The 52,142-nt window shown below is 43.3% G+C and carries 42 protein-coding genes and 2 pseudogenes; 20 read left to right on the forward strand and 24 right to left on the reverse strand.

Annotated elements, in window-relative coordinates:
- Positions 1-325: 325 nt before the first annotated feature.
- The 3 genes from AM228_RS17475 to AM228_RS17485 are packed head-to-tail and all read left to right on the forward strand — an operon-like array spanning position 326 to position 2,571.
- Positions 326-1,075, forward strand: a complete 750-nt coding sequence (locus AM228_RS17475; protein WP_054467575.1) for an FHA domain-containing protein — start codon at positions 326-328, stop codon at positions 1,073-1,075.
- Positions 1,076-1,124: 49 nt separating this feature from the next.
- Entirely contained in the window at positions 1,125-1,481 is a 357-nt protein-coding gene (gene avd, locus AM228_RS17480; protein WP_054467577.1) for a diversity-generating retroelement protein Avd, read from the forward strand.
- A gap of 34 nt (positions 1,482-1,515) precedes the next feature.
- The gene (locus AM228_RS17485) at positions 1,516-2,571 is read left to right on the forward strand and encodes a reverse transcriptase domain-containing protein (protein ID WP_054467579.1); all 1,056 of its coding nucleotides are present in this window, start codon (positions 1,516-1,518) and stop codon (positions 2,569-2,571) included.
- A gap of 60 nt (positions 2,572-2,631) precedes the next feature.
- On the opposite strand, the gene AM228_RS17490 is transcribed toward AM228_RS17485, so the two are convergent.
- From AM228_RS17490 to AM228_RS17510, 5 genes are all read right to left on the reverse strand, one after another.
- Positions 2,632-2,841: a hypothetical protein gene (locus AM228_RS17490; RefSeq protein ID WP_054467580.1), complete on the reverse strand. Its 210-nt coding sequence runs from the start codon at positions 2,839-2,841 to the stop codon at positions 2,632-2,634.
- A gap of 371 nt (positions 2,842-3,212) precedes the next feature.
- Positions 3,213-5,327, reverse strand: coding sequence for an SUMF1/EgtB/PvdO family nonheme iron enzyme (locus tag AM228_RS35370; RefSeq protein ID WP_072160818.1), 2,115 nt, complete (start codon positions 5,325-5,327; stop codon positions 3,213-3,215).
- Between the two features lie 4 nt (positions 5,328-5,331).
- Positions 5,332-5,976 (reverse strand): 4Fe-4S single cluster domain-containing protein, encoded by a 645-nt coding sequence (locus tag AM228_RS17500; protein WP_054467582.1) that lies wholly within the window; start codon positions 5,974-5,976, stop codon positions 5,332-5,334.
- 632 nt (positions 5,977-6,608) lie between these two features.
- Positions 6,609-6,938, reverse strand: coding sequence for a type II toxin-antitoxin system VapC family toxin (locus tag AM228_RS17505; RefSeq protein ID WP_231636840.1), 330 nt, complete (start codon positions 6,936-6,938; stop codon positions 6,609-6,611).
- Positions 6,939-7,138: 200 nt separating this feature from the next.
- Positions 7,139-7,363 carry a DUF2281 domain-containing protein gene (locus tag AM228_RS17510; RefSeq protein ID WP_054467586.1) on the reverse strand — a complete coding sequence of 75 codons (225 nt, stop codon included), beginning with the start codon at positions 7,361-7,363 and terminating at the stop codon, positions 7,139-7,141.
- A gap of 93 nt (positions 7,364-7,456) precedes the next feature.
- Here AM228_RS17510 and AM228_RS32915 point away from each other — a divergent pair, with 93 nt between their 5' ends.
- From AM228_RS32915 to AM228_RS17520, 3 genes are all read left to right on the forward strand, one after another.
- Positions 7,457-7,606: a hypothetical protein gene (locus AM228_RS32915; RefSeq protein ID WP_156331865.1), complete on the forward strand. Its 150-nt coding sequence runs from the start codon at positions 7,457-7,459 to the stop codon at positions 7,604-7,606.
- A gap of 115 nt (positions 7,607-7,721) precedes the next feature.
- Positions 7,722-8,999 carry a hypothetical protein gene (locus tag AM228_RS17515; RefSeq protein WP_054467588.1) on the forward strand — a complete coding sequence of 426 codons (1,278 nt, stop codon included), beginning with the start codon at positions 7,722-7,724 and terminating at the stop codon, positions 8,997-8,999.
- 64 nt (positions 9,000-9,063) lie between these two features.
- Positions 9,064-11,073 carry an AAA family ATPase gene (locus AM228_RS17520; RefSeq protein WP_054467590.1) on the forward strand — a complete coding sequence of 670 codons (2,010 nt, stop codon included), beginning with the start codon at positions 9,064-9,066 and terminating at the stop codon, positions 11,071-11,073.
- Positions 11,074-11,360: 287 nt separating this feature from the next.
- Here the strand turns inward: AM228_RS17520 and AM228_RS35375 are convergent, their stop codons facing one another.
- Complete coding sequence (locus tag AM228_RS35375) at positions 11,361-11,636, reverse strand: hypothetical protein (protein ID WP_054467591.1); 276 nt, start codon at positions 11,634-11,636, stop codon at positions 11,361-11,363.
- A gap of 253 nt (positions 11,637-11,889) precedes the next feature.
- Between AM228_RS35375 and AM228_RS17530 the strand changes: the two genes are divergently transcribed.
- Positions 11,890-13,044 carry a tocopherol cyclase family protein gene (locus AM228_RS17530; protein WP_231636844.1) on the forward strand — a complete coding sequence of 385 codons (1,155 nt, stop codon included), beginning with the start codon at positions 11,890-11,892 and terminating at the stop codon, positions 13,042-13,044.
- Positions 13,045-13,339: 295 nt separating this feature from the next.
- Here AM228_RS17530 and AM228_RS17535 read toward each other — a convergent pair whose 3' ends face one another.
- A complete protein-coding gene (locus AM228_RS17535; RefSeq protein WP_054467595.1) occupies positions 13,340-13,723 on the reverse strand; it encodes a DNA-binding protein in 384 nt (127 codons plus the stop codon).
- Between the two features lie 276 nt (positions 13,724-13,999).
- Positions 14,000-14,128 (reverse strand): hypothetical protein, encoded by a 129-nt coding sequence (locus tag AM228_RS36265; RefSeq protein WP_255353219.1) that lies wholly within the window; start codon positions 14,126-14,128, stop codon positions 14,000-14,002.
- Positions 14,129-14,341: 213 nt separating this feature from the next.
- On the opposite strand from AM228_RS36265, the gene typA reads away from it, so the two are divergent.
- The 3 genes from typA (at position 14,342) to AM228_RS17550 (ending at position 18,708) form a co-directional block, all read left to right on the forward strand.
- The gene (gene typA / locus AM228_RS17540; RefSeq protein ID WP_054467597.1) at positions 14,342-16,135 is read left to right on the forward strand and encodes a translational GTPase TypA; all 1,794 of its coding nucleotides are present in this window, start codon (positions 14,342-14,344) and stop codon (positions 16,133-16,135) included.
- A 123-nt stretch (positions 16,136-16,258) separates the two neighbouring features.
- On the forward strand, positions 16,259-17,695 hold the full coding sequence (locus AM228_RS17545; RefSeq protein ID WP_054467599.1) for a site-specific DNA-methyltransferase: 1,437 nt from the start codon (positions 16,259-16,261) through the stop codon (positions 17,693-17,695).
- A 44-nt stretch (positions 17,696-17,739) separates the two neighbouring features.
- Complete coding sequence (locus tag AM228_RS17550; RefSeq protein WP_054467601.1) at positions 17,740-18,708, forward strand: AvaI/BsoBI family type II restriction endonuclease; 969 nt, start codon at positions 17,740-17,742, stop codon at positions 18,706-18,708.
- 79 nt (positions 18,709-18,787) lie between these two features.
- Here AM228_RS17550 and AM228_RS35380 read toward each other — a convergent pair whose 3' ends face one another.
- The 5 genes and pseudogenes from AM228_RS35380 to AM228_RS17565 form a co-directional block, all read right to left on the reverse strand.
- On the reverse strand, positions 18,788-19,060 hold the full coding sequence (locus tag AM228_RS35380; RefSeq protein WP_231636841.1) for a hypothetical protein: 273 nt from the start codon (positions 19,058-19,060) through the stop codon (positions 18,788-18,790).
- Between the two features lie 436 nt (positions 19,061-19,496).
- Positions 19,497-19,652 carry a hypothetical protein gene (locus AM228_RS35385; protein ID WP_231636842.1) on the reverse strand — a complete coding sequence of 52 codons (156 nt, stop codon included), beginning with the start codon at positions 19,650-19,652 and terminating at the stop codon, positions 19,497-19,499.
- Positions 19,653-19,733: 81 nt separating this feature from the next.
- Positions 19,734-20,018: a hypothetical protein gene (locus tag AM228_RS35390; RefSeq protein ID WP_231636843.1), complete on the reverse strand. Its 285-nt coding sequence runs from the start codon at positions 20,016-20,018 to the stop codon at positions 19,734-19,736.
- Positions 20,019-20,175: 157 nt separating this feature from the next.
- Positions 20,176-20,526, reverse strand: a complete 351-nt coding sequence (locus AM228_RS17560) for a hypothetical protein (protein ID WP_054467603.1) — start codon at positions 20,524-20,526, stop codon at positions 20,176-20,178.
- A gap of 19 nt (positions 20,527-20,545) precedes the next feature.
- A pseudogene (locus AM228_RS17565) lies at positions 20,546-21,715 on the reverse strand (ISAzo13 family transposase).
- 150 nt (positions 21,716-21,865) lie between these two features.
- On the opposite strand from AM228_RS17565, the pseudogene AM228_RS32930 reads away from it, so the two are divergent.
- Together AM228_RS32930 and AM228_RS17570 are read left to right on the forward strand one after the other, a co-directional pair.
- Positions 21,866-22,240 (forward strand): annotated as a pseudogene (locus tag AM228_RS32930) (HNH endonuclease); the annotation flags it as partial.
- Between the two features lie 130 nt (positions 22,241-22,370).
- Entirely contained in the window at positions 22,371-22,709 is a 339-nt protein-coding gene (locus AM228_RS17570) for a XisI protein (protein WP_054467605.1), read from the forward strand.
- A gap of 160 nt (positions 22,710-22,869) precedes the next feature.
- Here the strand turns inward: AM228_RS17570 and htpG are convergent, their stop codons facing one another.
- Positions 22,870-24,855, reverse strand: a complete 1,986-nt coding sequence (gene htpG / locus AM228_RS17575) for a molecular chaperone HtpG (RefSeq protein WP_054467607.1) — start codon at positions 24,853-24,855, stop codon at positions 22,870-22,872.
- A gap of 73 nt (positions 24,856-24,928) precedes the next feature.
- Here htpG and AM228_RS36270 point away from each other — a divergent pair, with 73 nt between their 5' ends.
- The 5 genes from AM228_RS36270 (at position 24,929) to AM228_RS17595 (ending at position 30,806) form a co-directional block, all read left to right on the forward strand.
- The gene (locus AM228_RS36270) at positions 24,929-25,051 is read left to right on the forward strand and encodes a hypothetical protein (RefSeq protein WP_255353220.1); all 123 of its coding nucleotides are present in this window, start codon (positions 24,929-24,931) and stop codon (positions 25,049-25,051) included.
- Between the two features lie 179 nt (positions 25,052-25,230).
- Positions 25,231-26,709 (forward strand): MBOAT family protein, encoded by a 1,479-nt coding sequence (locus tag AM228_RS17580; RefSeq protein ID WP_054467609.1) that lies wholly within the window; start codon positions 25,231-25,233, stop codon positions 26,707-26,709.
- Between the two features lie 5 nt (positions 26,710-26,714).
- Positions 26,715-27,902, forward strand: coding sequence for a hypothetical protein (locus tag AM228_RS17585; RefSeq protein ID WP_054467611.1), 1,188 nt, complete (start codon positions 26,715-26,717; stop codon positions 27,900-27,902).
- A gap of 36 nt (positions 27,903-27,938) precedes the next feature.
- Complete coding sequence (locus AM228_RS17590) at positions 27,939-29,213, forward strand: oligogalacturonate lyase family protein (protein ID WP_054467613.1); 1,275 nt, start codon at positions 27,939-27,941, stop codon at positions 29,211-29,213.
- A 48-nt stretch (positions 29,214-29,261) separates the two neighbouring features.
- Positions 29,262-30,806, forward strand: coding sequence for a sialate O-acetylesterase (locus tag AM228_RS17595; RefSeq protein ID WP_054467616.1), 1,545 nt, complete (start codon positions 29,262-29,264; stop codon positions 30,804-30,806).
- Positions 30,807-30,864: 58 nt separating this feature from the next.
- On the opposite strand, the gene AM228_RS17600 is transcribed toward AM228_RS17595, so the two are convergent.
- From AM228_RS17600 to AM228_RS17625, 6 genes are all read right to left on the reverse strand, one after another.
- On the reverse strand, positions 30,865-32,115 hold the full coding sequence (locus AM228_RS17600) for a glycosyltransferase family 4 protein (protein ID WP_054467642.1): 1,251 nt from the start codon (positions 32,113-32,115) through the stop codon (positions 30,865-30,867).
- Positions 32,116-32,283: 168 nt separating this feature from the next.
- Positions 32,284-33,234, reverse strand: a complete 951-nt coding sequence (locus tag AM228_RS17605) for a glycosyltransferase (protein ID WP_054467617.1) — start codon at positions 33,232-33,234, stop codon at positions 32,284-32,286.
- Between the two features lie 61 nt (positions 33,235-33,295).
- On the reverse strand, positions 33,296-34,249 hold the full coding sequence (gene hpsE, locus AM228_RS17610) for a hormogonium polysaccharide biosynthesis glycosyltransferase HpsE (RefSeq protein WP_054467619.1): 954 nt from the start codon (positions 34,247-34,249) through the stop codon (positions 33,296-33,298).
- 99 nt (positions 34,250-34,348) lie between these two features.
- Positions 34,349-35,311 carry a hormogonium polysaccharide biosynthesis glycosyltransferase HpsE gene (hpsE, locus tag AM228_RS17615; RefSeq protein ID WP_054467621.1) on the reverse strand — a complete coding sequence of 321 codons (963 nt, stop codon included), beginning with the start codon at positions 35,309-35,311 and terminating at the stop codon, positions 34,349-34,351.
- A gap of 98 nt (positions 35,312-35,409) precedes the next feature.
- Complete coding sequence (gene clpB, locus AM228_RS17620; RefSeq protein WP_082348929.1) at positions 35,410-38,277, reverse strand: ATP-dependent chaperone ClpB; 2,868 nt, start codon at positions 38,275-38,277, stop codon at positions 35,410-35,412.
- 440 nt (positions 38,278-38,717) lie between these two features.
- On the reverse strand, positions 38,718-39,731 hold the full coding sequence (locus tag AM228_RS17625; RefSeq protein ID WP_054467623.1) for a DUF1611 domain-containing protein: 1,014 nt from the start codon (positions 39,729-39,731) through the stop codon (positions 38,718-38,720).
- 496 nt (positions 39,732-40,227) lie between these two features.
- On the opposite strand from AM228_RS17625, the gene AM228_RS17630 reads away from it, so the two are divergent.
- Both AM228_RS17630 and AM228_RS17635 read left to right on the forward strand, forming a co-directional pair.
- Positions 40,228-40,830 (forward strand): flavin reductase, encoded by a 603-nt coding sequence (locus AM228_RS17630; protein ID WP_054467624.1) that lies wholly within the window; start codon positions 40,228-40,230, stop codon positions 40,828-40,830.
- On the forward strand, positions 40,830-42,014 hold the full coding sequence (locus tag AM228_RS17635; RefSeq protein ID WP_054467626.1) for a M20 family metallopeptidase: 1,185 nt from the start codon (positions 40,830-40,832) through the stop codon (positions 42,012-42,014). The genes AM228_RS17630 and AM228_RS17635 overlap by 1 nt, the downstream gene beginning before the upstream one ends.
- 7 nt (positions 42,015-42,021) lie before the next feature.
- On the opposite strand, the gene drmB is transcribed toward AM228_RS17635, so the two are convergent.
- The 4 genes from drmB to drmA form a co-directional block, all read right to left on the reverse strand.
- On the reverse strand, positions 42,022-43,932 hold the full coding sequence (gene drmB, locus AM228_RS17640; protein ID WP_054467628.1) for a DUF1998 domain-containing protein: 1,911 nt from the start codon (positions 43,930-43,932) through the stop codon (positions 42,022-42,024).
- Positions 43,933-44,192: 260 nt separating this feature from the next.
- Positions 44,193-45,104, reverse strand: coding sequence for a Bpu10I family restriction endonuclease (locus AM228_RS17645; protein WP_054467631.1), 912 nt, complete (start codon positions 45,102-45,104; stop codon positions 44,193-44,195).
- Positions 45,105-45,144: 40 nt separating this feature from the next.
- Positions 45,145-46,347 carry a DNA methyltransferase gene (locus AM228_RS17650; protein WP_072160820.1) on the reverse strand — a complete coding sequence of 401 codons (1,203 nt, stop codon included), beginning with the start codon at positions 46,345-46,347 and terminating at the stop codon, positions 45,145-45,147.
- A 75-nt stretch (positions 46,348-46,422) separates the two neighbouring features.
- Positions 46,423-50,277 carry a DISARM system helicase DrmA gene (gene drmA, locus AM228_RS17655; RefSeq protein WP_054467633.1) on the reverse strand — a complete coding sequence of 1,285 codons (3,855 nt, stop codon included), beginning with the start codon at positions 50,275-50,277 and terminating at the stop codon, positions 46,423-46,425.
- 970 nt (positions 50,278-51,247) lie between these two features.
- Here drmA and AM228_RS17665 point away from each other — a divergent pair.
- Positions 51,248-52,078 carry a DUF3037 domain-containing protein gene (locus AM228_RS17665; protein WP_054467636.1) on the forward strand — a complete coding sequence of 277 codons (831 nt, stop codon included), beginning with the start codon at positions 51,248-51,250 and terminating at the stop codon, positions 52,076-52,078.
- The last annotated feature ends 64 nt before the right edge of the window (positions 52,079-52,142 follow it).

Here is a 52,142-nt window from a genome sequence, read left to right on the forward strand (position 1 = left end):
TGTAGGGGCAAAGCATTTGCGCTATTAGCACTGCCCTGTCCTCCTGCCATATCCTTGTTCCCTTCTTAAAACATTCTCGATCGACAAAATCTCTCCAAAATCTCCCCAAAATCTCTCTTTGTGTCCTCTGTGTCTCTGTGGTTTCGATCCAGCCGTGTCCTTCGTTATCTCTCGTTCCCAGGCTCTGACTGGGAATGCTTCTCTGGAGGCTCTGCCTCGTGTCAGAAAAACCCGAAAAAACCCCCCCAACCCCCCCTTACTAAGGGGGGGCTTACTGATAAAATAGGAAAAAAAATCCTAGCCCCGACGTGCCCGTCCAACCACAATGGCAGACTTAATTCCCTACCTCATCATTCAATCCCCCAGTGGCGAAGAAAAAAAACTCGAACTCCGTGACACCCACTACACCATTGGCCGACTTTCTGATAATGACATATCTTTATCCGAAGATCCAAATAGTCTCATTACCCGCATCAAGCACTGTATTTTATATCGAGAAGCGGGACAATGGTTATTAACTGATAATAGCACCAATGGCACCATCGTGGAATGGGGCGAAAACCGAGAAGACATTCACCAAAAAACCATCGCCCTGAAACCGGAATCAGCGATTTTAATTCACCACTGGAAAATCACGTTTTTCGACCCCAATGCCACCAACAAATATAAAACTAAGATCGTAAAACCATCGGCAGAATTAGCGGAATTACCGAAAAAGCCATTAGAAACCAGCAGATTTATTTACAAAATCTCTCAAGCTACCTTGTATCATCAAATTGGCACAGAACGCACCGCAATTCCCTGCCGTCCCCAAGTAAATGCCATGCTGCGATATATGGCACAAAAAAATTTAGATAATCAAGGAGAACCCATTGTTTGTGAATATCAAGAACTGATTTCTGCGGTGTGGGGCAACGGGCTAGACGCGGAAGGACGCACTGCTTTAGAAGTCAATGGATTAGCCCGCGATATTCGTAAATTATTAGAAGAATATAGTAATATAAATGATGCAGAAGCAGCATTAGTCACTATCCGACGTATGGGTTATTTATTAAAAATTCAATCTGAATGGTAGTGAGGTAATTCGTGAAAACACTAAAAGGCAACAACTAAATTATCAGCTTATGGAAGAATTACCCATTATCCAAAAAACCTACGATCTAATTCAATGGTATATTCCCCTGCTCAACAAATTGCCTCGCGACCATAAAATGGCATTAGGAAGTCGAATCGTTGATGGACTTTACGACTTGCTTGAATCTCTGATTATTGCTCGATATTCATCCAATAAACTAGAATTGTTGCGGAGTTTAAATCCCAAAATCTCGGTTTTACGCTATCAAACTCGTCTGCTACTAGATTTCAAGCTATTTTCTAGCCAACGGTATGAATATGCGGTAAAACTAATTGATATTATTGGCAGCGATCTTGGTGGTTGGATTGCTCAACAAAAAGATTCATTTCCAAAAAAAATTCATTAACCATTTTTACCCAGGTAAAAATTCTATCAAACCCATGAAATCTTTCAACAATCTCTGGCCAAATGTCACTAATTTTGATAATTTACTTCAAGCAGCCCGTCAAGCCCAAAAAAATAAACGATTTCGCGAAAATGTTCTTAAGTTTAATGATAACTTAGAAACAAACCTCATTCAACTGCAACAGGAATTACAAACCAAAACTTATCAACCGAGCAAGTACAAGGCTTTTCATATTTTTGAGCCAAAAAAACGGCTGATTTCTGCTGCTCCCTATCGCGATCGCGTTATTCATCATGCTCTTTGTAATATTATTGTGCCGATATTTGAACCCACTTTTATCCCTGACTCCTACTCCAACCGAGTCGGTTTTGGCACCCATCGCGCTGTCAAACGATTTACTCAGTTCTTCCGCTCCAGTCGTTATATTCTCCAATGCGATATTCGGAAATATTTTCCCACTATCGATCGCGAAATATTAAAGTCCTTAATTCGCCGAAAAATTAAATGTCACGATACCCTATGGCTGATTGATTTAATCATTGACAACGGCAATGACCAAGAACCCATCGTGCATTATTTTCCCGGAGACGATCTTCTCACTCCCTTAATGCGACCTTGTGGTTTACCCATCGGCAATTTAACCAGTCAATTTTTTGCCAATATTTATCTTAATGGTTTCGATCGCTATCTCAAAGAGCAGTTGAAAGTTCGCAAATATTTACGCTATGTTGACGATTTTGCCTTGTTTTCTGATGACCGGCATTTTTTAATGGATGCGCGAGTTGCGATCGAGGAATACTTAGCCACTTTGCGTCTAAAAATTCATCCGATTAAAAGTCAGCTATTTGAAACCCGTCATGGAGCAAATTTTCTGGGTTTTAGAATTATGCCCGATCGCATTCGTATTTGCTCTAAAAGTCTAAAACGGGGTCGCCGTAAACTAAAATATCGCCTAGAACAATATCGCCAAGGTGAAATCGATCGCCCTACTTTAAAAAGTTCCGTAGCTAGTTGGCAAGCGCACTTAAACCACGGCGATACTTGGCGATTACAACAAAAGCTATTTGCTCCTCTCGATGACTTGCCTTAACTAAGTTATCTGGTTTGGTGGGCAAATTTTTTAGACTTAGCAATAATTTAAGGATTTGATTCATTTGCCCACCCTACAACAGGCTTGTTTTAACTGGCGAATTAGCTTATAATACAAACACGGGATGGACGATTTTAGCTGTTGCGTGGCGGAAACTGGTACAACAATCCCAGGAATTGCCGTTCGGCGCATCGTAACTACCACGATCCGGGCAATCGGAATCACAATATTGGCTTCCGTATTGGGATCTCCCTGCCGAGCACTTTTCAACTGCCAGAGTTGTTGAATGGGAATTCAACAAGCGTGCGATCGAAAAGTTCAGTTCCATCCCAGAGATATCGGTGACGGTGAGCCACTGCGGTCTTGGGGTCTCCCCAAGTAGAGCAAGTGGCGTGTCTCCCCAAGTAGAGCAACTGACGAACCCGTAGGGCGAACCCGAAGGGTATCCAAACATCAACCGGAGTCGGATATTTTAGTAGTACATCGAAAGATTATCCGACTCTATCTTATTGATTTAAAGTCAAAACTTCTCATACTTAATTACATATACTTAATTACCAACTAGCAATAAACTGAAAAAAGCTCAAAAAAAAAAGGCGCGAAGCGCCAAGAGGGAAAGAGGGAAAAAGAGTAGAGGGAAATTAAGTTCTCGGCAGGGAGATCCCAATACGGAAGCCAATATTGTGATTCCGAACGCCCGGATCGCGGGAGAAACGATGCGCCGAACGGCAATACCCGGGATCGTAGAACCAGTATCCGCCACGCAACAGCTTATTTTTTTTATGTTCCAGAAATTTTTTCAGTAAATTTTGCCAATTCCCAAAATGATAATCATTATCATTCTTATTTTTAGGTAAAACACTAGAAATAATTCGACCAAAAATAGTTTGATAATCATTATCATTATTATCTAGCCACGGACGACCATCAGTGGGGGCGCCAGTATAGCTGTCATGCCAATCATCTAAACACCATTCCCACACATTCCCATGCATATCGTGCAAACCCCAAGCATTCGCCGCATTCAGGCTACCCACCGGAATAGTCTCTCCCCGAAGAACCCCTTGCTGACCCCTGCCGTAAGTATGGTCGCCGTCGTAGTTAGCCACTTCTGTGGAAATAGTTTCCCCAAAATGAAAGGGCGTAGTAGTCCCAGCACGACAGGCATATTCCCATTCTGCCTCGCTGGGCAGACGGTAGTTTTTCCCTGTTTTCTGACTCAACCGCGCACAGAATTCGATACAGTCGTACCAACTGACCTGTTCTACGGGGCAGTTGTCCCCTTTGAAGAATGACGGGTCGGGGTCGAGGTCGCGGTGAATTTTCGGCAAATTAGCCACCACCCGCCATTGAGCCTGGGTAACTTGAGTTTGCCCCAGGCAAAATTCCGCGATCCTGACTTGATGTTGCGGACATTGACTGTTGTGATATTCCAATTCTTTATCCGGGGAACCCATCAAGAAGCTGCCAGAGGGAATTCTCAGCAGGGGAAACTCCACGCCGTTGATGCGTTCGATATAGCCTTGGTTGCTGCCCTGGTTGCGGCTGCTGATATTGCCTTGGGGGTCGAGTTTTACTACAGCGTAGGAGAATGTTTTCCAGTGGATTCCCGCCTGCGCGGGAATGACAGGAGAGTGGATTCCCGCCTGCGCGGGAATGACAGGAGAGTGGATTCCCGCCTGCGCGGGAATGACAGGAGAGTGGATTCCCGCCTGCGCGGGAATGACAGGAGGATGGATTCCCGCCTGCGCGGGAATGACAGGAGAGTGGATTCCCGCCTGCGCGGGAATGACAGGAGGATCGATTCTCTGCGCGGGAATGACAGGAGAGTGGATTCCCGCCTGCGCGGGAATGACAGGTGGTTTCAGCGCCTCTAGTACCCGTTCAGCCGTCCACCGTTGCCGTCTGTCCTCTTGCAAACAGCCCCGGACAATTGGCTCTAACTCTGAGGGAATATTATTTGGCAAAACTAAATTACCAGTCATCACCTGCTTGAGCAACTGAGTTTGTCCCTCAAAACTATAAGGAACTTGTCCGCTAACCGCATTCACCACCATAATTCCCAGAGACCAAACATCCCAAGCCGTAGAAATCTTACCTCGATCGCCGAATGCTTCCGGGGGCGTATAGGCAAGAGTGCCAATAGGGTTGGCAGTTTGGGCATAACTCTGAGTGCCCAAACTCCGCACTAAACCAAAATCAGACAATTTCCAGGTATTGTTCAGCCAGAGAACATTTCCCGGCTTCAAATCCCGATGCACTTTATTTTGACCGTGCAGGTAAACCAACCCCGCCGCCACATCCCCAGCCAATTTTTTCGTATCGGCCACGGACAGCTTGCCCTGTTCTAGGCGCTTCTCTAGGGAATATTCGGCTTTTTCCATCACTAAATAAAGAAAGTCAATCCCATTTAACTGGCAATCTCCTGCTGCATAAGAGCGGATTAAATTAGGATGGTCTAAACTAACCGCTTCAATCAGTTCCTCAAGTTGCTCGTTCAACCCCCCCTTGCCCCCCCTTACTAAGGGGGGGTTGGGGGGGTTGGGGGGGTTGGGGGGGTTGGGGGGGTTCTGCCCAGCCTCGCTGTCGTCGGCAATCAACTTAATCGCCAATTCTCGCAGCAGCCGGTCTCGGACTACTTCATCGGCCAGAAAAACGCCCCCAAAGCTCCCGGCGCCGAGCACTTTTCTTAAATGGTACAGGTCTTTGATTACCTCTCCTACGAACACTTTGTATAGCAGTTCAGCTTGATTCATTTTTCTAAACCCGAATGATAATTCCGCGTTTTTGCATTTGTGCCTCGAACTGTTGGCGAAATTGAGGCATCCCCGGCACGCCAGTAAAATAAACCTCCCCATTGCTTCCAGACACAAAGGTGAGTCCCGCTGAGTTGTCCCCAGCCGCCAAACGTTCTGCCACCGTGACTCGATACCGTGGGGTCAAGCAGAGCAAACGCTGATTCCGAGAACCCCGCCACAATAGGTCATCGTGTTGGGACTGAATATATGTCCCATCTACCAGTAAATCAATTTTTTGCAACAATTGTCTTTGGGAGTTGATTCCCTGTTGTTGAAGTGCTTCCAGTCGATATCCCGTATAGCACATTACTCCTAAATCCCGTTCTTGGCGAATCAGATCGATTAACTGAGTTAAAGCCCCTGCTTGGATCATCGGTTCGCCCCCAGATAAGGTAATGCCTTCGATGTGCGGTTGCCCCAATACCCAGTCAGCCAGTTCCCCCAGGGTAATTTCTTCGCCACCGTTATGATCCCAAGATTCGGGAACGATACAACCGGGACAAGCGAAAGCACAGCCTTGAACCCAGATAACCGCTCGTTGTCCGGGTCCCAATACTCCCACGGGGGCTTCTCGACGAAAAATGCGTAAGGTGGTTTGCGGTGTCATAAGCCTGAAAGATGTTTTAAATGTTGCTATTCGTAGTCTGGCATTTTGTCAGCAGTGGCGGAATGACAGGAAGATGCCAGTCTTATGGTAACTGCATGGAAATTAAGATCGTAGGGTGGGCAAATGAATCAAAGCCTTACAGCGGTTTTCTTTCTTACTGAACCACGATCTGACCCGCGCCCAAGCGTAGGGGCGAATGCGAGAACGCCCCTACATTTAATATTTTTCCTCGTTTTCCTCGTTCGTTTTCCTCGTTCCCAGGCTCCAGCCTGGGAATGCCAGTCGAGAGGCTCTGCCTCGCGAGGGCTGGTTATAAGTAGGTGGGCAGAAATAAATGCACCACAGACCAGATCGGGAGAAAAACTGTCATTCCCGCGCAGGCGGGAATCCACAGCCTATCGGCGGGGAACGAAAAGTGCAATTAATTATGTTCACCTACTTACCAAGTTATACCAAGCATCAAAAATTATTGCTACGATTTCGAGGTTAATTTGGGCGCAAGCATTGCGCCCCTACAGATGCCAAATCACCAGATATTGTAGGGGCGAATGCGAGAACGCCCCTACATTTAATATTTTTCCTCGTTCCCAGGCTCCAGCCTGGGAACGAGAATGGAATCTTGCCCATCCTACTTACCAAATTGTCTGAATATTAGTTAAGGATTGAATTTGCGCGTCGCGAGTGACTAAGGGAAGATTCAAAGATAACGCAGTGGCGGCAATAATCCTATCAGGCATATCTGGCACTAGATGGCGGGGAATCTGACGCAAAGTTTGTGCTGTTATTAAATTTAAAGGGGCTATTTCTAATTCAGTCTCCGCATCGGATAAAGCCTGAATTAGTTGCCCAAATGCCTCTTCTGGCAATCGATATCTTTCCACTAGATAGCCTACTTCTACCACAGAAATCGCTGATACATAAATCAGATATCCTCCTGTAGATGCAGTATCTAAAGCATTCATAGCGGCTGGCGATAATCGAGTATGATCGCGCAAATAAGTAGGTGGGCAGAAATAAATGCACCACAGACCCAATGAGAAAAAAACTGTCATTCCCGCGAAGGCGGGAATCCACAGCCTATCGGCGGGGAACGAAAAGTGCAATTAATTATGTTCACCTACTTACCAGATAATTGTATGAGTGTCAGCGACAACGGCTGTCATTAAAAATCCTCTCTGGGAAAATTTCCCCACATTTCCTTTCTAGCTTGGGCGATATCTGCTTCCGTAATATTGATATCTAAATTATTCCACATTCCTTTAACACTTTTCCGAGGTTTTTTAGAAATGATTTTTTGTTGAAGAAACTCAGCAAAATCTAAAACTTCTTGTTGCTTATCTGGGGGCAATGTCTGCAACTTATCTAAAACGGCTTGCTCTAAATTCATTGTTAATTTTCTCCGTAATTATAAGTAGGTGAACATAATTAATTGCTCTTTTCGTTCCCCGCCGATAGGCTGTGGATTCCCGCCTGCGCGGGAATGACAGTTTTTCTTCTAATGGGGTCTGTGGTGCATTTATTTCTGCCAGTCTACTTACCTGATTTTTTTCATGTTTTAGCCAATATGCTCCGGCGATCGCATTTTTGCCATGACTTTGAGCTAATTACTATCCTATCAAATTCCATGTAAATTCCATATTCCTGACATTCTTCTCCTATGGAGTTTTTCCCCAACCAACCTTAGTCTGGAGATAACCCTAGAAACCGGGTTTCTGCATCAACACTATATATAAGGAGAAACTCCCATGAGTGGTAGCCCTAAATATTCCAGTGCGGAACTAGACCGCCAACGCCAAGAAAAACTGGAACGCGATCGCCGAGAACGGGCAGCAGAAGAAGAACGGCGCCGCCAAGAAGCGGCAGCCCGGGAAAAGCAACGTCGCCTAGAAAATCGTCGGACTAAAGTGCGGGAACAGGCGCAAAAGTTTCAGGCTGAATTGTCCCAACAACAAGCTAACCTGTATCCCAAGGCAGCCCAAACTCTGCAACAACAACTGCAACAGCATCAGCAAAAGATCCAGACAGCCCAGTCCGAACCGACTTTACAAGAAATTTCTCAGCATCTGGAACAATTGCAACAGGAAATGCAGGTTCATATTGCCCAAAAACGGCGCGATGATGAGGAGAAAAAGCGCCAAGCGGAACTGGACCGGCAACAGTTTGCCCTGGAAGAGTTGCAACGGCAACTGGGGCAAATTCCCGATGGGGCTAAGTTTGCCCCCCAGTCTGAAGCTGATATAGCACAAAAGCTGCAAAATGTCAAGCAATTCATCCAAACTGGCAACCCGATCGCAGTCCGACAACCCCTGCAAGCGGCAGAACAAGCCCTGGCACAACATCGCCAACGAGTGACCGAGCGCCGCGCTGAGTGGCAACGACGCCAAGCCCAAGCAGAACAACAGTTAGGAGACTTGCAAGCCCTGATTGCCGGACTGCAAGCAGACCCGGTAGTGATGCGGTGGCAGCCCCAAGAAGTCGCGCAACTGGAAAGTCAAATCGCGGCGGCAACACAAGGGATTACCTCGGAACAGTTCGAGGTAGTGGGTGAAATTCTGGCCACTTGCCAACAGCAAAGCCAAAATACGATTAAAACTGCCAACGCCGCCCAACTTAAAGCAGACCAACGGGACTACATTGCCGATAGTATCGCCCAAAGCTTAGAGTCTCTGGGTTTTAGCATTCTCGCCCGCCAAGCGGAACATCCCGATAACCCTGCCAGTGCGGTAATTTTGGGCGCGGCCACCTATGCGGGGAAAGGTATTAGCGTTAGCATTCCCGTGGAAGGGGAAGTTTTCTACGATGTGGAGGGCTATAGCAAGAGTACGGAAGCGGCTGTGGGTGGGGGTTCGGCGGCAACCTGCGATGAAGCCGAAGCGGTGCTGAATGAAATGGGCAAAATTCTGGAAACGGAGTTTGGGGTACAAATGGGCGAGTTGCAATGGGAGGGAAAGGACCCTAACCGGAATATTCACCAAGCGGATAGCCTCCCCCGTAGTCAGGGTTCGCGATCGCGGACTGCGTGAATCTGAATACACCAAGCGGGCGCAAGCATTGCGCCCCTACACCCCTAGTTTCGAGGACACCACTATGAATCTTCCGCTAATTTCCGCTCGTTGGATTTCTGACTTTGACAAACAACTACACCGCCGCAGTCATATTCTCCTTTACGGTGATATTCACGACCCCTTAGTATGGCGGGGAAACTATCTGTCTATTCAGGACTTTCTGAGCAGCTATTTCCAAGAACTCGACTTTAACCTGATCCTCCGCTATGACAGTATTGATGGGTTCACCTTTGCCGAACCGCAGATGCAGCAAGAGTTCCAGCGGATTTCTCAGGAACAACTCCGCCATCGTCATGGGGCAGCCCCAGACCTGCAACCTCCTAATCCTAATCCTGCTCCTAATGGTAATCCTGCGATCGCACCACCTCGCGGCAACCCAGGGGCTGTTCTGCAACAACGTGGCAATGCTCAACTAAATCGCCGCATTCCCCCAGAAGAAGCGTTCGGACAATTGCGTTCTGTCCTCTGCCAAACCGAAACCGCGATCGCCGCAGTGATCGATTTGGGAGATATGCTCACTGCTGACCCCGATCGCTATGCTACGGAAGAACGCAACGCGCTGATTTTGCTGCAACGCTGCACTTTAGAAGCGGCGACGATCCAAGCAGGAACACTTCGAGGCTACCGCAATACGGTGATAATTTTGGCCAGCGACTTGAAACGAGTTCCCGTCTGGTTCTACAACAACAATCCTTATGTAAATTTAGTCCAAGCCACCTATCCCAACAAAGCCGAACGAAAATATTTTGCTTTGCGCTTTGGGGCAAATTTCTATGAGGGCGATCGGCTAAATGCGCGATCGGCTAACCCAAACCAAGCCTCGGAACTCGAACAAGTGGCCGAAGAATTCGCCGACCTCACCGACGGGTTTAAAACGATGGACTTAGAAGCCCTGCGTCTGACGTCAATTCAAAACCGTCTGCCTTTGAATCAACGAGACGCTATGCGCTTAGTGGACTTCTATAAATTCGGACAGCGAGACGAACCCTTTGAACAACTCAGCCGGGAAAAAGTGTCTCGGGCTGCGGAAACTTTGTCCCAAGAAGTCATCGGACAACCTCGGGCAATTCAAGCGGTGACGGATATGCTGACCACAGCGAAGGTGGGCATCAGCCTCAGCCAAGTTCGCGGACGCAACAGTAAACCAAAAGGCGTCTTTTTCTTTGTCGGTCCGACCGGGGTGGGCAAAACGGAGTTAGCCAAATCTCTCAGTCGTTTGATTTTTGGAGACGAGGAAGCTTTCGCCCGGTTTGATATGAGTGAATATAAAGAGGAACACGCTGCGGAAAAGTTGGCCGGTTCTCCTCCGGGTTTTGTGGGCTATGAAGAAGGGGGACAATTGACCAACCGCGTTTTAGCCAATCCCTATAGCATTTTGTTATTTGATGAGATTGAAAAAGCACATCCAAAGGTATTGGACAAGTTTCTGCAAGTTCTCGAAGATGGTCGCTTAACTGATGGTAAAGGGCAGACGGCTTATTTCAATCAAACGGTAATTATTTTTACTAGCAATATCGGGGCTTCTGATTTAACCGACCCGCAAACCGGGGCGCTAATTCGTCCCGGAATTATGAATCAAGTACAGCATGGGGGGACGAGTCAGTACACTTATGACCAAGTTAACCAGCATTTTCGTGAGGAAGTAAGCTGGTATTTTTCCAGCCGCATTGGTCGAGCCGAATTACTGAACCGCTTAGGAGATAATATTGTCGTGTTCGACTTGTTGCGATCGCAATTTGTCACGCAAATTGGTCAGAAGTTTTTGGGACAATTGCAAGCATCATCCCAAGAAAAATATCGGTTATTCCTGAAATTTGATGCATCGATTTTAACCGGGTTAACTGATGCCATGCAAGCCGGAGATAATTTGCTGTTTGGCGGTCGGCGGATTAAAACTTTACTAGAGACTTTGGTAGAACGACCTTTAAATCGGTGGATTTTTGATAATTATGTCAATCTATCAGAGATGGCTGGACAAACTTTAGAATTAAGTTTAGAGGTTGATAATAAATTGCGGGTTCAGCGTTCATAAAATCAATAAATCCGCATTGGGGGCTTTATGTCAAAAAGAGTTTTTGGCACCAATGGTGTATGAAGGATATTCTACATCTCAGGTAATTGAGACAAAGGCTAGAACAAGTGTTATTACTCAATCTCAAAAAAGGTCAAGTCATAATTAGGCATAATGCCCGGTTCCATCAAGGAAAAAAGTCAGATAATTAATTGAGAATGCGGGTTGTGAATTATTATTTTTACCAAAGGGAACAGGCAACAGGCAACTACTGCTACAGACAACAGGATGCTAATGAAAGAGGTGAATTATGAAAGAGGAAAACTCTCTCTTCTCTCTTCTCTCTTCTCTCTTCTCTCTTCTCTCTTCTCTCTTCTCTCTTCTCTCTTCTCTCTTCTCTCTTCTCTCTCCTCCGAACCGCGTTCCCCAATATTCTCCTGACTTAAATCCAATTGAGCATTGGTGGCAAAAAAATCAAGAACGCTATCAAAAAAGAACTCCACCAGTATGATTTTAATCTCGATAAGGCGGTAGATGCAGTATTTGCGTATTTGTAGCAACGCCAGCGCGAAGCCTGCCCCCATGCAGCCTGCCCCCGTGCAGACGGGGGACGGGGGACGGGGGGAATCAAAACCTCATAATGTACCTCATAATATAGAAAAGTGCTGTATCTTTTGTGTAAATACTACTGTGCAAATACTATTGTGCAAATCATAGCAAATAATACAGAGACTATTGTGATTTAAAACGTAAAATATGATAAATTAAAATATCAAACAGTTTGCATATTATTAATTTACTCAAATCAAGAACTTAGGGAGGATGTCTTTGTCTCCAATTACTTCAACTTTTCAACGGAAAAATTTCCTACAAACTCCCCATAGTGGCTATCACTGGGATGGCAGCGATCGCCGTTTTTTTGAAGGCTGGTATTTTCGCGTGACTTTGCCAGAACATCGCCAAAGTTTTGCCTTCATGTATTCCATTGATGACCCCGCTGGGGGAACCGCAAATGCTGGTGGTTGCGCCCAAATTTTGGGGGCTAATGAACAATATTTTTGCCGAACTTTTCCCAATGTAAAAACTTTTTGGTCTGACTCCCAATCTTTGGCTTTAGGTCATTGGGGAAAAGTTAATGCATCGGCGAATAACTCTAATAACTATATTAAACCCAGATATTTAAACCCGGAGGAATTTAATGCCACCCTTGCCGAAGGGTATCAAGTTACTGCTACTTGGCATCAGGGCAAATTACAAGACCCCAGAACTAAACAATGGTGTTGCTGGGAATATCAAATTCAGCCGGTTTATGGCTGGGGCGATGATACCAGAGGGCAGCTATCAACCGGGGGAATTTTATCGTTTTTGCCGATTTTTGAACCGGGATGGCAAGTTTTAATGGCGCATGGTTTGGCTACAGGTTGGATTTCCTGGAATAACCAGCGTTATGAGTTTAATCATGTCCCCGCTTATAGTGAGAAAAATTGGGGCGGTTCTTTCCCCTCTAAATGGTTTTGGATTCATTGCAATTCCTTTAATAAATACCCGGATTTAGCTTTAACTGCTGCCGGGGGAAAACGTCAAGCATTATGGTGGCTGGAGTCCGTAGCAGCCATTGGCATTCACTATCAAAATAAATTCTATGAATTTGCCCCGTGGAATGCAGAAGTAAGCTGGGAAGTTGCCCCTTGGGGTTATTGGTGGATGACCGCAACTAATGATTACTATTCAGTGGAATTAGAGGGGATGACGAATCAGTCAGGAACCCTGGTCAGAGTCCCCACAGTTGATGGTTTACAGTTCCGTTGTCGCGATACGACCCAAGGTGATTTAAGATTGCGATTATGGGAAAAAAATTCCCCCAATTCTCCGCCTATTTTACAGGCAAATAGTAGTTTGGCAGGGCTAGAAACTGGGGGCGAACCTTGGCAAGAAACTTGGCGATCGCCTGTATCCGCAGTTAGTCGTCAGCAAGAGGCGATCGGCTATTAGACAATTCTGGCAAAATATCTGGCAAAATAAGCGATCGATCCTCCCAACCCCCCCTTAAAAAGTAAACCACACCCGTCGGGGATTAAAATCCCCGCCTCATAGCGCAAGTCGGTTTTAACCGACTAATCATGCTTGGTAGGGGTCAACGACCGTTGGCCCCTATAACAGCCCTTGACCCGTAAAGAATTTTAGTCAGTTTTAACCGACTGTAGGGGTCAACGGCCGTTGACCCCTACAGTCGGGATTTAATTCCCTGGCGGTTAATGTGGTTTATCTATCTGAAAAGCCCTGTAAGCTAAGTTTTGACCAATTCTTCTGCGACATTTTCAGTAACTACATTGTCAGTAACCGGGTAATCTATTTTTTCCGGTTCATTATCAACTTTAACGGTTAATTTTAATCCCACAACTTGCAGCCATTCAGCTAAATTATAAATCACCTCACTGCCACCATTAGATAGCAATCGTTCCAGCTTTTCTAGGTGAATTTTAACTTCTTCTGGGGTGAGGCGATCGCCTGCCAATGCTTGAGCAACATCTTTGAGGGCCAAAGCCAATATTGCCTGGTCGGGTGCTTCGTCTTTTTCTAATTCTAAATGAGTTTCCACATAGCCAACGGCATAGTTGCGATCTTTTAACTTGGCCATCAAAAAATCATCATAAGATACAGATTTATTCATAGTTTTAACTCCGATATTCTAAATAGCCCCCTTTTTACAGCGGTTTTTAGATTAAAAAACCACATTAACCACATTAACCACATTAACCACATTAACCGCCAGGGAATGAATTCCCTGGCTAATAGCTAAAGTCGGTTAAAACCGACTGAAATTCTGATAAATACAAGCATAATTAGTCGGTTTTAACCGACTTGCGCTATGAGGCGGGGATTTTAATCCCCGACGGGTGTGGTTTACTCAGTCTGGTGTAAAAGCTTTCTTGTCTAGCTTTCTTGTCTAGCTTTCTTGTCTATCGATCGTAGTTTTGGCTTTTTCGTCTTGGAGAGAATCAAACCACTTGGAAAAAGGAATCTTTCCCGCAGGGGTGATGTAAAGTTGAATATCTCTTGGTTGTGCTTCTGCCATATCATTCTAGCTAAGGTATCTTTGAGAAACAGGGTTTCTTGGTCAACCGTCTCACTTGAGTACCAAGTCAGCCCCGAGACAGAAAACTGAAATTTAACCAAAAAATCTGATTTCTCAGGATTGATCTGGTTAAATTACCAACTTGATCTGTTACAATTATTCATAAATTCTGCTGAATACAAACTAATATCACGTTTATCCTAGACGCAAGTTATGAGTCTTCCCATTCGCAACGTCGCTATCATTGCCCACGTCGATCACGGCAAAACCACTCTGGTGGATGCCCTCCTGAAACAATCTGGTATTTTTCGTGAAGGGGAAGACGTCCCTGATTGCGTCATGGACTCCAACCCCCTGGAACGGGAACGGGGGATTACGATTCTCTCCAAAAATACCGCCGTTCGCTACAAAGACACCTTAATTAATATTGTGGATACCCCCGGTCACGCTGACTTTGGCGGTGAAGTGGAACGGGTGCTCGGCATGGTCGATGGTTGTTTGCTAATTGTTGATGCTAACGAAGGGCCGATGCCACAAACTCGGTTTGTGCTGAAAAAAGCCTTAGAAAAAGGACTTCGCCCTATTGTGGTGGTGAACAAAATTGACCGCCCTCGCGCTGAACCTCATGGGGCAGTGGATAAGGTTTTAGACCTGTTTTTGGAACTCGGCGCCGACGACGATCAGTGCGAATTCCCCTATTTATTTGCTTCCGGTCTAGATGGATATGCCAAGAAAAACCTGGAAGAAGAAGGGGTGGATATGCAGCCACTATTTGAGGAAATCCTCGCCCATGTCCCAGCCCCGGTCGGCGATCCTACGAAACCCCTGCAATTACAAGTGACCACTTTGGATTATTCCGAATATATCGGTCGGATCGTGATTGGTCGGATTCACAATGGCACCATCAAAGCTGGGCAGCAAGCGGCTTTGGTGAAAGAAGATGGGTCAATTGTTAAGGCCAAAATTACTAAATTGATGGGCTTTGAAGGGTTAAGCCGCGTGGAAATTGCGGAATCCTCAGCGGGTAATTTGGTGGCAGTGGCGGGTTTTGCCGATGCGAATATTGGCGAAACTATTACTTGCCCCAATGAACCCCAAGCCCTGCCACTGATTAAGGTGGATGAACCTACTTTACAGATGACTTTCTGGGTGAATGATTCCCCGTTTGCCGGACAGGAAGGCACTTTTGTTACTTCCCGTCAGTTGCGCGATCGCCTAATGCGGGAACTGGAAACCAACGTTGCCCTACGGGTGGAAGAAGCGGACACCCCAGATAAATTATTAGTGTCCGGTCGTGGGGAACTGCACCTGGGTATTTTGATTGAAACCATGCGCCGGGAAGGTTATGAATTCCAAGTTTCCCAGCCCCAGGTGATTTACCGGGAAATTGGCGGTCAGCCTTGCGAACCGTTTGAATGTTTAGTCCTGGATGTCCCCGAAGAGGCGGTGGGTGCTTGCATCGAACGCTTGGGACAGCGCAAAGGGGAAATGCAAGATATGCGGGTGATTACTGGGGGTCGGACTCAGCTAGAATTTGCTATTCCCGCACGGGGATTAATCGGTTTCCGGGGTGAATTCCTGCGGATCACCCGTGGGGAAGGGATTATGAACCATAGCTTCTTGGATTATCGTCCTTTATCTGGGGATGTGGAAACCCGCCGCAATGGGGTGATTGTGGCTTTTGAAGAAGGAACCGCTACTTTCTATGCCCTGAAAAACGCTGAAGATCGCGGAGTTTTCTTTATTACTCCCGGTACTAAGGTGTATAAAGGCATGATTGTGGGCGAACATAATCGTGCTCAAGATTTGGATTTGAATGTCTGCAAAACCAAGCAGTTGACGAATATGCGATCGGCTAGTGGCGATGAATTAGTTCAGCTACAAACGCCGATTGATATGAGTTTAGAACGGGCGTTAGAATATATCAGTTCTGATGAACTGTTGGAAGTGACCCCGGAATCGATTCGTCTGCGGAAGATGAACGCGAAGAAGTTAGCGAAACGCTAAAGAAAACCCTGGAAAAAATATGGGGGCAACCGCAGAAGAAACCGGGTTTCTGTGCAGAAACCCGGTTTCTGGCTTAATTTTTAACTTAATCATATAGACAAAATTTTATAGGCAGGATTTTTAATGGCGATCGGTCTGTCAAGCATCTCTAATATCATCCCTCAAGCAGAAACAGAAAATCTCAGGGAAATTGATATCCTTGACAAGCAATTATATGACCACTTTAAAACTAAATTTTTAGTCCAATCCTCCCTGACTAGACTTTTAGTCAGCTTTCAGGCAAATAAAACCAAACCAATGTATCGGTGGTACAAGTATAAAGAGGCGTTTTCCGCTTCTTTGGTGGAGTTTTTATTCCAGAAATATGAGATTTTCCAAGGGAAGATTTTAGATCCTTTTGCAGGGAGCGGGACGGCTTTATTTGCTGCCGGGGATCTGGGTCTTGATGGTGATGGCATTGAATTATTGCCCATTGGTCAAACCATAATTGAGACGAGAAAAATTTTTAATTCTGAATTTACCTCCGATGATATTGCCCGTTTAAAAGACTGGGTTAAATTGCCGTTATGGAAAAATTTTGAACATGAAACAAGTCTGCCAGAATTTAGAATTACTCAGGGGGCTTATTCCCTAGAAACTAAAACAGCCATTGAGGAATATATAGCCCGGTGCGATCGCGAAAATCCCAGAGTAAAAGCAGTTTTAATGTTTGCTTTACTTTGTATCTTGGAATCCGTAAGTTATACCCGAAAAGATGGGCAATATCTGCGGTGGGATTATCGTTCTGGTCGGGGTTCGGGGAAAAAACCTTTTAACAAAGGTGAAATTTTAACCTTCGAGATTGCCATCAGTCAGAAAATCAATGAAATCATCAATGATTTAGAACCAAACATAGAGCAAATCGAGCTTTTTCCCACCCAAAAGCCGCAAGGTCTGATTAATTTGTACAAAGGATCTTGTTTGGAATTAATGCCCAGTTTACCTGATGCCAGCTATGATGCTATTATGACCTCTCCCCCCTATTGTAATCGATATGATTACACTCGTACTTATGCCTTAGAACTGGCTTTATTGGGGGTTTCAGAACAGGGATTAATTGAGTTTCGTCAGCAAATGTTAAGTTGTACGGTTGAAAATCGTCCTAAAAATTTGTTAGCTATTAATTCAAACTGGGAATTGGCTGTAAATCTGGCAGATAGTCAATCTCTATTGCAAGCTATTTTAAAATATTTAGATAACCAAAAAATAGAAGGTTTATTAAATAACAAAAATATCCCCAGAATGGTCAAAGGATATTTCTATGAAATGGCTTGTGTCATCCAAGAATGCTCTCGTGTCCTTAAACCAGGAGCGCTTTTATTTATGGTTAATGACAATGTGCGTTATGCTGGGGCAAGCATTTCCGTGGACATGATTCTTTCTGCCTTGGCTGAAAAAGTAGGCTTTATTGTAGAGAATATTCTGGTTTTACCCAGTGATAAAGGCAACAGTAGTCAACAGATGGGAAATCATGGCCGCGACCCTTTAAGAAAGTGTGTTTATGTATGGAAAAAGCAATAAATGAGATGAATTTAAATCAGATTAATTTAAATTAATTTAAATCTATGAGCGCTTATCTTAACCATCTGAAATCTAGTGACGATCTGGTGACAACTTATGAAGCCACCCGTGCCGGATTTGTAGCCCTTGCCCTGGAGAGAAATCGACAGGCTGCACCTTATATTGCCGAAGCAAAAGCACTTCAAGCAGCGGCAAGTCAAGCTGTCAGTGCGGCTGATTTGCTCAAGATTAAGGATATTGAGGTGGGATTGTTAACAGCGGCAGGACTATCTCAAAAATCTCTTAATTATTTGACTCCAGAAGATAAAATTGATGCAATCAATGGGCTGATTCAGAATTTTCTTGAGCCAGCAGCGGCAAATTTTGTGGAGGAATTGGTGTTTAGATTTCTCCTGACTCGTGGTGACACCCTTGGTGGTTCAATGCGTAATATCGGTGGAGCATTAGCACAAAGAAAGTTAACCCGTGCTATCCTTTCGACTCTGAAAATTGCAGGTCGTCAATATTCTTGGCAAGATTCCAGGACTAAACAATGGATAGCCATGACCAATGATGATATAGAAATTGAGTTATCTTTACGCGGGATAAACTGGCAGAGTGAAGGAGAGAATCGCACCCTAATTTATAATCTGAAGGTGCCATTAGTCAGGAGCAATGTGGATCTATGTTTATTTAATCTTCCCCCGACCGAACTGGTAGTGAATAAATCCAGTAAAATTCAGCCATCTGAAACTGCACCATCTATCATCGCTTTGGGTGAACTAAAAGGAGGCATAGATCCAGCCGGAGCAGATGAGCATTGGAAAACAGCACAAGCCGCACTAAATCGGATTCGGGAAGCATTTTCTAAAGTTGGCTATTTTCCTAATACTTTCTTTGTCGGATCGGCAGTAGCAAAAAGGATGGCCGATGAAATTTGGCATCAACTGGAGGAGGGGACGCTCACTAATGCGGCTAACCTGAATCAAGAGAATCAAGTTGCATCGATCGCTCGTTGGCTATGCAATTTATAACTGGGGGCAACCCCAGGAGAAACCGGGTTTCTGTGCAGAAACCCGGTTTCTGGCTTGATTATGATGCGGCTAATTCTCATCAATTTTGGCAAAAATTTCTGACATATTCTTGCATCACGGGAGATAGTTGAAATAAAAGCCGTTCGCGGTTAATTTTCCTGACTAAATAACGCTGTTGTAAAGATTGCAACCCATTCATTAAGTCCATTGAAGATAAGTCTAAACGTTGCCTAAGTTCTTCTCTGGATAAAGCTTGGTCTTGACTCAAGGCTAAAATAAGTTGCTGTTCGCTGGGGGAAAGTCGGTTAAATAGCTGCTGCAAAGCAACCTGCATTTCTTTGGTGATGACCAAAGTATTCTCGTCTAAAAACTCAGCTACATGACCGGCAAAAATATTTTTAATTAAAATCGCAATACTTTTTAAATCAGCGGGATTTCCTTGATATAAATTAAGCAGCGAAGTCCAGCTATCTTCATCTTGTAATCCTGTATGGTTGAGGATTTATACCCCATCTAATCTTGATAACTCTAGGCATTTAATGGGATATAACTCTTCGTCTAAGCATTCCATTTCCGCAGATTTTTCTTGACTGATTAAAATTAAATGACTTTGATGGTCACGTCCGGCGATCGCTTTAAAAAAGTTTTGATAATCTTGATATTCTGGTTGATATTGTCCGGCAAATTAACCAGGGATAAATAGATTTTGCACATCATTCATCCAGGATGATTAAACACCGTTTTTCCGCGAACAGGGCAAATAATTGTTTGAGGCGATCGCTCATAGTTTATTTTTGTTCTTGATGACAAACTTGCAATAAATCATTGACCAAGACATCCAAAGATTCGGGAAATTTTAAGTTTCGCCAAATGATGATTTCAAATCGATCTAAGGTGCGATTCCGCGAAGCGGATCCGGAAAGGGAATCGACCAATCTTTTCACCAGAGTAGTTTTGCCAATTCCCGATAATCCTAATACGGCGATTAAACGAGTATTTTGATTAATTAACCAGTCGGATAGGGTTTAGAGTTCCGTATCTCTGCGATAAAAATGAATAATTTTCGGGGCTAAGGTTAAATCGATTTTTTGGGATTTATCTTCATTTTTTGGTTCTTGTTCTTGAGATGGATAAGGATATGAACAAAATTTAAAATTATGGCTGCTTTGTATATTAATAAATTGTGATGATTTTAATTCTAACCTTTCAAAAGTTGATCGAAAATTATTTTTTTTAACATCCTCACCCAATGCTTCTGATAAGATTTGCCATAGTTTATAACCCACATCTCTAACATAGCGCTCACTCAAGTGAGATATACGGGCAATTTCCTCATAAGTTGTACTTTCCTAAACTCCCTTAATCACTGTTTATCCACGGTTGCTAAATCTCCTAAAAAAAGTGGAGAGCAGCACCTCCGACTCCAATCGGTAGCGGTTGCCTTCAACTTTCCACGGTGATTATACTTTATTTCTTAGGATAGATTTCATCCATCAATGATTGCCAGATAAGTTCTGTCATCCGCGCCGCTGTCCGCTGAATCGCTAGTTTCTTCCATTTTTTCTGAGTGTCTTCTTCTTCTTTTGGTAAGTAACTTTCTACAGAAATAGACCGCTCGATCGCTGCTTTCATGTCAGCCAATATTTGATAATCTATTATCTCCTTGAATTGCTTGTCTAAGGCTGCTTTGGCTTTTTTGATTGCTTGTTTTCGTTCGCGTTCGGCGATCGCACGTGGATCGGTATTCCACCGATCTACCAGGCTTTTGTAGTAGGAAAGCACCAAGTCTTGCTGCTTTGTCGTGCAGTAAGGAGTCATGTAAAAATAAGTTGGTCAATTATGCCTCGACTCGGGGCTTAATGATATAGTTCCATTCACCCCGAAAAGAGTGGAGCGAAATCACAATAGAATTAAACTCTTGGTCGGTCACTTTGATTCCTGTTTCGTAGCGACTTTCATCTAAGTTGGCTTGCACTTCTAATCCTTCCAAGGTCGTTGTATTTTTAATTAAATTAATCAGGACTTGCAAGCTTGTTATTGGTCTGCCCCGCCAATTTTGAGTCAGATGACAGAATCAGCGATGCTCAATTTTATTCCATTTACTGGTTCCCGGAGGAAAATTACAGACTTGAATCGGTTTCTGAATTTCGTCGGCCAACTCTTGGAGTTTTAACTTCCAGAGTCTCGACCGATAGCTATTACTTCCTCCACAATCTGCTGTAATCATTATCTTTTGACTATGGGGATAACAATCTTTTCCCATTGACTGCCACCAATGACGAATTGATTCCACCGCAAATTCCGCTGTATCATGGTCAATTCCCACATTGACCCATCCTTTATTCTGGGTTAAATCATAAATCCCATAAGGAATAGCTTTACCCAAATTTGGGTCTACAAAGTCATGCCTTCGGACTTCAATAGGCGGCGCCTTAAGCGTCCACTCTTTTCCTTCGTTTTTAAAGTCTCCAATTAATTCTTTTTTCTTGGTATCAACAGAGATTACGGGTTCGTTGGCGGCTTGAAAACTTTTGACTTCTGAATAAATATGTAAAAATTGCTCATCTCTATCTTGACAAGATGAGCCCTCCCGAGTTTTCCGATTTGATTGTAAGCTATAGCCTAGATGTTCTAGTAAATTATAAACGCTTTTTGGACTGATTCTATGTCCCCCACCATTTAGCTCTTTGGCCAGTTTGGCTACACTGTTACAAGTCCATTTTAGCGGAGACTCCGGGTCTCCCAATGTCATAGGTTCTATCAAGGATTCCAAATCTGATAGCAGCATTCCATCTTTTTCTTCTAGTAATTTACGTCCACCCCCCTGACGACGGATCCGAGGAAGCTCTTTTTCTGATGGAGTGCCCGAAGATTCAGACAGTTCGCGGATTCCGGAATTTATTGTCGTCCGGGATAGTCCAGTTGCCTTGGCAGTAAGTGTTACACCTCCCCATCCCAAAGACAAGGCTTCACAAGCTGCCCAAATCCTTCGTGTTTTTTCATTCAAATAAGGTGATAATGACTAATATTTATCTTTAATGCTTTAATGCTTTTGAGGGTTTCGTTATCCACAATCATCAGGCTCGCGGTAGCGCTACTTCTTGATTATCCCACTTCCGGTCTAATTGGTCAACTTATTTTTACACGACTCCTAACGCTATGGAAACACGCGGATGTCGAAATTAAATGACACACCTTAGTCAACCCTGACAAATCCCCTTATGACGGAGATTGGGTTTATTGGAGTACCAGGCGAGGACAAGACATTGAACCCCCTACAAGAGTGGCAAAACTGTTGAAAAAACAGAAGGGCAAATGCCCATATTGCGGGCAATACTTCACAAGCAGCGACCCGTGAGAAGTAGACCACATCATACCTAGAAGCTTAGGTGGAAAGGATGAATACAAAAACCTGCAATTGCTTCACGCTCATTGTCACGACTTAAAGTCAAGATATGACGGAAGCGCCCAAGGGCGGAGGAAGAACTACCACTCTGGTAGACGTACCTGTGTAAAAGGTCAATTTAGGTAGGAGCCTAGTGCCGTGAAAGTGGCACGCTGGGTTCTGAATGGGAGGTGGGGAGAACGATTTCCCCATCGACCCCTAATAAATATGAAGTTATCCTGTTAATTGTTGATATTGAAAAATAAGAAGTCAGAAAATGGACAAATTAACCGATTATCAAAATTTTATTAAAAAAATCTTAAATGAGTATGAAATAATCTCAGCACAAGTCCCCGATCCTGATATAGATGAGGTCTTAATGTTTGACGATCAAATGAGTGAATATTTTTGGTTTAATATTGGCTGGAAAAATAAGCGACGAGTTAAGGCAATTTTTGTTTATGTTCGCCTTAAAAATGAGAAAATTTACATTGAGGAAGATTGGACAGAGGAGGGAATTAGTGAGTTGTTAAGGGAGGGAGTGCCGTCCAAGGATATTGTGTTAGCGTTCCATGATCCTGAGAGTCGGAAGTTTACGGATTTTGCGATTGCTTGAGTCAGGTTGGTAAGGTGATCGCTATAGTTGTTTTATCTGGATCGATCGCCAATAAACCGGGTTTCTCTGGTGGGCCGATCGCATGACTTTGGCCTGCCAAAAAGAAACCCGGTTTCTAGGAAGTTTTGGGAAATAACTTATTTAGAGTTATTTATTAGACTTATTTAGTGGCGCGATCGGTTAAAGTGGTGAGCACTTGGTTAGAACGCTGGACAAAGGCTTTCATCCCATCAGCATCAAAGCCTTTTTGGGCCATTAAAGCCAGGTCATAAACGTGCTGACAAATCATATTTGCCAGTTCCCCAGAGGGAGAAGTGCCATCAGGCCCAATAATGGTGCCACTGCTGAGTTGAGCCAGATTTTTGATTAAGGGGTGGGCAGTATTTACTAATAAAATATGTTCTTCGGGGAATTTGGCGACTTCTTGGGACATGAGGGCACTCATATCTTGAATTCGGCGCATGAATTCCGGTAAGAGTACCATTGCCGGAGGACTGCCTTGGGGGTCGGAGGATTTGAGGGCTTCGGTACGAATATTTACCTTGGGTTTGTTCAGCGCTTTTTCAAAGATTTCTTTGATTTGTTCGCTGCGGGTTTTGTTGGTGGTGGGGTCAACAATTTCTTTTTCTTGGTCTTTGTCCAAGAGTTTGTCGTCAATTTCCGAGTCTACCCGTGAGAATTTAACATCGGTGTGTTCCCGTTCTAGGAAGGAAATAAAGTGGGTGTCGATGAAGGAGTCCATAATTAGGACTTCTAAGCCTTGACTCTTATGGAGTTGAATGTAGGTGGCTTGTTGGGCTTCATCGGTGGCATAGAACACCCGGTTTTCATGGCGTTCTTTGTTGCGGTCTAGGTAGTCTTGGAGAGTGGTGTAAGAGCCCCATTGAGTCCCCCCTTTGCTATTTTTTGGGGTGACATCTTGCCAAACGTCTCCCGCTTCGGACTGGACTTCCACTGCTGGGGTTTCCGGTTCGGCTTTACTCAGGTCAGCGGTGGTGCGGAAGATGACGATATCGTTGACTTGTTTTTTGAATTTGTCGTCGTTGAGGCAGCCAAATTTGACGAAGGTGCCAATGTCTTGCCAGCAACGAACATATTCGTTCCAGTCTTGTTTGTAGAATTCGTTGAGGCGATCGCCTACTTTTTTGGCGACAAAATCGGCAATCTTGCGGACGGTGCGATCAACTTGTAAGGCGCTACGGGAAACGTTCAGAGGAATATCCGGGCTGTCAATCACCCCGCGCATAGGCAGCAAGAATTTGGGAATAATTTCCTCAACGTGCTCGCTGACAAAGACGTGATTGCAGTAGAGTTTAATTTCCCCTTTGGTGACATCCACATCAGGGCGCAGTTTGGGGAAATAGAGAATGCCGTTAATGTCAAACGGATAGTCAGTTTTGAGATGTACCCACAGCAGAGGTTCATCTTGGAACGGATAAAGATAACGATAGAATTCCAGATAGTCTTCTTTGGTCAGGTTGTTGGGAGACTCTCGCCAAGGGGACTTTTGTTTGTTGATCGCTTCCCCGTCGAGTTTGATGGGTACGGGCATAAAGTCACAGTAGGTTTTCACCAACTGTTTGATTCGAGAAGCTTCAGTGTATTCTTTTTCTTCGTCGAGCAGGTGTAGGGTGATGGTGGTGCCGCGAGTGGTGCGGGTGGAATCTTCCAAGGTGAAGGAGGGAGAACCGTCACAAGACCAGTGAACCGCTTGGGCGCCTTCTTGATAAGACAGGGTATCGATTTCTACTTTGCTAGAAACCATGAAGGATGAGTAAAAACCCAGCCCGAAGTGACCGATGATTTGTTCTCCGGCAGATTTGTATTTTTCTAGAAATTCCTCGGCGCTGGAGAAGGCGACTTGGTTAATGTATTTTTTCACCTCGTCAGCGGTCATGCCAATGCCGTTGTCGGAAATGGAGAGGGTGTTTTTGCTGCTGTCGAGTTCGATGGTGATTTCCGGTTCGCCTACGTCCCCCTTGAATTCGTCGCTGAAGGACACCATTTTCATTTTGGTGATGGCGTCTACGGCGTTGGACATCAGTTCCCGAAAGAAGACTTCGTGACCAGAGTAGAGGGACTTCTTGATGATCGGGAAGATGTTCTCGGTATGGATCGTAATGTTGCCCTGTTCGAGTACGGCCATAGTTATCTCTCGCTGATTGATCTGTTATGTTATTGTAGGGTGCGTTAGCAAAGCGTAACGCACCGTTAATTGATTGTGGGCGATCTCTACCCTAGGATGGATCGCGGATAGCCCCCCGCTAGGGATGCGGATTTCCCTACACGCGACGATTAGATTTCGGGGCGATCGGGCCAATTACTATGGCGATCGCGCTTAAGTCCCTTCTCCAGAACTGCGAGAATCTCGGAAAACTTACTGCCCGCCGCCCGCCATTTACGCCTTGCATCCCATGACTCTTACACCCCATGACTAGAGAAACCGATCAAAAAAATCGTGAAATCGTTAATCGGACTCGGCAAGTGATGTCATTGCCCAATATTCAGCTATGAGGTCATCGTGTTATTTAACTCTTATGTTTTTATTTTAGGTTTTTTACCGATTACCCTGATGATTTTTTTCGGCTTGCTGCGGTTTGGTCATCGTCAATTTGCTCTCCTCTGGATGACTCTAGCTTCTTTATTTTTTTATGGCTATTGGAATCCTGCCTATTTACCTTTATTACTGATTTCAATTGGGGGAAATTATTGGTTTGGCTGGGAAATTAATCGCGGTGAACCGAAAAGTACCAAGTCCCGAAATTTGTTAATTTTAGGGATAGCTTTTAACTTGGTAATTTTGGGTTATTATAAATATGCCAACTTTTTTGTCAATTCTTTGAATCAAATTTGGTCAACCGATTGGCAATTGCCCACAATTATTCTGCCCCTGGCGATTTCTTTTTATAGTTTTACCCAAATTGCTTACCTAGTGGATGCATATCGTGGGGAAACCCAGGATTCTGATTATGATTTAATCACCTATACCTTATTTGTGACGTTTTACCCCCAACTGATTGCCGGGCCAATTTTGCGCCATGATGAGCTGATTCCCCAATTGCGCGATCGCCAGAAAGTTTTCTTCTCTGAGGCGAAGTTTGCCCAAGGTTTAACCTTATTTATTTTAGGACTTGCCAAAAAGGTTTTAATTGCGGATAATTTATCTCCTTGGGTTTCCTTAGTTTTTGACAATGCCAATGATGTCGGTTTCCTAGAAGCTTGGGTCGGGGCGTTAGCTTATACCTTTCAGCTTTACTTTGATTTTTCTGGTTACTCTGATATGGCGATCGGGTTAGCATGGATGGTGAATATCGATCTGCCATTAAATTTTAACTCTCCCTATAAATCTACCTCAATTATTGAATTTTGGCGGCGTTGGCATATTACCTTATCAAATTTTCTCAGAGATTATCTTTATATTTTCCTCGGTGGCAATCGCAAAGGGGAAATTCGGCGGTATATTAATCTCATTATTACCATGTTACTGGGAGGACTATGGCATGGGGCAGGCTGGACTTTTGTCTTGTGGGGTGGAATGCATGGGTTTTATTTGGCGATTAACCAAGCATGGCGCAAATTGGGAATATTTTTGCCCAAAATAGTGGCATGGATGATTACTTTTTTGGCTGTGGTCTTTAGTTGGGTATTATTTAGGGCTAGTAGTATTAGTGATGCAGTAGAAATGTTTAAGGCAATGACGGGAATTAAACCAATTGAAATGCCCCTTGCCTATCAAGGTTTTTTGGGGTGGTTATCGTTATTGGGCGGAAAATTTGAGCCGTGGAATAACTTTACTTACTTACCCGAAAATTTAGGAAATAATTATATCTTATTGATTCTGTTAGGATTAATGTTAGCAGTTATTTGGTTGCCGAACAACCAGGCAATTATGGATTGGTTTAAACCTCGGTTGTGGGTTGCTTGCTTAACAAGTTTGTTGGCGCTTTTTTGTTTGCTTTCTCTGAATCGTGTTTCGGAATTTCTTTACTTTCAGTTTTGATCAGAATGAAGCTTTATCAAACCTATCAAAAATATAATTTAATTTTATTTGTTTGTCTATTATCTCAGATATTAGCGATTGTGTCTTTTAATGTGATCGTAGATCCTTATGTAGTTTTTAATAGTCCAAAAATTGTCGGTTTCAATAAAGTCAAAAAGGAAACCCATAGTCATGCTAGACTTTTTAAAGCAATGGAAGCAATTCGTGTCCGTCCGCAAACCGTGTTTCTGGGGTTTTCGAGAACTGAGTTTGGGTTAGATCCAGCCCATCCGGCTTTTCGCGATCGCCAGCCCGCGTATAATTTGGCGCTTCCCGGCGCCAATATGTATGAAGCAAGACGTTATTTTGACCATGCAATTTACCTGAACCCCGACCTAAATTTAGTGGTCATTGGGGTTGATTTTATGATGTTTACGACTTTCGATGAGATTAAACCCGATTTTAAAGAAGAGCGATTAGAAACAAAAAATATTGTCGCGACAGATTTACTGGATGTCTTATTTTCCCTTGATGCGGTTTTTGGCAGTTTAAAAACAATTAAAGCCAATATCCTCTCTCCCAATGATGTAGGTTTTTATTATCCAAACGGTCTGAGGGAGCCAGAATTTTTTAAAAAACATATTTTCGGGGGAATTTCTAATCAAGGCAGATTTAAAAAATTTTTGCAAGAAGACTTGGCATCCTTAAGGAAAAGTATGAATAATTACCAACCTATCATCTCAACAGCATATTTAAATGACCTAAAGAAAGTTGTGGAGATTTGTCGCGAAAAAAATATCAAAATAAAACTTTTTATCTCTCCAGTTCATGTCAGTCTTTGGGAATCTCGGCGTTTGCTCAATGTTTGGCCTAGCTTTGAAGAATGGAAACGAGAATTAGTCAAAATTGCTCCGGTTTGGGATTTTTCGGGATATAACAGTATCACCACTGAACCAATTGGTCAAGAAGACATGAAAAATTACATCGATCCTTCTCATTATACCAAGGAAGTAGGAGATTTAATATTGAATAGAATGTTTGACGTGAATCAGGAGACTGTCCCGCAAGATTTTGGGGTGTTGGTGACTGATAAAAATATTGAAGAACACTTAAAACAGATCGAACGGCAAAGAGCAAAATGGATCCAAGAAGATCCAGAAATGTTAAAATATGTGGAAACATTTGTACCACCGGAAGATTGGAGCCAAAAATGATAGTAATTCTAATTTTCACTAGAGGAGTTGGCAGTGATGAAACCGAGTTATCCTCCCGAATTTAAAAAGTTCGTCGATCCAAACACAAATCACACGGTGATTCAATGGACAAATTCAACGGCTAAAGACCAGCATTTCTATTTCACCACTTATAGTATTACCCAAGACGATCGCTGGTTAGTATTTATTTCAGAACGAGATGGACATCCGAATTTATATGCGATCGCCCGTTCTTCTGGGGAAATTTATCAACTGACTCATAACCAAAATGGGTTAATCAGAAGTTATGTCTATCCTCAAGGAGGACTTAAGGGATTAAGTAAAACATCTCCTTGTCTAGATCCGATTAATAACCGAGTCTATTGGACTCAGGATGATATCTTATTTTCTATTGAATTAGATACCGGAAATAAACGGGTTATTTGTCATTTACCCGAATATTGGTGGACGGCTTATAATCATATTTATCCTGATGGAAAATTACTCTGCGTTCCAGTCACCCAACCCGAAGCATTTCCTGATGGAATTGTTGACCAATGGGAACAACTGCAAACCATACCAAAACGGATGGTTGAACAAGGATTTGTAACTCGATTATATCGCATTGATGCGAATACTGGAACAGCAGAAATTTGGGCAAAAGTTCCATTTTGGGTGACTCATGTTCAGTTCGATCCCCTTGGCAGTGGTCGGTTAATTTTTAACCGAGAAGGACATGGAGAATACACCACACCTAGAATCTGGTGTTTAGAACCCAATGGCAATTATCGCCCGTTATTTGACCAACCGAAAAATACTCTCTGCACTCACGAAAACTGGTCGCCTACAGGAGAATTTATTGTTTACCACGGTTGGAATTCTCAAGGCCCTTTTTTGGCTGCCAGAACTTGGGAGGGAGACTTAGTTCATCAAATCCCTATGCCGAATTTTTCTCTCGGTCATGTCACCAGTACCCTCGATAGTCGTCACTTTATTATTGATGGGATGGATGGGTTTGTCACCCTGGCTGAACCCATAATCGGCCAAGAAAAAAATCCGCTGAACCAGTGGTTAAATAAAATATCTTGGCTGTTACGTCGGCAAAAGGTTCAAGCATTATGGCCAGGAATGATTTCTCGTCTGGAAAAACAAGTCACGGATATGTATGTTCGGCGACTGTTAAAGATAACTCACTTGTGCAAGCATGATACCGATCCGTCGTTAAAAGACCAAGATGCTCATGTCCATGCGGCGATCGCCCCTCACGGACGCAGTATTGTCTTTACCTCAGACCGCGAGGGAACTTGTAATGTTTATGAGGTAATTTTATAAGCAATTTTTGGCGAAATCTTGTCAATCAATCAATCAGGAGTGTCAACCTTGAAAAACATTCGCCGCTATTGGCAGAATTTAATCATTCTGATTGTGTGCCTAATGGTTCCAGGAAATGCCCAGGCAAAACCAATTCATGTTTTTATTTTGGCTGGTCAATCTAATGCCGTAGGCAGTGGCACCATTGGATCTTATTTATCTCAACCGGATGCGATTAATCGGTATAGTCGGGATCTTAGCAGCCAACCTGACATCGAATTTTTCTATGAAATATCCTTAAATGAAGAATGTTTTTTCCTTGACACCCCAGTTGTCTATAATTCTGCTGGCAATTGGGTGCCATTAGGTCTTCAGCAAGCCGCTCCCTATACCAGTGGCCCATTTTGTAATCCTTTCTATAATGCACCGACTCTGGCCAATGGTTTTGGCCCTGAAATTACCTTGGGTCGGTGGTTGGCTGACAATGAATCCATACCAGTGGCGATCGTTAAATTTGCCGTCGGTGCCACTTTATTAGGCGATCCCGTGAGGGGATGGATGCCCGGAGGTAAACTGCATCAGCATTTATTAGCAGTTCTGGACAATGCTACGGCGGCTTTAACTGCCCGTGGAGATAGCTTTGAAATTCGGGGAGTTTTTTGGATGCAGGGAGAATCCGATGCCACCGATAAATATCATAAGCAAGTTTATTTGACCTACGAAGAAAACCTCACGAACCTAAAGAAATCCCTGCGAGACTATGCTAAAAATTCATTTTTACCATTTGTGATTGGGGAAATTTCTCCCCATGTGGGTTCCCAGGCAAAATATGAGTATTTTGTGCGAAATTCTCAGTTTAATGTGGCCTTAAATGACCCATTTACTATCGTAGTAAATACCAGCGATCTAGAAAAAACCCCCAAAGACGAAATTCATTATAGTTCCCAAGGACAATTAGACCTGGGTCAACGGTTTGCCCAGGCTTATTTTTATTTAACCCAAGATTTCCCCAAGACCCCAGAAAAAGTTGCGATCGCCTTTGATTGGTCTACGGAGTCTGCTGGATTCGATCTAGCGAATTTCTTTGGGGTTGAGGTGGGAAAACCTTTGGCCGGAACCGGAATATTATCCTACTATCCTAAAACCCCTTACTATAGCTGGATTGGAGATTATCCAGGAGCCATAGAATTCAGCTTAAGCAATGATCAAAAAACCCTGGAATTTAAATCACAAATCGATCAGACTCGTGAACCTAGCGATCGCGGTTTAGACTTGCGGTTAGCGGAACAGAAAGAAGATGGTAGTTTATTGTATAAAGCCTTTGGTAGATTTTTATGGCCTGAATTAAATAGGGCTGAAATTCAAACGGAAGTAGAACTCACTTTTGAGCAGTTTAATCCTGAATTTGCCTGTAGCCAAAATCGGGGAAATTCTGGGCTTTTGCTCCTGCCCCCTGCGGAATGTTTTCTCAGTCCAGGAGGCACAAATTCTCAGGCAAATCTTCAAGTTTTCGTTAGCATTCTCACCTATCCCAAAGTCCCTACTGACTGCCCAAATTGTCAGCCAAATTCTCAGCAAACTTTGTTAAAGCTGGCTAATTTAAAGCTAATTTAAAACAGAGATATTTACCACAAAGACACAGAGAACACAAAGATCAGATATATCTATTATTCTAACCTAGAATATCTTGATATAAATTGATATAAGCCCGAGCTAAAATTTCCATCGTAAATTTCTGCTCAACGGTTTTTATAGCGCATTGGGAAAGCGATCGCCTGCGGTTTTCATCCTGCAAAACCCAAGTAATTCCTGCGGCTAAATCATCCTCACTAAAACATTTCGCCCGATAGCCATTTTGTTGATGATCGACAATTTCTTTTAAGCCGCTGCTATCAAAACAAACCACTGGAGTGCCACAAGCTAAAGACTCAATCGGCGTTTTCGGACAAGCATCGAGATAGGAAGGAACAATCATCACATCTGCTGCGGCATAAACTAAGGCTAAAGTTAAATCATCATTTAACCGTCCTAGATAAGTCGTTTTCATGCCCAAATTCGGGCGATCGCGAGGTTCTGAAGCTCCAAATATCACTAATTCTGTATCAGCGGCTAAATCACTTTCGGCAAATTTTTTAATCGCAGAACTCAAATATTCAAAACCTTTGCGGCGATCGCTCGTTGCTCTGATTGCCCCAAATAAAATCAACTTACGATTCTCTGGTAAATTCAGCAATTGTCTCGCTAACTTTTTATCTCTGGGCTGAAAAGTTAACGTATTAATCGCATTATAAATAACTTCTATTCGGGAATCTTTAAACAAACTACTTTGTCTCGTACAGTCTGCCAACCACTGACTAACCGCTACAATCGTCATATTTAAATCATTAAACGATTTTTGTTTTCGGTGCCAAAGCTTTCGAGATAAATCGTGTTCTTTTCCCGACCCTAAATGAGGACATAACCCACAATTCACTTGATAGCGAGTGCAGTCCTCCGTATAATGGCAGCCTCCCGTGAACCCCCACATATCCCGAAATGTCCAGACAATTGGTTTTTCAATTTTAGCAATAGTTTCGGGATTCAAGAAAGATTTACCAATCCAATGGATATTCACAATATCTGGGTTAATCGATTTAACTTTAGACAAGATATTTTGGGAATACCAAGCGGGAGAAAACAATTCTTTTTTTTGATTTTTATATTGTTTCAGCGGCCATTCATCAATATATTCACCAATATCTCTGCGGAGTTTCTCCGATATCGTCCTATACTGACTGCCCATCACCGTATAATCGTCACTCAACTTATGACCCACCAGCATCATAGAATTCACACCTGCTTTTAAGAGAGACTGGTGCATCCAATAAGCCCCACGAGAAGCCCCTCCTTCAATATCCCAAGTATTCAAATGTAATATTTTCATTATCATTATGAACTATAGACAAAAAACCTGTACCAAGCTGCCCTCGTTCGGGAATCCATCTTTTTAAGCATCTCAGCAGACAAATCGATCTTGGCATCGCATCAGGCGTGAGTTTTAGATCAATTTTATATCATAGACATTCGGCAATCTATGATTACTCGGTAAAAATTATGCAGATAGCTTTTTCAAAGTCTCGATCAAGATTCTGGATTGCTTAGGCAGAAAAATCGTGATTAATATTTTTATTAGCAGCACCGACACAAATCGTGATTTCGTCAGGATCGATGGATTGTGAAGAATCGCTTTCACAAAACATTTAAATGCAATCAATCCTTCTTGTGTAGTGGGATAATTTTCTAAAGCCTTGGCCATCAAATATTTGTATCGATTTGCTAAACAAATCTTCTTTAAATGTTGGAGAGATTCAGGCGCATTAGCAAATGCTCTTTCCAGGGTTTTTAGGCTAACTTGCTCCATTTTCAAAACATTTTGAGTCACAGAACCAGCACTTTGTTGTCTATACAAAATTTGCACATGTGGCACTACGACTAAATTATATTTAGCCAATAACCTAAGCCATAAATCCCAATCAGCCGCTGGAGCAAGTGATACTTCAAAATTTCCTACTTCATCTAATGCTTGCTTACGAATCAAGGGATTAGAACCCGAACCTACATAATCTTCCAACAAGAGTTTGGTATAAGCATCGCCATTAAAAGTAGGGTGAGGTCCTTGACGTAAAAACTGACCGGATTTATCGATGTGATCTGTCCAGCTTATTGCCACGGCAGCTTCAGGATTATTTTGCAGTGATTTCAATTGATCTTTTAATTTATCCGTTGTCCATAGATCATCTGCATCTATAAATGAAATATATTCACCCTTAGCTAGAGATAATCCTCTATTGTTACTAAAAGCTTGACCTGAATTTGCATGAGAAAATACCTGTATTCTTGAATCATAAATGCTGTTAATGACATCTAAAGTTGCATCCTGAGATCCGTCATTAATAATAATTAGTTCCCAATCTGTAAAACTTTGATTTATGACCGATTTAATTGTTTCGGCTATGGTTTCCGATCCGTTATAAACCGACAAAATTACTGAAATTAATGGCATATATTTCCTGTTTTTTAAAAAACTAAAATTTGCTCCAGTAAAACCATTAATATTTGATCAATTATTGATCGATTTTCATTAACTCAACAAAAGGACTCATCAAACTTCCCCAAGAAAATTCCATTTCAAAGGCTGGAATTAACTGATTTTTCACGTCACTTCTATATTTTAACCGATATTCTAGTAAACGACGCAAATTACCCAGTATTGTCCTAATAAAAATTACTGGTCTTTCACCAGGTTTAGCATTAATCATCCTCAGTTGATAGGTGGCTAAACCGCAACCTCTAGCAATAGAAAGCAGATAATCTCTTTCCAATCGCCAGTGGGGAATCTGATGATGAGTGTGCATCGCTGGATTATACCAAATTTTCCAACCTGTTTTATATATATAAAGCAAGGGCTCGTAATCATCGCCCTGGATTAACAACCCTGGTAATTTTCCCGTTAACCGGGGGCGATCGGGCACACTTTCCAGCCAAGCTTGCTTGCGAACCACCAAAGCTGCCGCAGGGGGTAATCTAATATTTGCCGCATCAAAAGTAAAAGGTTCTGAACCATGTTCTCTAATGGCTAGAAATTGTTGAATTTTCTCAAAACCTTCTGGGGGTTGGACTTCAAAATCACCGTGGATCTGTCCGCCAATTGCACCAGCATCAGGATGTGCTTGGGCAAAGGAATAAGCCGCCGCGATCCAGTCTGGTTCAGGTAAATTATCATCATCCAGAAATCCAATCCATTCTCCTTGGGCTTCTCGAACTGCTTTCAGTCTAGCAAATGCCGCCCCCTGTTCGGGTTCAAAAAAGTATTTTAAAGCTACCCCAGGCATAGATTTTGACCAAGTTGCTTGATATTCTTGCACAACTTTGGCTGTGTCATCTTTGCTGTTATTATCAACAATAATAATTTCCCTGGAAAGATTTTCAATACCTGTTTGTTTTTCCAGCTTTGCCAATACTTTAGTCAAACGGCTGGCTCCATTATAAGTAGGAATTGCTACGGTGAAGTAAACCACTTTTTCCCCCGATTAACTGAATGAATATCACCCTTGGTTTTAACTGTAGTGAAATGATTCAAGCATGAGCGATCGCCTCCCATGATTTTTTTATTTTTTTCAGTTTTTTTCAGCTTTTTTCAAATAACCATGCCTCCATAAATAAAAGGGACTTTGCAAACTACTGACTAAAAGTTGCATTTCACAAGCGGCCACCAAGTCGGTTTTAATTTTAGTGCCATATTTTAGCAAATGTAGCAATATTTTGCGAATATCGTTGACGCTATAAGCTAAGAAAACCAAAGGTTTAAGCCAAGATTTAACTCCTACCATTCGAGTGACATAGCGACTTAAACCAATGCCACGAAAAAAAGGAATTAAATAATCTTTTTCAAAGCGCCACTTAGGAATTTTATGTCTAACTTCCATTGCTGGATTATACCAAATTTCCCAGCCAGACTGTTGAATATAGGCTAAAACCTCCAAATCTTCACTGGTGAGCATACTGCCAGGAACTCTGCCACTTAATATACAGTGTTTTGGCACATTTGCCAGCCAGATTTCTTTTCTCACGACCAGTCCCGCAGAAGGGGGTAAAACTTTTTTTTTGGAATTGTATAAAAGCGGTTTATATCCCCGTTCATTGATGGCTAAAAATGGGACTATCCGCTCAAAATTTTCTGGTGTTTCTACTTCAAATTGGCCATGAATTTGACTGGCATAAGCCCCGGCTTTGGGGTATTTTTGCCCAAATAAAAATGCTTCATTTACCCAATTATTTGCAGGTAAATTATCGTCATCGATAAAACCAATTAAGTCTGATTTCGCTTCTTTAATCGCTCGGTTCCTGGCAAAACCCGCACCTTGTTGGGATTCAAAAACATATTTTAAGGGATAAGTTTCTGGCCAATTATTTTGATATTCGCGCACGATTTTGGCGGTGCCATCTTTGCTGTTATTGTCAATCACCATAATTTCCCAGGAAATATTTTCCGGGTTGATTTGCGATCGCAGACAATCTAAAACTTCGGGCAACCGCTTTTCTCCATTATAAGTGCATATCGCTACGGTAAAATTGACCATAAGTGCCAATGTTGAGTGATGCTAGATTGTTGATTGTTGGGTAGGGATTCTTTCACGGTTGACTGTTAACAAAAGAATCCCTACCCTGCTGCCTTCGGTTAAGATTTCATCGGCTGACTATTAATTTCTATCGTCTGTCCGGTAATGGGGAATGATTTACCCCGCTGAACCGCTACGGGTTCCGGTTCTTCTGACCAGGGGTCAGTTTCCGAGGTTGTCGTGACTTCAGTGGCTTCTAAAACGTCTACTTCCAAAGTTTCGGCAGCATTCACCGCTGAAGTTTCGGACAGTTCATCAGAGCTTTCTGACAATGTTTCCGAACTATCAGAAATATCGGAGCTAAATCTTAGCTGCCCGTCTCCGAGACTAATATATATCGTGTCACCGGCGACAAACTTTTGCTCTAGGAGCAAGTTCGCAATGGGATTTTCTAATTCCCGCTGAATGGCTCGTTTGAGGGGTCTAGCCCCATACACCGGATCGTACCCTACATCGGCAATATATTTCTGCGCTGCGGGCATTAAATTGAAAGTAATTTTTTGTTCGGCGAGGAGTTTTTCCAGTCGTTTGACCTGAATGGCGACAATTTGCGCTAGTTCTGAACGGCTGAGGGGGTGGAAAATAATCGTGTCATCTACCCGGTTGAGAAATTCCGGGCGGAAATGTTTGCGTAAAGAATGCATGACTCGTTTCCGCATTTCCTCATATTTAGAGTCATCCCCGGAAACATCGAGAATATGGTCGCTGCCAATATTGCTGGTCATTACGATGACGGTGTTGCGGAAATCTACCACCCGCCCTTGGGAGTCAGTAATGCGGCCATCGTCCAGGACTTGTAGGAGGATATTAAATACGTCCGGGTGGGCTTTTTCTACTTCATCAAATAAGACTACGGAGTAAGCATGACGCCGCACCGCTTCCGTGAGTTGACCCCCTTCATCGTATCCCACATAACCGGGAGGGGCGCCGACTAACCGGGCGACGGAATGTTTTTCCATGTATTCGGACATATCGATGCGAACGATCGCCTCTTCGCTGTCAAACATAGCCTCTGCCAGGGTTCGGGCTAACTCGGTTTTGCCCACTCCCGTCGGCCCCATAAATAGGAAAGAACCAATGGGACGGCTGGGGTCTTTCATGCCAGCGCGAGCTCGCCGAATAGCCGCCGATACAGCGGTGACGGCTTCTTGCTGGCCGATGACCCGTTGATGTAGATAGGATTCCAGGTGTAGGAGTTTTTGTCGTTCCGATTCTAATAACCGATTTACGGGAATGCCGGTCCATTTGGCGACAATTTCCGCAATATCCGATTCGGTGACTTGTTCCCGCAATAGGGTAGCGCCGCTAGATTGTAATTTCAGCAGTTCCGCTTCTTTGGCTTCGCGATCGCGCTGCAAAACTGCCAACTGTCCGTATTTCAACCGTGAAGCCCGTTCCAGTTCATATTTCCGTTCTGCTTGTTCGATTTGCACCCGGATTTGGTCTTCTTCTTCTTTTAAAGTATTGATGTCATCCAAAAGATGCTTTTCCGTTTGCCACTGAGAACTGAGGGATTCTTGTTTGGTTTTCAGAGAGGTAATTTCTGAGTTAATTCGGGCTAACCGTTCTTTGGAGGAACGATAAGCACTCGACCCAACGACTCCTTCCCCTTCTCCTTCCAGAGACAGTTTTTCCATTTCTAACTGCATTAACCGCCGGTCTACCCCTTCCAGTTCCGCCGGTTTAGAGGTAATTTCCATTTTTAGTTTTGCTGCCGCTTCGTCTACCAGGTCGATCGCTTTATCGGGCAAAAACCGCTCGGAAATATAGCGATCGCTCAACGTAGCTGCTGCCACCAAAGCGGAATCCAGGATTTTCACCCCGTGGTGGACTTCATAGCGTTCTTTCAGACCCCGCAAAATGGAGATGGTATTTTCCACCGTAGGCTGACCCACAAACACTTGTTGAAAACGCCGTTCCAGGGCGGCATCTTTTTCAATATGTTTGCGATATTCATCCAAGGTGGTAGCGCCAATACAGCGGATTTCTCCCCTAGCTAACATGGGTTTGAGCAGGTTACTGGCATCCATTGTCCCCTGTCCGGCCCCTGCCCCTACGACCGTATGGAGTTCGTCAATAAATAGGACAATTTGCCCGTCGGATTGAATTACTTCCCGCAAAACCGCCCGGAGTCGTTGCTCAAATTCCCCGCGAAATTTCGCCCCAGCAATCAAGCTGCCCATGTCCAGGGAAATCAACTGACGATTTTTCAGGGATTCCGGCACATCCCCATTCAGGATCCGTTGGGCTAAGGCTTCGGCGATCGCGGTTTTGCCCACCCCTGGCTCCCCAATGAGTACGGGATTATTTTTCGTCCGCCGCGAAAGTACCTGAATCACTCGGCGAATTTCCTCATCTCGACCAATTACCGGATCTAATTTACCTTTGCGGGCTTCTTCGGTTAAATCGCGGCCATACTTTTCCAGGGCTTCATATTGACTTTCTGGGTTTTGATCGGTGACTTTGGTATTGCCGCGAATGGTTTTAATCGCTGCTGCCAGTTGTTGTTGCTCAAAGGGAGTCCGGGGGTCTTGGGTGGAGGCTTTCATTACCCGTCGTCCGACTCGTTCTTCTTCTGCCAAAGCCAGCAGAATATGTTCCACAGAGATAAAATTATCGTTCCAATTTACCCGCGCTTCTTCCGCTTTGTCCAACATCACATCTAAACTACGGCCTAAGTACAACTCCGTGGTGTTGGGGACTTTCGGCTGTCGGACGGCAAAGGCGTTGAGTTGTTGTAGAAGCTTTTCCGGGAGAATTCCCGCACGAGTCAGAACTCGGTTGGCTAATGATTTTTGTTCCAGGAGGGCGATCGCCACGTGCTCCACTTCTAAATATTGATGCTGATAGCGACGCGCAACATCTTGGGATTTGACAATTGCTTCCCAAGCGGTATCGGTGAATTTACTAGGGTCGGTGGGCTGCATACGTGGAAATCTTCTCTTAGATGACAGCTATATTTTAGTAGAGTGACAGATATTTTTTGCAGACAACAGCAATGAAATCCGTCTAGATTCAGGCAAATCATACCAAATGACTATCCCAGAAACCAGGTTTCTTTTTGGGATATCACAGTTATCTATTTTTCGCCACCAAGAAACCCGGTTTCTCTTTTCTCAACAATACCGCTGTCAACACCCATCCGGTGCCAATCACTATCCGAAAATAAAATAGTCAACAATACTGCTGTCCACTGTCTCAGAAACCGGGTTTAAGAAGGTGAATATCAAAAAAAGGACTTTATTCTTGTTTCAAGGGATTTCCAGCCCTCGCCAATAAAAACGGTTGATCAAGGCATGATCGCACCTCTGGAAAGAAACCAAAACCCTCTGTGTATCTCTGTGTCTCTGGGGTAAAAATTCGCCCTTTAAAATCCTAACTTTTCTTGCAAAAGTTCTTGCAAATGCGGCAAAGATTTCCGTTGAGGCAAACTTAAAGCTTTCACTCCCGTGAGTTTTTCTACTAATTCCACTCCGGCACTATCGCTGGTGGCAATCCCACTCACTAAATCGGGGTGCAAGCCAAAACTGTTAATTAACGCCAATACAGAATAAGGATCGGACGAACAAATCACCGTACAACGAATCTGATCTTGAATTTCATCTAAAACTATCGATCCATTGTAGGGTTCTAATGGGGAAGCCCCCGCTTCTGCCACCACTACATCGGGCTTTTCGGCGGCAATTTTGGCTAATAATTTATGGACAGCAACCCGAAACTCATCTTCAGGACAAACCGTAGAGGGTAAACCGACATCGACAAAATCAAATATCGCATCAGCCCCCGCATCTTCCATTGATAAAATATCATGGTATTGTCCGGCCCCGGCAAATTTAGCTCCCACTACTTTTAAACCCGATCGCTTCAATTGAGAAATAATCGATCGAATAGATGTAGTCTTGCCACAAGACATAGAAGTACCCACCACCATTACCGTGGGACATTGGTAATTTGTCTCTGAAATATCTGGGGCAAAATCCTGCATACAAACTTTCTTTCCTTCCCGGACAACATGACCTTGATAAGTCATCGATGCCATCGGGTCTGCCAAAAATGACTCAGATGTCACCCGACCAAACAGACCCCCTTCGGTCATAGCTTGCATCACCCCATCATCGCCGATACTTTGCCAATCTCCCACCGCTTCCAAAGTAGCGCGACGCACCCCAAAAGCACCGACCACTAAATCTCCTTCCATTACCTCCGTCATTCTTCCTGTAGGCAGTTCCACTACTAAGTGATTTCCAGAAGGAGAAATCACTTCCCCGACCACATAATCCCCGGTTTCCCATTGCTCTTGTGGTAAAACACGCACCTCAAATGGGCGAGATTCTAAATCAGAAATCCGGGTCATTGATGTGAAGAAATACTTTTGAAACATAATTCTTAGCGCCTTGTCAAATCTTCATAGCTATTTTCATGCTGATGATGATGAATCAAGCTATTGTGTTTCGCTATTGTATAGCGGTTTGTCCCTGATGAACGATCACTTTTTCGTCAGTTTATGTCGCTCCCCCTCAAAGCACAATGAAAAATTAGATTAAATTTGATGTGAAATGGCGGAAATTCTGGGGAACTTCAATGATTTATGAATTTTTTTATATTTTTGTGAAAAAAAAATACATTTTGACAAAAATTGTTAAGATAAATTTTACAAGGCCACTAACGATCATATTTAGTAGAATTAAACTGCCTGGAGCGATCGCGGATTCAGCCCGGTGACAGTCTCGATCGGTTTAACAATTCTGATCGATATGCTGTAATAGAAGAGTCTAAGTGATTGGCCTGTGCTAACCGTCAGGGAACTATCACAGTCGCGGGCAGCTACCCAGGGGAAGGACCCCGACAGGTCATCGGAATACGCGGAGCAAAATTTTATGTCTGTCCCAAATAAGCTGGTCAGTCTTGATGTAAACAAAGCCTTATGGGAGCGTTTTTTCTATGTCTCACCACTCGTTATTGTGGGCAGTCGAGAAGAAGACGGCAGCTACGATCTAGCGCCAAAGAGTATGACTATGCCGTTAGGTTGGGATAATTACTTCGGATTTATTTGCACCCCAAAACATCGCACTTACGCCAATATTAAACAATCCCAAAGTTTTACTGTCACCTTTCCCCGACCGGAACAAGTGGTTCTGACTAGCCTGAGTGCGGCGCCCCGTTGTGAGGATGATTCTAAACCAACTTTAGCGACTTTACCCACATTTCCAGCCAGCAAGGTGGATGGAATATTTCTCAAAGATGGCTATTTATTTATTGAATGCGAACTCGATCGCATTGTGGATGGGTTCGGGGAAAATAGTTTAATTGCCGGAAAAATTGTCGCGGTTCAGGTTCAAGAAGCGGCGCTAAGAATGAGCGATCGCGACGATCAAGATTTACTGCTAAATTCACCGTTACTGGCTTATCTCTCACCCGGACGGTACGCCACTATTAATCATAGTTGCTCATTTCCCTTTTACAACGGGTATAAAAGATAATGAAGATCGATCCTCTCCAGGCGAAAATTGCACAACGGTTGCGAGATTATCTCCACAATCGCCAAACCGAGATGACTAATTTATTGGCACAATTAGTGCTGGCTGAGTCTCCGTCGGTGGTAGCAGAATCACAACACCAAGTCTTAAGTCTGCTTCAGACAGAATTAGAACAAAGAAATTATCGAGTTAAGCGGATACCGGGGCAGAAAACAGGTGGGCAACTGTTCGCAGTTCCGGGCGATCGCACCAAAAACCAATCGATTCAAATGCTCTTAGGGCATTGTGACACCGTATGGCCGTTGAACACTTTAAAAAAAATGCCCCTACGTCAGAAACAGGGGAAAATGTATGGGCCGGGAATCTATGATATGAAAGCGGGATTAGTTCAAGTCATCTTTGCTTTAGAAGCATTGCGGGCTTTGGAAATCCAGCCAGAAATTGCTCCAGTAATTTTTATTAATTCTGATGAAGAAATTGGCAGTAATGAATCCAAAGTTCATATTCAAAGATTGGCAAAAGTTGCCGATCGCGTCTTTGTCATGGAACCGTCCCTCGGTCCGAGTGGAAAATTGAAAACACAACGTAAAGGACTCGGTGAATTTACTGTTCACGTCATCGGTAAAGCTGCCCATGCTGGGTTAGAACCAGAAAAAGGGGCCAGCGCAATTTTAGAATTATCCTTTGCCATTCAGCAATTATTTGCCCTCAATGATCCAGAACGCGGTATCACTGTGAATGTGGGCAATATTGATGGGGGAATTCGCCCCAATGTGATTGCCCCTTCCAGTAAAGCAGTGGTGGATGTGCGGGTACTCCACCGAGAAGATGCCGATCGCATTGACGCCAAAATTCGCTCGCTTCAACCCAGTACCCCAGGCACTAAAATTATTGTCGAGGGAGGATTCGATCGCCCGCCTTTGGAAAAAACCCCTGGAAATCAGCAATTATGGCAACGAGCTCAAAAAGCAGCCTCGGAGTTGGGCATAGAAATTGATGAAGCCACCGCTGGGGGAGGATCTGATGGGAACTTTACCAGTTTATATGCTCCCACATTAGATGGTCTGGGGGCAGTGGGAGATGCAGCCCATGCACCGGGAGAATTTGTCTATTTGGATCTTATGGTCGAGCGATCGGCTTTGTTATCTCGATTATTGTTAGAGTCTGCGATTAAAAATATTGGATGATGAAGTGTTAAAAATCTTTTGGGAAAAAAGCAGCGTTTTCTCTGGCGATGGTGTTGACTACTAAGGCGCGATCGAGAAAGTCGTTACTTCTTTCACAAGAACTTTCCGCAATTAACACGCAACCATGACAAGCTGCCCCTTGTAATAATGCATCGTCTTCGCGATCGCCGGGGATATGTTGAGAGCAAATCGGATCGTTAGAACATATTTCTCCGCTTTCTAAGGCTAGTTCGAGGTAATATTCTAAGCGATCGCCGATTTCAATTAATCCCCCTAATGTGCCTTCAGAACCACTCGAACCCGTATAAATTAATATACCATAACCGAGGTCATCATTAGCATAAATTCTTTCTTTAATTGCCGTAGAAGAATAGCCGCATTTTAAGGAAATGGTAGTAATTAATAAATGGGATAAAGAATGCAGCATGATGTATGGCATTCCCGGAAAATGTTCCTCTTTTTTGGGAATATTGTTAATTTCTAGCCATGCTTTATAGCCTCTTTGTAAATCTTTGCAGCGTTCGATTACCGGCGATCGCTCTGCCCAAGTTTTGATTTTTTCTTGGTTGAAAGAAAAGAAAATTCCCTCTCCTTTATTGGCGATCGCGGGCACCCATGATATTCCACTGGTTTCCCAGTCTAAACTTGCCCGACGGACATTAATATCTAATTCCCCGTTAATATCTGGCATTACCGCTTCAAACCGCGTAAAACCTACTTGGGCAATTACTTCTCGGAGGCGGTGAACTAAGACAATTTTATCTAGGAAAGGTTGCCAGTTACTTTCGATGGGTTTTCTGCGTAAATATGCCTCAAAATCTACCTCATCAATAGGTTTATTTTGTGCTGCTTGGGGTTCTGGTCCACAAGCTAACAGCACCTCTAACTCCGCCTCTTTAATGGTTTTTTCCACTTCGGGATCGTCGCTTTTTCGGCGTTCTAATTCTTCCCACAGTTTATCGATATTAAATGTTTTTAATTCAGCATATCTTTTCTTTTTTAATTCATATTTTAAATCTTCAATACTTTCGACTTCCTCTAATTCATCGGGATAAAATTTATCCACGACTTTTCTTAATTCGTGGTCGGAGTCCGGCAAAGAAATCACGCTGAGAGTTTGACTAAAATAAGCGTTACTAGCCGATCGCACTAATAAACGGCTTTGTTCCGGTTCATTAGTAGGAATTAACTCCTCGGTTTCTGGATCTCGTTTATAACCTTGGCATTCTTCTTTGGTGTTTTTAGTCGGATTTAACCACGGGCGATCGCCCAAACATTTGCCTAATATTTTGGAATTGGGTAACTTAGCCAAAGAAAGGGGATGGCGTTTTTTACAAGCGTCACAGCGGACGAAAATTTCCTCAAAATCATTCCCCGAACCCGCTTCATCTAACCAAATTTGTCCTGGGCAGTTGGTTTGAAAATCTTGATGGGCAAAAGCCCGCCAATTAATATCACTTAAATGGCCATTTACGCAAGCTTGAACAAAGCGAACGGGCACCGCATGGCATTTTTTCCCTTCCCATGTACAGCCTTTTTTAATCCCACTCCAAGGGAATAGGGGACGAGTGCGATATAGCTTACCTTGAATAGTAATATTGCGTTCGATTTGCACTAGAAACCAGCGGGGAAATACAAAAGCATCGATGCCAGAAATCGCCGCCCCCGTCGGGTCGGAATCATCCACAGGTGGGGCATAAAGTTGCACATTTTCCCCTGGATTTATCTTTAATATTTTTTGCACTTTTTGCCGCAGACGTTCTTCTTGAATTGGTTGTTTATATCCTTTCCAATAGGATAAACCGCTAATCACCACAGACTGTTCTGGTAAGTCTACCATTGCCCCCGGCCCAAAGGTAGTAAGTAGTTGACTTTGCCGGAGTTCGCCATCAGGTTGAATGTTATTTGTATTTGCCATAGGATTAGGTTTTAATGGTGGGTTAATGGTGGGTATTTTTTACCACAAAGACACAAAGGACACGAAGTTTAAGTAGGGTGTGTTAGGCGCGGTGATAATTAATATTATAAACCATTAAATGAACTGTCCGCGCCGTAACGCACCTGTTTAGGTTGAGGGTACAGAAACCGGGTTTCTTAGTTAACCTTTGGATATTTGCGTAAATTTTCGCAGAAACCCGGTTTCTTGGTTGCTTAATTAGCGTTGAATATTAAATTTTATTAAAAATGACCCTGATTGAGAACATTCTCCATTGATGGGCTTGTATCATCAATGAGAGATTGGATCTTATCGATCATTCTTTGAAATACATCACTATAGTATCTAGAGGAATCCAAAAAATCTATATATTCCTGTCTATGGTTTCGTCTTGCTTCTGGGGTTCTATACTCTTGGCGAATATTAGAGGACATTCGCTTCGTCTTGCGGACGATTAGAACATCATCAATTTGAGTTGAGATCAGCGAAACTGGGGTCATATCCAGAAATTCACAGACAATAAAATATAAAGATCCAGGAACAGCAGTTTTTAAGTCTCGACTTGTCGCTACTGCCTCTTGAAACATCGTTTTGTCTAGATTAGTTTTACACTCTGCACAAACATATCCAAGATGTGACTCAATGAACTTACAATCTTGAAATTCTCGGTCGAATGATGATTTTAGATATAATTTTTTACCCAAGATAAAGTCTTGGTCTTTACTTCTAATAATTGGTTCACCACCTTGACCTAAATTTCCCAGAGATGATAGAAAACTTAATCCAGCAAACGTATTTCTCGGTCCTAACTCAAAAGAATCATCGATTCCCCGCAAACTACGAAAAACTACTTGTGGCAAGAATTCTTCTAGGATAGTATTGTCTAGTTTTAACTGTCCTTTCTGTCTGTATAGAAAGTTTTCTGCACTATCAAAAATAAAATCAAGTTCGATAAAACGCTTGTATCGATTGGTTGCCTCGACGAGTCTTTCAACCGTATCCGGTTGACCCCGTTCAATTGATTCCATATCCGATATCCATTGATGATACTTTCTGATTGCTTCTTCTAACCGTTCTCGATCAGATTCAGGTAAGCGACGGTTGTTGAGACAAGCGATTAACTTTGTGTAATGAGGTCGAGAAATCTCAGGCATAGAGTGAAGTTTTATTTTTATTTTATTGATAATTTTACAATTATTTTATCCGATCGCTAACTATTTTTCGATCTAAAATCGGGGTACTTTTAATATAGTCTACTTTATCAATAGCCTCTTCAAGCAAACCGATATTTTGGCGATCGCATAAAGAGAGACCACTCTTTAATATATCAAAAGCTACCTCCCTGGCAATTTTTACCACGGCTTCCTGTGATATTTTATTATTCAAATTATAAAAACCAATAATATCTTCTCTGATTAATTGGCCAAACTTATTTTTAAATTCTCTTTTTTGCCTTAATTTTTCTTTAAGTAGGTTAGCTTTTAACCCAATTTTTTCGATGATATCCGCATTATAAAATGGTACGCCCATTACATTAGATTTATGCCCGATAATCAGGACGATTCGGGCTTTTTCTTTGCTGACTCTAGAAATCTCTCTGAGAGTATCAGCCATGTCTAAACAGTATTGAACTACTGTGTAAAATCGATTGCTTCTGTTCGCTCTATTGGAGCCAATTTCTGACCGGGCTATTTTTAAAATATCCCAGCCGAGTATTTCAGCGGATTTCCGATAGTTTTGATGATAATTAAATACATTAATATAGGGGGGAGATGTGACGACAAAATCTATCGAATTGCTTTCTAAGGGAAGCGATCGCGCATCGGCTAAACCCATATTAATCGGCTGGTTGGAGTAAGGAATATTTTCCATAAGATTTACCAAATCAGCAAATTTTGCCTGAACAGATTCATTGGTGACAGTATTATTGGCGATATCGAGTAAAATCACCAATGCGTCAAATATCTTGATTGATTCTCGATCTAGCTGATGCCTAATATTGTTGATTTTTTCGGCAAAATTATCCACTGGACTTTGGGCAAAAATTCTAAAAGGAAACTCTCGATCTATAACTTCTCTGAGAAGGTTAATCGATTGTTTTTTTCTGGAGTTATTAATAAATTCATATATTGTGCTAAGTATCCAAGCTGCCGGATTAACATCAAATCCATAGGCTTCAAGCTGGAGAATTCCCGCTTCTAGTAAAACAGTGCCGCTGCCTGCAAAAGGATCTAAAATTACCGAATCAGGCAGGCAGTATTCATTCAGGATAACCTCAATAAGCTGAGGCGAAAATTGACCGCGCCAGGTAAACAAGTTAGACCTGGTTTTTTCCACTATGTCAAGTTTTTCTTTTGGGATTGGTTTGTCAAACTGCTTCAATGTTTTCTGGTACATTTGCTTAGGATTAGGTTTTAATGGTGGGTATTTTTTACCACAGAGACACAAAGGACACGAAGAGATTATATTGAATTAATCCCGGCTAATCCAGAGGTTAACGGTGGGTTCTACGTCCCGTAAACTGCGCGGGGTTTTGAATTTTTTCGCGGCTTCGGAAAGGTTGGCGGTTTTGGGGTCGTTGGGGTCGCACAATAGCGGGCCAATGTTTTCCGCTTCGGTCTGATTATATTGCAGTATTTTATCGTTGCTTTCCCATAATTCTGTCCAAGTATCTAATAAGTTCATTACCCGTTTTTCTATTTCTTGGCGAATTTTGGCGCTTTCTGCTGGGGACATGGGGGTATGACTCGCTGCCCGATCGCATATTGGGGCGATCGCCTGTTCGATAGTTGACCGGAGTTGGGCTATTTTACCGGCGCCCATAGGCGGAGTCATTTCGGCTAAATTTAAGCGGGTTAAGGCAACGGTGACAGCAGCTAAACCGCGATCTAAGGCCCGAACGGAGAAGGGAGTGACACTGGTGACTTCTACGGAACGATAGAAATTATTATGCCAATGCATGAATCTTTCATAATGTGAGCGATCGCGCGGTCGATGGATATTTAATAGAGTAACTACCAACCCCGGACGACTGGGGTCACGACCGACCCGACTGCTACTTTGAATATATTCGGCGGCAGTTTTTGGTTGACCGAGAATCACCATTAATCCTAAACGGACAATATCCAAACCCACAGAAATCATATTTGTGGCTAAGGCAATATCTACCCGTTCTTTTTTCGGGTCTTTTTCGGCAAAAGAAATAGATAAGCGGCGTTTGGTATTGGCTATTTTATCCGTAGTAACTCGCGAGGTGAGTTCTTGCTGATCGTCTTGGATTTTTCGGTTAGCAAATAAGCCGTCTTTTTCTCCATAACGCTGGCGGCTTTGATAGTTTTGCAGTCGAGAAACTACCTCATCTTCCACAATGCGGCGACTGCCCCCTAATTCTCGCAGAGAGTTAAAATATCCCAGTAAAGTCATATATGGATCGACTGGGTTATTGGAATTTTTTTGGCCTCCAGCTAATTCCCATTGTTTTTGGGCTGCACTTAATAAGGCCAAATAGGTTCTTAATAAGACTACTTTTAAACTACGGCCTTGGGCGGCTACTCCTATATATAGTCGTCCAGGGCTTTTTTTAGTCGGTATGGTTTGGGCAAAAAATGAATCATCCAAGTTTGGCCCCGGAGGAGGAAAAACTTGAATTTCCGTCCGATTAAATAGGGCTTGAATTTGTCGATCTGCCCTGCGGACTGTGGCAGTAGAGGCGACTATTTTCGGGCGAATTATTCTATCTCCCCCCTTTTCAAGGGGGGCAAGGGGGGCATCTCCTGCTGGGGTGGAAATTATGCGGCTGCAAAGTTCATCGATCGCGGTTTCATAAAGTCCCACCATTGTCCCTAATGGCCCAGAAATTAGGTGCAATTCATCTTGAATAATTAAATCTGGGGGTGGCAAAGGTTGCTTGAGTTGAGTTCCTTTAATCCCTCGTCCTTTAATATTATCTGCGGTACTATAAAAACCTTCTCCAGTTTGATAATGGCTAACTTTACCAAATAAGGCCGCAGTTTGGCCAAACCACGGCAAACCGGCAAATTTATCTACAGTGGAAATGAGAAAACAAGGTAAACGCCGATAGATGGATTCATCGATCGCAATTATGGGTAAATGATTGTTTTCCTCAGAAAATTCACAGTCAAAGTTTTGACATTTAACTAATAGTTGCGTCGGGTGGCTTTCGTCCGGGTGTAACCAAAAAGAATCGGGAGTGAATTTTTCCCCACACCAGGGACACTTTTCTAAGGGAATGGGCGATCGCGATCGCTTACTATCCTTTTTGAAATTAAGGGTAATTTGGCGGGCTGAATCGGGGTTTTTATCGCCTTTTTTGCCCATACGGTTGGGGGTGGCGCTTTGTCCCACCCACAGGCCAATTTCAAACGGCCATTGTCCTAATTTTTTTAAGTTATCCGGGTGGTTTTTTCTGATTAATTCTAAGGCACAAATTAACCGAGTTGCCCTTTCTAATTGGTCTAAGGTTAGCAGGCGCAAAGTATAGCGCATGATGACGCTAACTCCCGCGCCATATATGTCTTGATTGGTTAATCGGCGATAGACTAAAGTAAATGCCGCTAGTCCTAAATAGGCTTCGGTTTTACCGCCACCTGTGGGAAAAAATAGCAGGTCAACTATATCGCGATCGCTTTTATCTCCTATTTTATCTCCCCCTTCTTCCCCTGCCAAAGAAAGAGTTTGATTGTCATTCCCGCGCCGGCGGGAATCCATCTTATTACTATTGACAATACCGCCAAGATTTAGTAAAATAAAAGCTAACTGAAATGGTCGCCAATTTGGGGCAGAAAAAGCATCCGCCGGTTGCTTAATTTCTTGGGCTAACTGTTGGCGACGGGCTTGGGCTACCGCTTGATTGGCAAGTTTAAAAGCGTAGAATACTTGGCTATCTGTTAGTAAGTCTATGCCTTGGTTGATGCGATCGCAGGCAATTTGCGCCCGACTTAGCAGTTTTTTGCTAGTTTCTACTTGCTTCTCGGAATCCACAGAAATCTTCTGTTGTTCGGCAATCCATTGGCGATAAGCAATAGTTAAAGGGCGGAGGCTTTCTTGCAAAGATTCCGATTGAGAAAATTGGCCAATTTTCTCCATATTTAACTCAACTTGGTCTAACTTTGCCGGGGCAACTTGGGCAACTTCTGCCGCAGGAACCCAAGTAGTTTTAATCAGCGGACAATAGGCGGAATTTTCTGGGTCAATTTGGGCAAAAGCGGAGGCATTGTGACCCACCGCAAACTCATAATTATGGCGATATTGGACAGCGGCAACTCTTTCATCCCAATCATCATCACCGCCTTCTCGCAAGTCGGGACGAGGGAGAAATCCTTCCCTACATTCTAACTGTAATTGGGCTTGGAAAATATAGCTAGTATCTCGTTGTTTGCCCTCAGCAATTTTTCGTTTATTAACTAAAAATACGGATAAAATATTAGTGTCGGCGAAAAGGCGACGATGATTGTCTTGAATATTTCCCTGGATATGCAAAGGGCGGTTATTTATGGCTAATTCTAACCCATTGCTATCGGGAATTGGCATATAAATTGTTTTTTCTGTGGTTCGCAGTTTTAAAGTTAATTCATATTTATGGGGAATTCTTTGCCAATATTCTGGGTCCGAGAAACCGGGTTTCTCAGAAAGAGAATTGTCATTCCCGCGAAGGCGGGAATCCATATTTTCTGGTGTTAACTCGATCGCCTCACATATATTGTCATTCCCGCCTTCGCGGGAATCCATATTTTCTGGTGTTAACTCGATCGCCTCACATATATTGTCATTCCCGCCTTCGCGGGAATCCATATTTTCTGGTGTTAACTCGATCGCCTCACATATATTGTCATTCCCGCGAAGGCGGGAATCCATATTTTCTGGTGTTAACTCGATCGCCTCACATATATTGTCATTCCCGCCTTCGCGGGAATCCATATTTTCTGGTGTTAACTCGATCGCCTCATAGTCTCCCCAAGTCACCGTCACCTCTAACTCTTCGATCGTATTTTTTAATAAGAAAGTCAGCCCTACCGAGGAGGGAAACGGGGCAGTTCGGGCAGCTTTTTTTTCGGGACTGTAGCTATCTTCCCCGCGATCGCTTTTATTCAGGCTACTATTTAAATCATCTTGACCGCGATCGTCATCAATGCGGTCTTTCAGGGGGGCACCTTTGGGACAGAGAAACCCGGTTAAATACCATTTAGTTGGGGGAGAATTAATAATTTCTCTTGCGTGTTCGATATCGTCGGGAGTTGGCCCGATTAAATCGAATTCTAAGGCATGAACCAGGATATCTCTAACTTGGGCAGAGGTAATTGAGGACATAAGTTATTTGTTGTTGGTTGTTTGTTGTTGGTTGGTTGTTGGTTGTTGGTTGGTATTATATCAAAGTTTGCAGCGTAATTAGAGAAACCGGGTTTTTTAATTATTTTTTAATGTTATCCGTAAATTTACGCAGAAACCCGGTTTCTTGGTTTAACCGTAACGCACCATATTATTTTTTTACCACAAAGACACAAAGAAACACAAAGATATTTTGTAGGGGCAAAGCATTCCGGCGGATAAATTATCGCTGAAAACGTTAACCTAAATACCGGAATGCTTCGCCCTCGCTGTGGGATTAGGGCGAAGCATTCCGGTATTTAAATTGTCGTTTATATATTAAATCAATCGCCGGAATGCTTCGCCCCTACAAAATAAAAAATTACAACCAGGGCTGTAGGGGCGAAGCATTCCGGCAGATAAATTATCGCTTAAACCGTTAACCTAAATACCGGAGTGCTTCGCCCTCGCTGTGGGATTAGGGCGAAGCATTCCGGTATTTAAATTGTCGTTTATATCCCAAATCAATCGCCGGAATGCTTTGCCCCTACAAAATAAAAAATTACAACCAGGGCTGTAGGGGCGAAGCATTCCGGCAGATAAATTATCGCTTAAACCGTTAACCTAAATACCGGAATGCTTCGCCCTCGCTGTGGGATTAGGGCGAAGCATTCCGGTATTTAAATTGTCGTTTATATCCCAAAGATACCCTCAAGCAAAAGCCCCAGCCTTTTGTTGATGAGTTGTTATCTTCCAAGTGTAAGTTCAGCAACGAGGAAATCCTAGCAGCATTGGAACATCTACAGGCAATAACAGAACAGAAAATTATTCAGGCGGTTGCCAGTCCACCGAAGCAATGGCAAATTACAATAGAGGAAAGGGTTGTTTTAGTGGAATATCTGATGACGCGGCAACACCGAATCTTATCAAATGACAATCTCTCAAACCAGGATTAGGCAAGGGAGTGGATATTATGGCAAGTCGATATAGTGTAATTCAATATGTCCCCAATCCGATCGCCGATGAACGGATTAATATTGGAGTGCTTGCTTTTGACCAGCAAACCGTGAAAGTTCATTTTTTGTCGAACTGGGATCGGGTTCGGGTTTTTGGTCGGTCTCAAGATATGAGTACCTTAAAAAGCTTTGCCGATCGGATGCAAAAATCTGCCGCTGCTGGGCAACTATTTCCTGGGGATGAACTCAGCAACACCCCAAACCATGAAGGATTACTAAAAGTTGTCCAAGGTTGGATTAATCATATTCAATTCACTGAACCCAGAAAGTCTTTAGACACGGTAGATAATCTGTTAACTGATGCCATTGCCACTTATTTATTAGAACCGGAACCAAAACCAAAACTCAGAGATAGGCAGGCGGCTGCCCGAATTGCCCAAAATAAAATTAAACAAGCTTTGATTAACAAATTGGGAGAAAATCGGGCGCAAGAATTGCTGAAACCTGACTATTTTATCTCTGGGCAACATCAAGGCCATACTTTTGATGTGGCGATCGCCAACAACGGTCGGCCATTACTAGCGGCGCATGGTCTGTCATTCGAGGTACAAACTTCTATCCAAGTCACCGATTCTTTAGCGTGGATGATTGTTGATGTGAGAAATCATCAGCCTGATTTTCCATTAGGAATTTTGGCGTTACCGCCTCAAGAAAATAGTCCTCATTATCGGAAACTTAATGAATTTTATGGCAAAACGATTTCTACTTATGAAAGTTTAGGGGCAACCATGATTAATGAGAATAATATTGACCTTTGGGCGTCGGAAAATCTAGCCGCGATGAAATAAACGGGCGTTTAGAAACCGGGTTTCTTTTTTGAATTCCACAGTAGGGGCAAAGCATTCCGGTAAA

Source organism: Planktothricoides sp. SR001, from assembly GCF_001276715.1.
Taxonomy (GTDB): domain Bacteria; phylum Cyanobacteriota; class Cyanobacteriia; order Cyanobacteriales; family Laspinemataceae; genus Planktothricoides; species Planktothricoides raciborskii.

Coding starts and splice junctions, on each gene's coding strand:
- AM228_RS35375 (WP_054467591.1), bottom strand. CDS start 11,636: ATGGGGGCAGGCTTCGCGCTGGCGTTGCTACAAATACGCAAATACTGC.
- AM228_RS17585 (WP_054467611.1), top strand. CDS start 26,715: ATGAAGCTTTATCAAACCTATCAAAAATATAATTTAATTTTATTTGTT.
- AM228_RS17605 (WP_054467617.1), bottom strand. CDS start 33,234: ATGCCATTAATTTCAGTAATTTTGTCGGTTTATAACGGATCGGAAACC.
- AM228_RS17625 (WP_054467623.1), bottom strand. CDS start 39,731: ATGTTTCAAAAGTATTTCTTCACATCAATGACCCGGATTTCTGATTTA.
- AM228_RS17570 (WP_054467605.1), top strand. CDS start 22,371: ATGGACAAATTAACCGATTATCAAAATTTTATTAAAAAAATCTTAAAT.
- AM228_RS17630 (WP_054467624.1), top strand. CDS start 40,228: ATGTCTGTCCCAAATAAGCTGGTCAGTCTTGATGTAAACAAAGCCTTA.
- AM228_RS17505 (WP_231636840.1), bottom strand. CDS start 6,938: ATGAATGCTTTAGATACTGCATCTACAGGAGGATATCTGATTTATGTA.
- AM228_RS35370 (WP_072160818.1), bottom strand. CDS start 5,327: ATGAATCAAGCTGAACTGCTATACAAAGTGTTCGTAGGAGAGGTAATC.
- AM228_RS17645 (WP_054467631.1), bottom strand. CDS start 45,104: ATGCCTGAGATTTCTCGACCTCATTACACAAAGTTAATCGCTTGTCTC.
- AM228_RS17560 (WP_054467603.1), bottom strand. CDS start 20,526: ATGACTCCTTACTGCACGACAAAGCAGCAAGACTTGGTGCTTTCCTAC.
- htpG (WP_054467607.1), bottom strand. CDS start 24,855: ATGGCCGTACTCGAACAGGGCAACATTACGATCCATACCGAGAACATC.
- AM228_RS17485 (WP_054467579.1), top strand. CDS start 1,516: ATGAAATCTTTCAACAATCTCTGGCCAAATGTCACTAATTTTGATAAT.
- AM228_RS17650 (WP_072160820.1), bottom strand. CDS start 46,347: ATGTACCAGAAAACATTGAAGCAGTTTGACAAACCAATCCCAAAAGAA.
- drmB (WP_054467628.1), bottom strand. CDS start 43,932: ATGGCAAATACAAATAACATTCAACCTGATGGCGAACTCCGGCAAAGT.
- AM228_RS17535 (WP_054467595.1), bottom strand. CDS start 13,723: ATGAATAAATCTGTATCTTATGATGATTTTTTGATGGCCAAGTTAAAA.
- AM228_RS17590 (WP_054467613.1), top strand. CDS start 27,939: ATGAAACCGAGTTATCCTCCCGAATTTAAAAAGTTCGTCGATCCAAAC.
- AM228_RS17600 (WP_054467642.1), bottom strand. CDS start 32,115: ATGAAAATATTACATTTGAATACTTGGGATATTGAAGGAGGGGCTTCT.
- AM228_RS32915 (WP_156331865.1), top strand. CDS start 7,457: ATGACAGTTTTTCTTCTAATGGGGTCTGTGGTGCATTTATTTCTGCCA.
- AM228_RS17635 (WP_054467626.1), top strand. CDS start 40,830: ATGAAGATCGATCCTCTCCAGGCGAAAATTGCACAACGGTTGCGAGAT.
- AM228_RS17545 (WP_054467599.1), top strand. CDS start 16,259: ATGGCGATCGGTCTGTCAAGCATCTCTAATATCATCCCTCAAGCAGAA.
- AM228_RS17515 (WP_054467588.1), top strand. CDS start 7,722: ATGAGTGGTAGCCCTAAATATTCCAGTGCGGAACTAGACCGCCAACGC.
- avd (WP_054467577.1), top strand. CDS start 1,125: ATGGAAGAATTACCCATTATCCAAAAAACCTACGATCTAATTCAATGG.
- clpB (WP_082348929.1), bottom strand. CDS start 38,277: ATGCAGCCCACCGACCCTAGTAAATTCACCGATACCGCTTGGGAAGCA.
- hpsE (WP_054467621.1), bottom strand. CDS start 35,311: ATGGTCAATTTTACCGTAGCGATATGCACTTATAATGGAGAAAAGCGG.
- AM228_RS17500 (WP_054467582.1), bottom strand. CDS start 5,976: ATGACACCGCAAACCACCTTACGCATTTTTCGTCGAGAAGCCCCCGTG.
- AM228_RS17520 (WP_054467590.1), top strand. CDS start 9,064: ATGAATCTTCCGCTAATTTCCGCTCGTTGGATTTCTGACTTTGACAAA.
- AM228_RS17665 (WP_054467636.1), top strand. CDS start 51,248: ATGGCAAGTCGATATAGTGTAATTCAATATGTCCCCAATCCGATCGCC.
- AM228_RS17510 (WP_054467586.1), bottom strand. CDS start 7,363: ATGAATTTAGAGCAAGCCGTTTTAGATAAGTTGCAGACATTGCCCCCA.
- drmA (WP_054467633.1), bottom strand. CDS start 50,277: ATGTCCTCAATTACCTCTGCCCAAGTTAGAGATATCCTGGTTCATGCC.
- AM228_RS17550 (WP_054467601.1), top strand. CDS start 17,740: ATGAGCGCTTATCTTAACCATCTGAAATCTAGTGACGATCTGGTGACA.
- AM228_RS36265 (WP_255353219.1), bottom strand. CDS start 14,128: ATGGCAGAAGCACAACCAAGAGATATTCAACTTTACATCACCCCTGCG.
- typA (WP_054467597.1), top strand. CDS start 14,342: ATGAGTCTTCCCATTCGCAACGTCGCTATCATTGCCCACGTCGATCAC.
- AM228_RS17475 (WP_054467575.1), top strand. CDS start 326: ATGGCAGACTTAATTCCCTACCTCATCATTCAATCCCCCAGTGGCGAA.